General features: G+C 44.6%; 41 protein-coding genes, 2 tRNA genes and 1 rRNA gene. 17 read left to right on the plus strand and 27 right to left on the minus strand.

The window, feature by feature from the left end:
- Positions 1-19 precede the first annotated feature (19 nt).
- Entirely contained in the window at positions 20-172 is a 153-nt protein-coding gene (locus KQI32_RS13650; RefSeq protein WP_374197067.1) for an IS3 family transposase, read from the plus strand.
- A gap of 191 nt (positions 173-363) precedes the next feature.
- Here KQI32_RS13650 and KQI32_RS08165 read toward each other — a convergent pair whose 3' ends face one another.
- From KQI32_RS08165 to KQI32_RS08180, 4 genes are all read right to left on the minus strand, one after another.
- A complete protein-coding gene (locus KQI32_RS08165) occupies positions 364-3363 on the minus strand; it encodes a copper amine oxidase N-terminal domain-containing protein (RefSeq protein WP_216424643.1) in 3000 nt (999 codons plus the stop codon).
- A 212-nt stretch (positions 3364-3575) separates the two neighbouring features.
- Complete coding sequence (locus KQI32_RS08170) at positions 3576-4169, minus strand: AraC family transcriptional regulator (protein ID WP_216424644.1); 594 nt, start codon at positions 4167-4169, stop codon at positions 3576-3578.
- Positions 4170-4196: 27 nt separating this feature from the next.
- The gene (locus tag KQI32_RS08175; protein ID WP_216424645.1) at positions 4197-4448 is read right to left on the minus strand and encodes an AraC family ligand binding domain-containing protein; all 252 of its coding nucleotides are present in this window, start codon (positions 4446-4448) and stop codon (positions 4197-4199) included.
- Between the two features lie 263 nt (positions 4449-4711).
- Positions 4712-6523, minus strand: a complete 1812-nt coding sequence (locus KQI32_RS08180) for a DUF4886 domain-containing protein (RefSeq protein WP_216424646.1) — start codon at positions 6521-6523, stop codon at positions 4712-4714.
- Positions 6524-6649: 126 nt separating this feature from the next.
- On the opposite strand from KQI32_RS08180, the gene KQI32_RS13655 reads away from it, so the two are divergent.
- Together KQI32_RS13655 and KQI32_RS08190 are read left to right on the plus strand one after the other, a co-directional pair.
- Entirely contained in the window at positions 6650-6880 is a 231-nt protein-coding gene (locus KQI32_RS13655) for an IS1 family transposase (RefSeq protein WP_374197066.1), read from the plus strand.
- A 750-nt stretch (positions 6881-7630) separates the two neighbouring features.
- The gene (locus KQI32_RS08190; protein ID WP_216424647.1) at positions 7631-7936 is read left to right on the plus strand and encodes a tyrosine-type recombinase/integrase; all 306 of its coding nucleotides are present in this window, start codon (positions 7631-7633) and stop codon (positions 7934-7936) included.
- A gap of 95 nt (positions 7937-8031) precedes the next feature.
- On the opposite strand, the gene KQI32_RS08195 is transcribed toward KQI32_RS08190, so the two are convergent.
- Together KQI32_RS08195 and KQI32_RS08200 are read right to left on the minus strand one after the other, a co-directional pair.
- Positions 8032-8122, minus strand: a tRNA-Ser gene (locus tag KQI32_RS08195).
- Between the two features lie 33 nt (positions 8123-8155).
- Positions 8156-8242 (minus strand) — tRNA-Ser (locus KQI32_RS08200).
- A 344-nt stretch (positions 8243-8586) separates the two neighbouring features.
- Here KQI32_RS08200 and KQI32_RS08205 point away from each other — a divergent pair.
- Positions 8587-9261 carry an MgtC/SapB family protein gene (locus tag KQI32_RS08205; protein ID WP_216424648.1) on the plus strand — a complete coding sequence of 225 codons (675 nt, stop codon included), beginning with the start codon at positions 8587-8589 and terminating at the stop codon, positions 9259-9261.
- A gap of 97 nt (positions 9262-9358) precedes the next feature.
- On the opposite strand, the gene KQI32_RS08210 is transcribed toward KQI32_RS08205, so the two are convergent.
- The 3 genes from KQI32_RS08210 to KQI32_RS08220 all read right to left on the minus strand — a co-directional run bounded on the left by KQI32_RS08210 (position 9359) and on the right by KQI32_RS08220 (position 11631).
- Positions 9359-10942, minus strand: coding sequence for an ABC-F family ATP-binding cassette domain-containing protein (locus KQI32_RS08210; RefSeq protein WP_216424649.1), 1584 nt, complete (start codon positions 10940-10942; stop codon positions 9359-9361).
- Positions 10943-11013: 71 nt separating this feature from the next.
- Positions 11014-11157 carry a hypothetical protein gene (locus KQI32_RS08215; protein ID WP_216424650.1) on the minus strand — a complete coding sequence of 48 codons (144 nt, stop codon included), beginning with the start codon at positions 11155-11157 and terminating at the stop codon, positions 11014-11016.
- Positions 11158-11205: 48 nt separating this feature from the next.
- The gene (locus KQI32_RS08220; protein WP_216424651.1) at positions 11206-11631 is read right to left on the minus strand and encodes a helix-turn-helix domain-containing protein; all 426 of its coding nucleotides are present in this window, start codon (positions 11629-11631) and stop codon (positions 11206-11208) included.
- 152 nt (positions 11632-11783) lie between these two features.
- Between KQI32_RS08220 and KQI32_RS08225 the strand changes: the two genes are divergently transcribed.
- A complete protein-coding gene (locus tag KQI32_RS08225; protein WP_216424652.1) occupies positions 11784-12005 on the plus strand; it encodes an XRE family transcriptional regulator in 222 nt (73 codons plus the stop codon).
- Positions 12006-12068: 63 nt separating this feature from the next.
- On the opposite strand, the gene prmC is transcribed toward KQI32_RS08225, so the two are convergent.
- The 5 genes from prmC to KQI32_RS08250 all read right to left on the minus strand — a co-directional run bounded on the left by prmC (position 12069) and on the right by KQI32_RS08250 (position 17300).
- On the minus strand, positions 12069-12902 hold the full coding sequence (gene prmC / locus KQI32_RS08230) for a peptide chain release factor N(5)-glutamine methyltransferase (RefSeq protein ID WP_216424653.1): 834 nt from the start codon (positions 12900-12902) through the stop codon (positions 12069-12071).
- Positions 12903-13019: 117 nt separating this feature from the next.
- Complete coding sequence (locus tag KQI32_RS08235; RefSeq protein ID WP_177690069.1) at positions 13020-13958, minus strand: DUF1385 domain-containing protein; 939 nt, start codon at positions 13956-13958, stop codon at positions 13020-13022.
- A 94-nt stretch (positions 13959-14052) separates the two neighbouring features.
- On the minus strand, positions 14053-15399 hold the full coding sequence (locus tag KQI32_RS08240) for an aldehyde dehydrogenase (RefSeq protein ID WP_253291122.1): 1347 nt from the start codon (positions 15397-15399) through the stop codon (positions 14053-14055).
- Between the two features lie 65 nt (positions 15400-15464).
- Entirely contained in the window at positions 15465-15836 is a 372-nt protein-coding gene (locus KQI32_RS08245) for an MmcQ/YjbR family DNA-binding protein (protein ID WP_177690073.1), read from the minus strand.
- Between the two features lie 54 nt (positions 15837-15890).
- Positions 15891-17300 (minus strand): MATE family efflux transporter, encoded by a 1410-nt coding sequence (locus KQI32_RS08250; RefSeq protein ID WP_216424655.1) that lies wholly within the window; start codon positions 17298-17300, stop codon positions 15891-15893.
- A gap of 658 nt (positions 17301-17958) precedes the next feature.
- Here KQI32_RS08250 and KQI32_RS08255 point away from each other — a divergent pair.
- Positions 17959-18201: an AbrB/MazE/SpoVT family DNA-binding domain-containing protein gene (locus KQI32_RS08255; protein ID WP_216424673.1), complete on the plus strand. Its 243-nt coding sequence runs from the start codon at positions 17959-17961 to the stop codon at positions 18199-18201.
- Here KQI32_RS08255 and KQI32_RS08260 read toward each other — a convergent pair.
- The 8 genes from KQI32_RS08260 to KQI32_RS08295 form a co-directional block, all read right to left on the minus strand.
- Complete coding sequence (locus KQI32_RS08260) at positions 18086-19264, minus strand: carbon-nitrogen hydrolase family protein (RefSeq protein ID WP_216424656.1); 1179 nt, start codon at positions 19262-19264, stop codon at positions 18086-18088. The two genes, KQI32_RS08255 and KQI32_RS08260, sit on opposite strands and share 116 nt — an antisense overlap.
- A gap of 326 nt (positions 19265-19590) precedes the next feature.
- Positions 19591-20244: a phosphate signaling complex protein PhoU gene (phoU, locus tag KQI32_RS08265; protein ID WP_216424657.1), complete on the minus strand. Its 654-nt coding sequence runs from the start codon at positions 20242-20244 to the stop codon at positions 19591-19593.
- Positions 20241-21941 (minus strand): ATP-binding protein, encoded by a 1701-nt coding sequence (locus KQI32_RS08270; RefSeq protein ID WP_216424658.1) that lies wholly within the window; start codon positions 21939-21941, stop codon positions 20241-20243. Before KQI32_RS08270 ends, phoU begins: the two co-directional genes overlap by 4 nt.
- Before the next feature lie 9 nt (positions 21942-21950).
- Positions 21951-22637, minus strand: coding sequence for a response regulator (locus KQI32_RS08275; protein ID WP_216424659.1), 687 nt, complete (start codon positions 22635-22637; stop codon positions 21951-21953).
- Between the two features lie 15 nt (positions 22638-22652).
- Positions 22653-23408: a phosphate ABC transporter ATP-binding protein PstB gene (pstB, locus tag KQI32_RS08280; protein WP_216424660.1), complete on the minus strand. Its 756-nt coding sequence runs from the start codon at positions 23406-23408 to the stop codon at positions 22653-22655.
- A gap of 3 nt (positions 23409-23411) precedes the next feature.
- On the minus strand, positions 23412-24194 hold the full coding sequence (pstA, locus tag KQI32_RS08285; protein ID WP_216424661.1) for a phosphate ABC transporter permease PstA: 783 nt from the start codon (positions 24192-24194) through the stop codon (positions 23412-23414).
- A 3-nt stretch (positions 24195-24197) separates the two neighbouring features.
- Entirely contained in the window at positions 24198-25073 is an 876-nt protein-coding gene (pstC, locus tag KQI32_RS08290; RefSeq protein ID WP_177691878.1) for a phosphate ABC transporter permease subunit PstC, read from the minus strand.
- A gap of 259 nt (positions 25074-25332) precedes the next feature.
- A complete protein-coding gene (locus tag KQI32_RS08295; RefSeq protein WP_177691326.1) occupies positions 25333-26205 on the minus strand; it encodes a phosphate ABC transporter substrate-binding protein in 873 nt (290 codons plus the stop codon).
- A 442-nt stretch (positions 26206-26647) separates the two neighbouring features.
- Between KQI32_RS08295 and KQI32_RS08300 the strand changes: the two genes are divergently transcribed.
- The 4 genes from KQI32_RS08300 to KQI32_RS08315 all read left to right on the plus strand — a co-directional run bounded on the left by KQI32_RS08300 (position 26648) and on the right by KQI32_RS08315 (position 30324).
- Positions 26648-27175: an FmdE family protein gene (locus KQI32_RS08300; RefSeq protein WP_177691327.1), complete on the plus strand. Its 528-nt coding sequence runs from the start codon at positions 26648-26650 to the stop codon at positions 27173-27175.
- A 236-nt stretch (positions 27176-27411) separates the two neighbouring features.
- Entirely contained in the window at positions 27412-28512 is a 1101-nt protein-coding gene (locus KQI32_RS08305; protein ID WP_216424662.1) for an iron ABC transporter substrate-binding protein, read from the plus strand.
- A gap of 4 nt (positions 28513-28516) precedes the next feature.
- Positions 28517-29563, plus strand: a complete 1047-nt coding sequence (locus tag KQI32_RS08310; protein WP_216424663.1) for an iron ABC transporter permease — start codon at positions 28517-28519, stop codon at positions 29561-29563.
- Positions 29560-30324 (plus strand): ABC transporter ATP-binding protein, encoded by a 765-nt coding sequence (locus tag KQI32_RS08315; RefSeq protein ID WP_216424664.1) that lies wholly within the window; start codon positions 29560-29562, stop codon positions 30322-30324. Before KQI32_RS08310 ends, KQI32_RS08315 begins: the two co-directional genes overlap by 4 nt.
- A 53-nt stretch (positions 30325-30377) precedes the next feature.
- On the opposite strand, the gene rrf is transcribed toward KQI32_RS08315, so the two are convergent.
- From rrf to recA, 3 genes are all read right to left on the minus strand, one after another.
- Positions 30378-30494: ribosomal RNA gene (gene rrf, locus KQI32_RS08320) — 5S ribosomal RNA — on the minus strand.
- A 213-nt stretch (positions 30495-30707) separates the two neighbouring features.
- The gene (locus tag KQI32_RS08325) at positions 30708-31610 is read right to left on the minus strand and encodes a DMT family transporter (RefSeq protein WP_216424665.1); all 903 of its coding nucleotides are present in this window, start codon (positions 31608-31610) and stop codon (positions 30708-30710) included.
- Between the two features lie 207 nt (positions 31611-31817).
- A complete protein-coding gene (gene recA / locus KQI32_RS08330) occupies positions 31818-32834 on the minus strand; it encodes a recombinase RecA (protein WP_256443650.1) in 1017 nt (338 codons plus the stop codon).
- A 353-nt stretch (positions 32835-33187) separates the two neighbouring features.
- On the opposite strand from recA, the gene KQI32_RS08335 reads away from it, so the two are divergent.
- The 6 genes from KQI32_RS08335 to KQI32_RS08355 all read left to right on the plus strand — a co-directional run bounded on the left by KQI32_RS08335 (position 33188) and on the right by KQI32_RS08355 (position 41220).
- The gene (locus KQI32_RS08335) at positions 33188-37420 is read left to right on the plus strand and encodes an S-layer homology domain-containing protein (RefSeq protein ID WP_216424666.1); all 4233 of its coding nucleotides are present in this window, start codon (positions 33188-33190) and stop codon (positions 37418-37420) included.
- Between the two features lie 190 nt (positions 37421-37610).
- Positions 37611-38048, plus strand: coding sequence for a hypothetical protein (locus tag KQI32_RS08340; protein WP_177692106.1), 438 nt, complete (start codon positions 37611-37613; stop codon positions 38046-38048).
- 33 nt (positions 38049-38081) lie between these two features.
- Complete coding sequence (gene secD, locus KQI32_RS13415) at positions 38082-39350, plus strand: protein translocase subunit SecD (RefSeq protein WP_253291123.1); 1269 nt, start codon at positions 38082-38084, stop codon at positions 39348-39350.
- A complete protein-coding gene (gene secF / locus KQI32_RS13420) occupies positions 39343-40278 on the plus strand; it encodes a protein translocase subunit SecF (protein ID WP_253291124.1) in 936 nt (311 codons plus the stop codon). Before secD ends, secF begins: the two co-directional genes overlap by 8 nt.
- A 378-nt stretch (positions 40279-40656) precedes the next feature.
- Positions 40657-40824: a hypothetical protein gene (locus tag KQI32_RS08350; protein ID WP_216424667.1), complete on the plus strand. Its 168-nt coding sequence runs from the start codon at positions 40657-40659 to the stop codon at positions 40822-40824.
- A 141-nt stretch (positions 40825-40965) separates the two neighbouring features.
- Complete coding sequence (locus tag KQI32_RS08355; RefSeq protein ID WP_216424668.1) at positions 40966-41220, plus strand: DUF6809 family protein; 255 nt, start codon at positions 40966-40968, stop codon at positions 41218-41220.
- A 336-nt stretch (positions 41221-41556) separates the two neighbouring features.
- Here KQI32_RS08355 and KQI32_RS08360 read toward each other — a convergent pair whose 3' ends face one another.
- Positions 41557-43101 (minus strand): recombinase family protein, encoded by a 1545-nt coding sequence (locus tag KQI32_RS08360; protein WP_216424669.1) that lies wholly within the window; start codon positions 43099-43101, stop codon positions 41557-41559.
- A 139-nt stretch (positions 43102-43240) separates the two neighbouring features.
- On the opposite strand from KQI32_RS08360, the gene KQI32_RS08365 reads away from it, so the two are divergent.
- Positions 43241-43552: a helix-turn-helix domain-containing protein gene (locus KQI32_RS08365; RefSeq protein ID WP_216424670.1), complete on the plus strand. Its 312-nt coding sequence runs from the start codon at positions 43241-43243 to the stop codon at positions 43550-43552.
- 121 nt (positions 43553-43673) lie between these two features.
- Here the strand turns inward: KQI32_RS08365 and KQI32_RS08370 are convergent, their stop codons facing one another.
- A complete protein-coding gene (locus KQI32_RS08370; RefSeq protein WP_216424671.1) occupies positions 43674-45050 on the minus strand; it encodes a hypothetical protein in 1377 nt (458 codons plus the stop codon).
- Positions 45051-45236 lie beyond the last annotated feature (186 nt).

The raw sequence follows: 45236 nt of genomic DNA on the forward strand, positions 1-45236 counted from the left end.
AAAAATTCGTTCCGCAATTCTGGAACTATATGCTAAATCTGAAAAACGGTTCGGCGCGTATAAAATCAGGCAGCGGCTTTGGGTTGAATATGGCATATCCATCAGCACCGGTCGAGTGTCCCGTCTGATGAAATCCATGCAGCTCCCCAAAATGTCATCCATCAAATCGTAACCACCGGTCGTGCCGGTGGTATGCACTGCCCCCTTAGGGCTTGATACCGGCTGGGCCTATAGGCCCGCCGAAAGGTTCGCCAACCGCGAAGCTTTCACCGGCTGCCCCTAATGGGGCTTTTTTGTATCACGAAAAAAATACCGGATTATTCATCCGGTATTTTCCAAATTGTGCCTGTTATCAAATTTTCATTAACCGATGATTTTTACAGTCTGTGTCGCTTCCTCCCAGTCAACTGTCGCTCCCAAAGCTTCCGCGACAAAGCGAACCGGTACCATTGTCCTATCGTTGATCAGTTTTGCTGGCTGATCTAAAAGAATATCGGCTCCGTTTTTTTTGGCAATGGGATCGCCTATTTTTATGGTGATCACCGTATCGCCTTTTTTTGCGGTTACCGTTTCTGTTTCATCACTCCAGCTTATTTCAGCGCCCAACACTTCAAACAGCTTCCTCATAGGCACCAATGTCCGATTGGTAGCCTCAGCCAGCACCGGTCCCTGGTCACTGCCAAAGTCAATCCGCTGTCCGTTGATTTCGACTTTAATCCCGCTTGCTGATGGATTGGTGCTTACGCCGGGAATCGAATACTTATACAGCTTGGTTCTGTCAGAGACAAAGAAATTGCCGTAAGGATCCTGTGCTATGTTTGATTTTCCAGGATTTTTCCGTAGGACTGCCTGCTGTTTGGTCTCAAAATCAAACTGATAGATAACCCTTCCCTGCATTGCATACAGCTTGTTGTCCTTCCCGATGGTGAATTGGGCGTCGCCCCAAATATGCCCATAGAGGTAATCCGTCATTAGCCCTGTGTACAGAACTTCCTGATTTAAAACATCAAATTCAAACAACGCTCCATCTGCCGCTCCCCAAAGCTTTCCATCCGGTGAAAAAATCAATTCGGTTATCATTTTTGCACCTAGCACCGGCGTCCATTGGGAGACGATTTTCCTGGTTTTGAGATCGAAAGCAATAAGCTGCGCCTCTCCGCTTGCCGGTCCATTCCCCAATCCGCCGTAAATGTTGGAACCGGCATAAACAATACCATCTTTATAAGCAAGGGCGGTAATAGAATGATTGGGAACGATATTCTGATAAGTGTCCGCCTTGCCAGACTCCACATCGTAGACAACTAAAGAACCGCCATGCTTTCCGTATTTCGGTACGGTTCCCATCAGGAAGACGCCGGCCTCTTCAACCGCAAGAGCTGTCATTCCCCTATCCTGTTCCCCAAAAGAAAATCCCTCATAAACTTGCTTTGGATTTTCATTTTTCACATCCCAAGGTTTTGCAGTATCATAAATCCAGATCTTCGCATTTGGATAAGAGGTGAGGAATAGTTTATCCTTATAAGCTTGAACTTGGTCACACTGAGGCATCTTCTGACCATCTCCCAACGCCTCGACTGTGTATTCTGACGTCTCATAGGTAACCGGATCCATATCCGCGTTTCCCCCGTTCAAGAAAGCGGTTAAATGCAGTTTGCCGTTGTTCATCATCCCCATCGTCTGGATTTCCAGCGGAACGGCGTTGATTTTCCGTTCAACAACTTTTATTTTACCAGTCACCGTATTATATTTGAACAGTCTGGCCTGCCTTGTAATACCGACCAAAGTTGTGTCTGTAAAGCCTTCCTCGTCAAGCTTTGTAAATGCAAAACCCGTTGCATATCCCCTTGTCAAAGCATTGGCATCATCATGGATGGTGTTTGTATCCAGATCATAATAACCAATGTTGGTATCCGTTGTATAATAAACACGGTTCTGATCGGGAGATTTTTCAGAGACGTGTCTGGATCTTACAGCCGTCTGCACTTCTTCATACTGTTTCTTTTCCAAATCATAAACCGCACCGTCGCCGGGTGAATAACGCATGAACAACTTGTCCCCAACGACAGTCAAATCCCAGATAAATTTTGTTTCCGACACCTTGGGATGCAGAGGGATTTCCGTCTTGTTTCCTGTTTTCCTGTCCATAGCAATGATATATCCGGTTGACCCGGTACCCCAATATATGGTATCGCGTTTTTTATCATAAGCCAGATTATATAAATACTGCTGCCCAGGTTTAATTGTACCATAATTTTTGACTTCCAGCGTTTTGGTATTGAATTCAAAACCTTCGCATTTGTTGTAGGAACCAGCAATCAGTATTCCGTCTGGTCCGTTGTCCATATCAAAGGTTTGTGCGCCCGGTAAATCCACCAAATATTTTACTGCCGTGTCGCCAGGAGTATAGCTGAACATAGCAGAAGGTGTGCCGGCTAAATATAAAACGCCATTGTCTATCGCCATCCCCCGAATCAATGTGGCTTTTTTTCCGGCATTTGTATCCTCTACTGGAACCTGTATCATTTCTTCTGTCACCACATCGGTAATCATGAGTTGAACCGGATCGCCGGTGATTGCGGAAAATGCGAGCAGATTTCCCTCTTTGTCATAGCCGAATACAGAACGGCTTACCGGTGCACTGTGAATTTTCGTCCCAAGCTCCTCTACGATGGGTTCTATTTGATTGGGAAGCTGCTGCGCTTTTTTTACATCTTTGATATTTACCGCCCCTTTTAAGCTATTGCTTGACGGCTCTTTTTCTCCTGAACTTGCAGACCCTCCGGTTCCCTTCTTAAGGCTAATCTGGTCAACCGATGCCGCCCCTGTGGAAACCTTGAATGTTACAAGCAATATCCTTGCCTCCGCGGCGCCCTCCGGCACAGTTGTGGCAAGGCTGAATTCCTTCCAGTCACCGCCTGTCGCTCCGATTTTGACCGATGGGCTTTCTACAAATCCTGTTGCAGTGGGGCTGAAACCTTTTTGAGGATAATACCTCAAATGCATTTGAACAGAGCCGGATACATTAGAAAAATATGCGGAAAGATTCAAACTTTCACCCGGGGTTACAGCAATTGCATCACTGTATAAAAAGAGCGCTGCACCCTTTGTCTCATCCTTCATCTCCAAATGGTTTTTTCCCTCATAAGAGTTTTCGGATACAATCCCATAGGACAGACCTGCCGCTATCGGCTTGTCGCTTGCAGAGCGGTACCATCCAGGAATCTTTTCTCCTTCAAACGCTTCCTCAAAACCACTGTTTTTCACCGTATATTCGTCCGCCGCCAACGCAGTCCCCGGCAATATCAGACTGCATATCAGCACCAGCGAAACAAATAAACTGACCGTTTTTTTCCTCATCCTCATAGCGATTTCCTCCTTCATACAAACTTGTTTCAAAATGAGAAAACAAAAAATATGCAATTTTAATATGATTCGACTAAATTATATCATTATAATTATTCGTTTTCAACAAAGCAGAACGAAAATTCTGAGATAATCCAAGATGTTCATAATTTCGTCCAACGAACAAAAAGATAACAAGAAAGACTATCCATTTTTGCACAGATAGTCTTATTTCAAAAAAACATATTTCTGTATTTCTCAGGAGAAACCCCCATTTGTTTCTTAAATACCCTTGAAAAATAGGCCGGATCTTTCAAGCCTATGTTCTCCGCAATTTCTTTTAAGGAGATTCTCCTATCCTTCATCAATTCAATGGCATTTTGTATTCGGAGATAGTTGATATATTCGGTAAATGTCCTGCCGGTAATCTCTTTAAAAATCTCTGCAAAATATGTGGAAGACATCATTGTTATCTTAGAAACTTCTGCCAATGTAATCTTTTTTCTGTAATTGATATCAATATAATCAACAGCCTTCATGATATTCGCCCTGTGGAATTCCATCAATTTACTTTTTCGCTCGTCCTCTTTTTTATCTGATTCACGGGACAGCATGGAAAATATCTGAAAAATACAGGATTTGATAACCAGTTCAAAGCATGGCTTCTTATGATTAAATTCCAGCAGCATCCGTTCAAACAGACTTTCTGCTTCCTTTTTCAAATTTCCGTTAAGTCTGTAAAACGCTTTTTCTTTATAGTTTCCAATAAGGCTTTGTTTTAAATAGCGGTTCATTGATTCAGAATTGCTGTATATAAAGCTTTCCAAAAAATCGCATCCAAACAAAACCAAATTCTAGAAACCATTGGAATCCAAACGATGAAATACAAAAGATGGCAAAATAGCAATGTCACCTTTTTTCAGATGATATTCTGTATGTTTAATCCAATAGGAGCATTCTCCGTTTTTCACATACCAGATTTGCATATAATCTTGAGCATGCATCAGTTGATGGCACTCAGTTATTTTATATATTCTGACAGGATATTGGTTCAGGTACTGTTCGGAGTTGAAAAACCAATAATTCTTTTTCTCTGTCGACTCCATACATAACTCCTTTGCTCAGTTTATCCTTTGTCTTTTCTATTTTTTTATATTTTAACACAAATCAAAACATTTGTAAACCAAAAAGAGACAGCGAGTATTTAATTTGTATAAACAAAAATGCAGACAATATGATAAACTTTCATCATATTGTCTGCATTTTTTACATTATACTTACCACATAATTCACTGGTGGTGGTTATAATTACTAAATTAACAAATCCAATCCTTTGTACAGTATTTTATGGATAATCGCCAAGCGGATTCTACTGCCATCCATATTGGACACAAGCTTCATGAGCTGCTTTTTTCAAAATCATCCATTCATCCTGCGTGATCCCATTTGGGCAAAATGTATTGACGGAAATTTGATTGCCTGTCAGGCATTCATACCACAGCGCACCAATTAAATACCTCCCATATGTATAGCTTGCATGAGCGCCGTCACGGTTTAATTTCGTGGTTTTCGTATCCCCCGACAAGGTATCAAATACCGGATTGCGGCGAGCATTTTGAAATGCAAGACCAGATGGTATAATCCGCAAAAGCTTTCCATCTTCTGAGATTTTGGTGCCGTCATCCAAGGATAATACACTCAATTTAGCAGAAATATTGTGATAAGTGGTTTCGATTGCTTCAAACATCGTTTGATAATTCAATCCATCCTTAAATCTACCCGATCCTTTCTCAAAAGACCAAGTTTGATGCAACAGGATCGTTGCCTGAGGCTCTACTTTTTTCAAATATTTGACGAGATTTTCAATATAAGGTGAAAAAGTTTCCTCTTTGTAGCTGTTTGTGCTGACCTGCTGAAGCGTGATATAATCCCAATCTTCGCTTTCCAGAACTTCTTGCATTGTAACCTTTTCTTCCACTTGCTGGTTGTTCACAGCATAAGTATATACTTTCGCATTGGTATTTGCATACTCCCAATGCTGGGAAAGATGGGAAGCGGAATAAGTCAGTTCCCCGACCGTAATAGGATATTGATCCGCAGCGGCAATATTGGGAAGATATTCGACTGCATCATTGGTAAAGCTGTTTCCGATTGCCAATACCTTAATACTCTTTTTTTCTTCCCTTTCAAACGTACTAATGATAACTCTTTTTGTATCTTCTAGCCAATTTACCTTTGTTTCCAAAGCTTCAGCAACAAATCTGACGGGAATCATCGTCCTGTCGTTTATCAGTTCTGCCGGCTGATCCAAAGTGACAGAAGTATCATTTATTGTCGCTGCTGTTTCACCGATTGTCAAAACAATGATATGTCCGTCTTTTACAGCTTTAACAGTAGAGGTTTCATCGTTCCATTCAATTTGTGCGCCGAGGATTTCAAATAATTTTCTCATTGGAACCAAGGTGCGGTTGCTTGCAGCAAGAACCGGCTCCTGATCATTCCCAAAATCTACTTTTTTTCCGTCAATAACAACGCTGATCGTATCATCTTCCTCAATGGGCGGATCCGTTTTTACATCAGGAGTTACCGGCTTATTGTCATTTGATTCTGTTTTATCTCCATATACTTCAATTTCTTCAACATATCCAATATTTGTTTTTGACACTGCGGACTTTATAGTCAGTTTGATGTATCTGGCTGAAACCGCAGAAAATTCAATGGATCCCATCCCATGATTAGAATTTGTTTTTATTCCGGTATCAATGGGGCACACCGCCGGTTCCTGACCGTCTGCACTTTTCGTGCTTTCACTCACCAGCGTCCAGGCTGCATTGTCTTCGGAAACTTCAAGCTTGTACCCAAAAAGCTTCTGCTCAGCACCATATTCAAAAACGGTTACTTTTTGAATCGTCTCGCTTTGTCCAAGATCGAGCGTAATAGAATCTCCCGATTTCACATTCCATGTATCGCCTGTTTTGCTCACGGCTTTGTTGCCGTCTGTTACTTTTTTGTGATCTTTTCCCTTTGTCTCACGGCTAACCGTCACATTTTTATGTAACGCAAGATTAACACTCCCGCCGCTGAACGATTCCTGTGAATTTGTCATGTAGAACGTCTGAAACATCATTGTAAATAAAATCATAAGACATAGAAAAGATGTCTTTTTCCTAAAAAAATACATTTAATTTTCCCCTCCTTGATATTCTTATGTAGTATTAAAGTTAAATGAAAAAGAGCACCTCAAAACCTTTGTGGTATAATGGTTTCGCACAAAAACACATTATTCTCTAGAAAGGAAGAAGTTCTCATGCAAAAAATTATACCAATCAAGTGCCCGAAATGCAACAATTCCAAAAAACTTTACCAATATGGTAAAACTCTCGACAGATATCAAAAATATCAATGCCGGGAGTGTTCCCACCAATTTGCTCCCAATAGACTATCGGACGTCCTGCTTTGCCCTTTGGTAAAGGCTAATATCCCTCTTGCCTCAATGCTATCTATAACAAATCACGATTATGAACTTCACACTCATTAAATTTTGTTTGTTGCGTAATGAAATTCTATGACTGCGTGCCCTATTCTTTCATTTTTACTTTACACATTCTTAATATGTCATAATAATACCACACAGCGTTTTTAATGACAATAAATAAATAGATAAAACCTCAAATAATGCAAAAAAATTTTGATATTATCCAAGACAGCAAGTCCACGGTATGAAGATCCTATATACCGTGCCTTATTGAACACATTTATCTAGCGAATGGATCTCTTTTCTTAAGCTGGCAGCCAGTCCAATTCCGCTCTCAAAAATGATAGTTTCAAATCAGACGATTGTGGATGATGTCCATTCGACCCGGTTCGGGCTTTTAATAAATATTTGACATCTGCAGAGAAGAAGCGCTTTTTGAGGAAGCATCACCATGATATCTCTTCTGTTTTCACTTTTTCTCTCCATTCTATTGACTATTATCCAGTCTGATTTTATGATGGGATAGTTAGAAATTTAATAAAATATTAAAACAGAAATACAGACTATATGAAATAGAACTTAATATAACTGTTTAAAATTTTATCATTTAATTTTTATTGACTGATCTGTATTTACTATCTCCCTCCTGCCAAATTCAAACCAACAATCGTTACCCTCATTGATTTTGGAGTGCTTTATAAACTCCTTGAAAAGGCCGTTGCACTCCAATATATAACTTATAACCCCTCTAACGCCTATGAACTTCCAATATAGAAAGCTTCAGACATCCTCAAAGCTGAAAACCGGTTCCATATGGGGGAGTCGTTAAATAGTAATCTCGTTTTCACTGATGAAATAGGCTGTCACCTTGTCCATGTCACAGTGTATAAGCAATACAAAAAAATAGTGGAATCTATAGCAAGATTTCATGATTTAAGACATTCCTATGCCGTTGCTTCTTTGCAAAATAGTGACGATGTGAAAACTGTACAAAAGAATTTAGGACACCATACAGCCGCTTTTACACTTGACGTTTACGGTCATGTGTCAGAACGCATGAAGAAAGAAAGTGCCGCCCGTATGGACGCATATATAAAAAATCTTGAAGGGTCAAAATAAGGGTAAAAAAATCTGCAAAGGGTAATTTAAAGGGTCAAAACGGAAAACAGAAAAGAAAAAAGCCGGTAAAATCAATGTTTTACTGGCTTTTTCTGTGGCGGAGAAGGAGGGATTTGAACCCTCGCGCCGGTTTCCCGACCTACACCCTTAGCAGGGGCGCCTCTTCGGCCTCTTGAGTACTTCTCCAAACCGAATTCCATATCAATATGAAATTTTTGATGGCAGAGAGGGTGAGATTCGAACTCACGGCTCTTTCGAGTCACTGGTTTTCAAGACCAGCTCCTTAAACCACTCGGACACCTCTCCGCATTTGCATAACCCAGTATAACAAAAAAGAGAGTGTATGTCAATAGTTTTGTGTGAAGATTCCACATTTTTTATGTTTTTCTTTTTTCGGGTAAATTCACTTTTTCCTCCGCATAACGGCACAGGAATCGTCATATATATGGGTAATAAGAGAAAGACAAAAAAAGCAAATTTTACACTTGACAGCAGGTAAAAACGGAGTATAATATCTCCATATGCTGTTAAGCATTAAACGTTTTTTCATCCGGAAAAAGGACGAAAAGAGGAACAAACATCTTATTGTTTTGTCACTGAAAATCCGGCAGAATAAACAGCAATATCATTTCAGGAAGGAGATATTATTTATGACAGAATATTTATTATCACAGCTGGAGTTTCTTCTGCGTCTTCTGATCGCCGCAATCTGCGGAGGCATCATCGGATACGAAAGGAAAAACAGGTTGAAAGAGGCAGGGGTGCGAACCCATTTGATTGTATGTCTGGCTGCCGCGTTGATGATGATCATCTCGAAATATGGATTTTATGACATCCTCGGTCTGAACGGCTTTGGTCTTGATCCATCCCGTATTGCCGCACAGATTGTTTCTGGAGTCGGCTTTCTGGGAGCTGGAATGATCTTTATGAAGCGGCAGGAAATCAGCGGTCTGACAACCGCGGCCGGTATATGGGCAACGGCAGGTGTCGGAATGGCGGTAGGTGCCGGATTATATCTGCTTGGAATCACAGCGGCAATTATTATCATTATCGTCCAAATTTTGCTGCACAGAAACTTTAACTGGATAAAAGCACCGACCGCTGAACTGATCCATATCCAGATGGAAAACAGTGATGACGCAATCGACTATGTGAAATCCTCACTGGAGGAGAATCAGATTGAAATTTTGCACTTTAAAGCACAGCAGTTAAAGTCTGATCTGATGGATTTAGAGATTTACGCAAAAATTCCGAAAGAATATGCAGTGCATGATTTGATGAACCTTTTTAAAACCAATCCTCACATCAAATGTATTGAAATGTAAAGTAATTTTCATGATTAACTGCAATTTCCTAAATGATAAAAAGGAACTGCGTATCAAATAGAGCAGTTCCTTTTCCTTATTTTCACACAATCCCCAATCATTCCATTTCAATAAATTCCTCATAACTGCAAACCTTATCTTTTTTTCCATCGGGCGTGAATTCTATGATGCGATTTGCAACCGTCTGTATAAACTGATGATCGTGGGAGGCAAACAGTATATTTCCCTTAAAATCGATCAATCCGTTATTGACCGCTGTGATCGACTCCAAATCCAAATGGTTGGTAGGCTGATCCAGCACCAGCACATTGGCGCCGAACATCATCATCCGCGACAGCATACAGCGTACTTTCTCTCCTCCGGACAATACCTGAACCTGTTTCAGCACATCATCTCCTGAGAACAGCATCCTGCCCAGAAACCCCCGCAGATAGGTCTCCGTTGTATCCTTTGAATACTGCATCAGCCATTTGATGATAGATAAATCGCAGTCATTGAAAAAATCCGAATGATCCTTCGGAAAGTAGGACTGGGATGTACTGATGCCCCATTTAAAATCACCTTCATCCGGCTCCATCTCCCCCATCAAAATCTGAAAGAGAGTGGTGTTAGCGATTTCATTCTCTCCCACAAAAGCAATTTTATCTCCCTTATTCACCACAAAAGAGACATTGTTGAGAACCTTTACCCCATCCACTGTTTTACTGAGTCCGTTTACAGACAGAATTTCTTTTCCAGCTTCCCGATCCATCTGAAAGCCCACATACGGATACCTGCGCGAGGATGCGGGCAACTCCTCCACTGTCAGCTTTTCAATCAGCTTTTTCCTGGAAGTCGCCTGCCGGGATTTGGATTTGTTGGCGGAAAAACGTTGGATAAAAGTTTGCAGCTCCCTGATTTTATCCTCATTTTTCTTGTTCTGATCCCGAATCATTCTCTGCATTAATTGACTGGACTCGTACCAAAAATCGTAGTTTCCCACATACATCTTAATCTTGGAATAATCGATATCCACAATGTGGGTGCATACATTGTTTAAAAAATGCCGGTCATGGGATACCACAATGACTGTCCCAGGATAATCCATCAAAAAATCTTCCAGCCAGCTTATGGAAGCGATATCCAGATGGTTCGTGGGCTCGTCCAGCAACATGATGTCAGGATGTCCAAACAGTGCTTGCGCCAACAGCACTTTTACTTTTTCAGCACCGCCAAGGCCGGCCATTTGCTGTTCCAGTATGTCGGCAGGAAGCCCCAAACCCTGAATCAGCCTGGAGGCTTCGCTCTCCGCTTCCCAGCCATCCATCTCGGCAAATTCTGCTTCCAGTTCAGACGCCTTAATTCCATCTTCATCCGAGAAATCTTCTTTCGCATAAAGCGCGTCTTTTTCTTTCATAATATCATAAAGACGCTGATTCCCCATTATGATGGTATCCAGTACCGTGTAGGCATCATATGCAAAATGATCCTGTTTTAAGACCGACATCCGGGTCTTCGGCGCAATGGATACCTCCCCCTTTGAACAGTCCAGCTCACCGGAAAGGATTTTTAAAAAGGTTGATTTTCCGGCCCCGTTTGCTCCGATAATACCATAGCAATTGCCAGGCACAAATTTCAAATTGACATGCGAAAACAAGTCTGTTCCGTCAAAGTTCAGACTTACATCCGTTACAGTTATCATAATTCCTCCCAAACATCGTTCTCATAAAAATCGAAAAGCAAGTGATATCTGCCATCTTCAAAAGCTCTTCGTTAAGCATAGAGTCCCGTTCCGCCGTAAACACCCAAAACGGCTTCGTGTACTCCAAAATAAAAAGCAGCATACCCAAACCTCTTTCCTTTCAGCAGTCCGATATAACCTTGCCGAATTGGAACCGACGTTTTGTATACCACCATAATGCGACCTGTCATTATTTTATCATATCTCTTAGAAAAAAGCTACTGTTATTCTCTACTGGAAATTTTCTCTCCCGACCCGCCATCCTCTTTCAATAATATATCACTCATGGAAATCAATATACTTTTCATCTTGTGGCTCAATTGGTTATAGTTATACAGCAATCTCTTTTCCTCTTGGGTCAAATCAGGCAGAGAAAACCCTTCCTTAAACTTACATTCTGCTTTTTCTTCCGGCGGATCCATAGACAAATTTAAGGTGATGCTTCTGTCGTCACTGAGCAGAAAATCGCTGGTTGTATCCAGCGCATATGCAATTTTTGCTACAATATCCCCTTTGGGCAAACGTTCATTATTGATATATCTGGAGATCGACGCCTCTGTCGTATGGATCATTTCAGCCAATCCTTTTTGCGTCATTTGCTTTTTCTTTAAAAGAAGAAGTACTTTATCACCAAAAGTCACTGCAATCACCTCATTTTTATCCATTATACAATACGAGGGTAAAAAACAACAATCCATATTACCAATTTTATAATTATTTCCATATTTAAACTTGACAAATTACCATTCGTTTTATATAATTTGTTTGTAAATCATCTGCTGAATTGTTAGGAGGTGGAAGAATGGATACCAATCTGCTAAAAGCAAAAAGAGTGGAGCATGATGTCAAACAGAAGGATATTGCCAAGGCTCTCCATATTTCCCTTAAGACTTATTGTTTGAAAGAAAATGCGGATTCATGCACCTTTTCGGGAGAACAAATATTAGTATTAAAAGATATGCTTGATCTCTCGCTGCTGGAAATCAACAATATCTTTTTCGATGGTCTGCTTCCCTCAAAATAGCTAGGGCGAAAAAAGTCCCGGGGAAGGCTTCTAGAAACCTTCCCCGGGACTTTACTATTTCATTTATTTTCTTTTTCCTGTTACAACCCTGTCAATCCCCTGCAAATCCTGATATACTGCGATCCTTTCAAAATATGGAGTCATCAGCCGGGAAACCTCTTCTGCCTGCCCAATGCCCACTTCAAATGCCATCAGCCCGCCTGCCTTCAAGTTTTTCGCATATTTTTCGGATAGGATTCTGTAAAACTGCAACCCGTTTTCAGAAGCCTCCAGCGCTAAACGAGGCTCATAATCTCTCACCTCCGGCTCCAGTGCCGAGATATCTTCCGGCGGGATATAGGGAGGATTCGAGACAATCACATCAAAACATCTCTCCATCGATTCATTCAGGACATCCATTCTTTGAAAAACCGTTCGTTCCGCAACCTGATGCCTCCGCGCATTTTTTTCAGCGATGTGAAGTGCACCGTCAGAGATATCCGACAAAAAAACCTCCGCTTTCGGCAAATAGTAAGCGAGGCTGACGCCGATACAGCCCGATCCGCAGCAGAGATCGGCAATGTGTACCGGAGTGTTTCCAACCTGCCGGATGACCTGCTCCACTAAAATTTCCGTGTCACAACGAGGTATTAACACATTGGAATCCACATGGAAAGGCAGTGACATAAACTCACATTCCCCAATCAAATACTGGACGGGAACATTGTGTTTACGTTCGTCTACAAGCGAATTATATCGTTTTTCTTGCTCGTCGGTTACCAAACGGTCATGATATACGAAAAGCCTTGTACGCTCCATATTCAAAACGTAGGAAAGAAGCATCTGTGCCTCCAAAGCACCGGATTCCTTATGCTTCAAATCTTCGGTTCCCTTTTTCAATAATTCTCTGATATTCATATATTCTCCAATAAAAACGGACGTGCATTGCACGCCCTGAATTCGATTATTCTTCTCTTTTCCCCTGCAAAAGAAATCGTTCTCGCCCCCTAAGAGGCGGGGCACATCTTCATTTGGTTATAACACAGCCTTCAAAGACGCAATCGCAACCTCTATCTGAGCTCCGTCCGGCTCTTTGGTGGTCAGATGCTGCATCCACATACCAGGCATGGACAAAGCCCTTGTAAACCAATTGTCATATTTGCCCGCCAAGCGGATTAACTCGTAGGAAAGCCCGGCAACCACAGGCAATAGAAGCAGGCGATAAACCATCCTTACAGCCAGATTATCCCAAGAGATAAAGGAGAACAGAACAATGCTGACAATCATGACAATAAACAGGAAACTTGTCCCACAGCGGGGATGAAACCGTTTGTATTTCTTCACGTTCTCCACTGTCAGCTCTTCCTTGTGCTCAAAACAGAAAATCGTCTTATGCTCCGCCCCGTGATACATAAACACGCGCTGGATATCCTTCATCCGGGAAATCAGAGCGATATAAGTCACAAAAAAAGCAATCCGGACAACACCCTCCAACAAATTCAACAATATGCCGGAAATATCGGGAAAATGCCCTTTCAGAAATCCAACCAAATAATTCGGCAGCAGCATAAACAGCCCGATCCCTATGACAAGGGATAACAGCACAGACAAAAACATCACATAGGTAAATATTTTATCTCCGCATTTATCCCAAAGCCATTTTTCAAATTTAGACATCTTTTCCGGATTGTTCTCGTCCTCTTCCTCCTCAAAAAATTTTGCGGAGTACATCAGGCACTTCACACCCACATACATGGACTCAAAAAAGGAAAATACACCTCTCAAAATAGGGATTTTATTGATTTTCCATTTAACGCTCAGTAAATTGATTGGTTCCTTCTTTATCTCAATGTGCCCGTCCGGCACACGGACTGCCGTGGCAATATCATGATGCCCGCGCATCATGACGCCCTCAATGACAGCCTGCCCGCCGATGGACGTATATTTCGTCTTCGGTTCTTTTGTCTTTCCCATTTCATTCGCCTTTCCAATTTAAAAATCTACACTTTATTATCTCAGGAATCCAAAAGAAAGTCAATAGCGCTCCGCAATATTCACAGAATATTCATCAATGCAAAAAACGCTTCAGCATCTTCAGTTTTCTGGCATAAGGCGGATAGCGCAGACGGATATCCAGCCAGTTTCCCTTCTTCAGGATACTTTTTTCATGGCTGAAACAATCGAAGCTTTTCTTTCCATGGTAACTTCCCGTCCCGCTCTGTCCAACGCCGCCAAACGGCAGATATGGGGTGGAAAGGTGAACAATCGTATCGTTCACACAGCCGCCGCCAAAAGGGATGTTGTTCAGAAGATACTCCTCATTCTCTTTCGATGTGCTAAACAGATAGAAGCTCAGAGGCGCGTTGTTTATAATTCGAGGAATCTCATCCAGTTTTCGGTAAGTCAGAACCGGCAGAATCGGCCCGAAAATTTCTTCCTGCATCACAGAGGAATCTTTTGAAACATCCACCAGAACGGTGGGACTTATTTTCCGCTTACTTTCATCCGCTTTGCCGCCGATGAGGATGTTTCCGCTTTCCATAAGGCGGACAAGACGCTCAAAGTGCTGTGTATTTATGATTTTTGGATAATCCTCATTTTCTGTTGCATCCCCCGGCCAAAATTCATCAATCACTTTTTTCAGAGCGTCCGTCAGCGTTTTTTGCACCTTCTCCTGGCAGATGATATAATCGGGCGCCACACAGGTTTGCCCGGCATTTAAAAATTTCCCCCATGCGATTCGCCTGGCAGCCAGAGGGATGTCCGCCGTCTCGTCCACAATACAAGGGCTTTTTCCTCCCAACTCCAGTGTCACCGGTGTCAGCGTCTGCGCGGCTTTCTGTGCAATGAGCGCTCCCACACGAGTGCTTCCCGTAAAAAAAATATGATCAAATTTCTGTTCCAGCAGACTCTGTGTGGTTCGGATACCTCCCAAAACCACATGGATATAATGAGGCTCAAATGTCTCCGCAATCATCTTTTCAATCACTTCAGCTGTAGCCGGGCTAAGTTCAGACGGCTTGACAACCGCAGTGTTTCCAGCGGCGATGGCTCCTATAAGAGGAGAAACGGTCAGCTGAAACGGATAGTTCCACGGCGCAATGATCAGAACGTTTCCCAGCGGCTCTTTTCGGATATAGCTCCTGGAAGGAAACTGCACCAGTGGTGTCTTCACTCTTTTTATTCTGGTCCATCCTCTCAGATGGCGCCTTGCAAAACGGATCTCTTCATAAATGAGGCCGATTTCAGTTTCATAGCTTTCAAATTCACTTTTTCCCAAATCCTTCTTAAGAGCTCGGATGATCTCCGCTTCCCAGCGTTTGATTGCCTTTTGCAGGATCGCCAAAGCCGCCAGCCGAAAAGCGACTTGCCTTGTAACGCCGCTTTGAAAAAATTTTCGTTGTTCTCTCAGCATTTTCTGCCTCATTCCTTTTTATCACAGCGCTCTTTCCCTATTCTAAAACAATTCGAAAAGGAAGCTTAGCGCTTCTTCTTTGTCAAGTCATAGCTTAGATCAATCCATTTCGCTATATCCGCCATCGGTACAGTGCCGTCAAGAAGAATGGTAATCCAAGTTGACTTATTCATATGATATGCCGGAAGATAGCCGTCGTTCTGCAGCAAAGATCCAATTAAAATAGGATCGCATTTCACAACGAGAATATCCTTTGTCTCTGCTCTGCTCAATCCAAGCTTTTGTCCTGACACATTCATCACTACCGCATACCACTTTGCGTTGGAACCGTGTCTCAGCACAGCATAATCAGGATATTTCACCCACAGATATTCCGGCTCTGTTCCATATTTCTTTTTTACATATGCAAAGATACTGCTTCTGCCTGTTATCCTCATTCTTCCGCTCATCCATTCAAAATGCATTGTGCTTACTATTTTTTAAATTGGTTTTTAAAGTTTGATTGCCGTCCAATTGCCTTTTCGAAACCGGGCAAAGGTGATAAACAGCCTCATAAACTGATCCACAATCACTGCAAACCATGCTCCGTAAAGTCCCCACCCAACCGGAAAGCACAAAAGCCATGTCAGTATAGGGCGTACAATTGCAATACTCAGAAAAGAAGTAGCAGCGACAAATTTGGTGTCCCCGGCTCCTCTCAGGCAGCCGGAAAGAATCACCTGAGAGGTTTGCGCATGGGTGGTAAAGGCTATCATGATCATAATAACCGCCCCCTGCGCAATGATCTGCTCCTCCTGCGAAAACAATCCTACTAAAAAACGCCTTCCAAACAGAAACACAAAAAAGAGGACAGTGGAAACCACAAGCGCAAGACGCTGTGTAATACTCCCATAAAGAATCGCCTTATCCGGTCTTTTTGCCCCCAAACTCTGTCCGACCAGCGAAGAAGCTGCAACGCTGAAACCATCCCCGAATCCGAAAGAAAGGCTCAGTATATTCATACATATCTGATGGGTTGCAAACGCCGCGGTTCCAAGAGAAGCCACCATCTTGGCATAGACGAAAAAGCCGATCCGCAGAAACACCTGCTCTACCATCGCGCTGCTGCTGACATTTAAAACACTGCCGATTGTCCTCCGGTCAAACCGCCATGATGTTTTGGTTTGTAAATTCAAAAAACAGCTTTTTCGGAAAACCGAGCGCAAAGCCATGAAAAACGCTACAATATTTCCTAATACCGTGGCAATGGCAGCCCCTTTCACCCCTAGTTCCGGGAAAAAACCAATCCCGTTTATCAAAAAATAGTTGAATATCACATTGATAACATTCGCTGCCACATTGGTCAGCAATGATATTTTCGTATTGCCGATTCCGCGTTGTGCCGCGTTGATGGTCAGATTCAGACTGTTAAAAAAAAGTCCTATCATGATAATCCGGAAATACTGCACCGAAAGCGCAATGACATCCTCCTGTGCCCCTGCGAACAGCAGAAGCGGACGTGCAAAAAGGATGCCCAGCACAGAAAGGACGAGTCCAAGTCCCATACTGATGAGCAGGCTCTGCTTCAGACTGCGATTGGCGGCATCCCTGTCCCCCGCGCCTTTTCTGCGAGCGACAACTGCTGTTACCCCTACATTCAGCGAAAGAATCATTGCCATTAAAATAAACCGAGGCTGATTGGTTATCCCCACCGCTGTGATGGCGTGATGTCCGATTCCTCCAACCATCATCGTATCCACCGCAGCAATGAGCGTCACAAAAACCGATTCCATTATGGATGGCCATGCAATATGTACTACGGTTTTGTATGCCGTCCGGTTATCCGGCATCTGCCCAGCTATTCTTTCCCGAGGCACCATATATTCTGTGGAAAAAAGCCGCCTTGCCGCTTGTTTTAACATCGTATCCCCCATCTTTTTTATAACTGTTATCCATTTGTTTCAGTATTGTTTATATCTAATTATTATAACAAGAAGGAAACGTTTTTGCAAGGCAAAAGCCACAATATAAGCGTTTCAACCTTGTGAAGGGCGATATTCCCTCCGCTTGCTCTACAATCGAATTTTGCCCTTTTCAATAAGGGCTTGCACCGTCATTCAACGAGGACAAGGGCACTGCATGGCAGTGCCGCGATCAGCGGGAGATTGTACTCCCGCTAATCGCGGATATGGAACCCGCCGCCTTAAGAGGCGGGGGACATCTTGCCCGCAGTTATAGAATCGGTGACATAATAGCAAGGTTATATTGTTTTATCTCCTGAAAGGAATTTTATCCTTCCGTTTCCAGTGTCATACATTACTATTTATTAATGTCAAAAACGACGTATTTCGACACTTTTTTGGTATTATTTTTGGAATAAATTAATATAATTTCCAAGTTGTTTTCACTTTGTTCTTAGAGCGCCAGTGGATTGATGATTTTTCACACTTAATAGCATTTTATCCCAATAAAATATAATGTTACAATTATTGACATAATATGCGCTTTGTGTTATTCTATAAATAGCCAATGTGACTGGTGAGAAAATAATAAAGGAAGTTGAGAAAGGAAATGAGTATGATGAAATCCACTGGTGTCGTAAGAAAAGTTGATGAACTGGGAAGAATTGTCCTCCCAATTGAATTAAGGAGAAATCTCGATATCGAGATCAAAGATCCGGTTGAAATTTATGTAGACGGCGATATGATCATCCTGAAAAAATATCAGGCTTCCTGTCTTTTCTGCGGAAACGCGAAGGACAATGTAATCTACAAAAACAAACATATCTGCCCCAACTGTTTAGAAGAACTGAAAAAACAGTAATCCATAGTGATAGCAGCGCTGCCGAAATCGGCAGCGCTGTTTTGCATAAGAAGACAAACGTCTCCGGCAAAGCAAGGTATCGTCCGGACAATCCATTTTTGCACAAATACGGATTCCATTTGCGGCGCTTTGCCCGCATCTCCTCCTGCTGTGCAAGGCAACGGGCGAAGTAATCATCCAAACGTTCGATAGAAAATGCCTCAACCAATTGCGAGGCAGTAAACTCCTCCGTCTCTGACGTAAGCAGAACAGCTCCCAGATATCCCGGATCAAAGATATCGATTTTTGATCCGTATTTTTCTTTTGCAGCTTTCAGCTTCTGTATATTTCCGTCTAAGTGTACCACCTCGTAGTCCAGATTAATCGACTTTGTCAGATATCTTGTATAGTTTGTGGTTGCGGCGATTTTTTCTCCCACCGGATTGATGACAGCACTCTCCAGATTGGCAACCGCGGACACAAAATAGCTTCTCAGTTCATAAGCCCAGAAATTCTGCATAAAGGAACCGTGATACATCGAAGAGAATAGCATCAGATCGGGTTTTCTTGCCTTATAGAGGTTCCGTATTTCATCAAAATTCAAGTCAAAACAGATTACCGCCCCAACCCTGCCGAAATCGCAGTCGAAAATCACCGCGTCATCACCGCAGGATCCGTCAATTTCCCTCATTTCTGCGGGCACTCCATGATATTTATCATATACGCCGAGAATTTCCCCGTCCCTGTCCAGCATTACAGTGCTGTTTCTGTTTTTCCCGTCCCCTCCGGGCCAGATGGAGGAATAAGCGATATAGCAGCGGTTTTTTCGTGCAGTCTCTGCAAAATAAGAGAGAATCCGATCCGCGCGGTATTTGGTAAATATCGTTCGCTGTTCTGCGTTAAAACCACTGTCCCAGTCACAGCATTCGGGAACCACAATCAAATCCGGCCGTTCACAGAGCACATTGGAGAACTCCGTCTTCCAGAATCCCAGCATACTTTCCAAAGCCTTTTCCATTCCCGCCTCAAAGCGGACAGACGAACTTTTTGCGCTGATGGTACTTACTTTTGCACGCCTTGCCATTTTCCCACTCTCCTTACGATTGACTTAAACATATATTAACACAAATGTACCCTCAGGGCAATATCCTCGGCGGCAGCTTCCCATATTCTGCAAAAACGCTTTTCAATCTGAAAAGCGTTTTTAAACGTTCAGCTTGTCGATAAAGTCTACAAGTTAATCTCATGCTGCGAAAGACAAAAAATGCCAATGGTTCCTCGATGGATCCATTGGCATTTTTCATAGTAGAATTCATTCAATACACTTCTTTTCTTTCTATCTTTTCTCAGTTATTGTTTGCGGTAGACCTCGTTTCCGACAGTCTGGGGGTATCTTATGATAAAAACGTTTTAATCCATCTGCTTGTGAATGCCTGTGATGTTAAACACAGCCCATTCCGCAATATTGGTAGCATGATCCCCGATCCGTTCCAGATACTTCGCAACCAGCAAAAGATGGGTTAAGCAATTGATGTCATCCAAATGCTCTTTTATCAGTCCATTGAGCTTCTCAAACAGATCCTGAAAGCCATTATCGATAACATCATCGTCCTTACACACCTTCTGCGCCAGCTCCAAATCCTGGTAGGTGTATGCGTCCACCGCATCTTTTACCATCCCTTTTGCCGTGGCAATCATTTCATCCAGCATAGAAAGATACGCTTCGTATTTTTCATTTTTCAAGCGGATCACAATCTTTGAGATATCCGCGGCATGATCGCATATCCGTTCCAGATCGGATATGATTTTAAGCGTTACAGTCAACACTCTCAAATCTTTTGCAATAGGCTGTTCCCTGGCGATGATACTCAGACACTTGTGTTCGATGTCCAGTTCCATTGTATTCGCAATCTCGTCATGCTCCACAATCACCTTCGCGTGATTGACATCCCCTGCCGCTAAAGCGCGGAAGGAATCGTTCAGCGCATTGATTGTGAAAGCGGCCATCTTTAAAAGTTCCAGCCGGATATCGCTCAGCTGCTGGGTAAAAAGTGCTCTGGTCATATATCTTCTCCTCTCTTTAAGGGCAAATTCACCGTGATCTTCGTTCCCTGATTCCATTCGCTTTCCAAAGAAATCGTTCCTCCGTACAGCTCTACAATATGCTTCACAATGGAAAGTCCGAGACCTGTGCTCTTATTGTCCTTGGCACGGCTCTTATCCACCTTGTAAAAACGCTCAAATACCCGCTCCAAATCCTCGCGGGGAATCCCGATCCCGGTATCAGCTATCTCAAAGACAACCGAATCTTCCCCCGATGAAAGGGAAATATCCAGACACCCGCCTTGCTTATTGTATTTGATTCCGTTGTCAATCAAGTTGATAAACAGCTGTTTTAATCGATCCGCGTTACAGCAATAGTTTACTTCCTTCGCCGCTTCAAAACGGACCTTCAGCTGCTTTTCCTCTATTTTCCCTCCCAGTAGGGACAAAACTTCTTCTGCAACCTCTCTAAGATTGACTTCCTTTTCCTCCGCTTCCTTCTTTTTGCTCTCAATTTCAGACAAAACAAGAATGTCAGAAATCAGGGAATTGAGCCGTTTGGATTCCATATCGATGATGTCGAGAAATTTCATTGCAACCTTCTTGTCGTTGATGGCGCCATTTTTCAAGGTATCTACAAAACCGATGATAGAGGTCAGCGGTGTCTTTAATTCATGGGTTACATTGCTGACAAATTCCGTTCTCAAATTCTCCAGCTTTTTCATGTTTGTGATGTCCGAGAGAAGAATAATACTGCCGCAGCAGTTATCCTTTTCATTGATCATAGGACTGATGGTAATGCGGAATATCTGTTCCCCTATTACCTTCTCATACACATTGATCTGTTGCTGGGATGTCTTTTCATAAAGTTCCAGATCCTTTGTCATCCCAAGCAGGTTTTCCCCTACCACCATCAGCTTCTCCACATCAAATATCTTCTTCGCCCGCTTGTTGATAAGGGTGATGTTCCGCTGAGTATCCAGCGCGATAAAACCATCCTGCATGGAGTTGATCGTGTTTTTCAGATACAGGTTCTTTTGATCCAAATCATTGATATAGAAATCCAGCTGCTGTTTGATCTCGTCAAAGGTATCCGCCACCTTCCGGATATCCTTCGGCGCTTTGCTCATCAAAAGCTGTGCCTTTTCCCCTTTGATATATTTTTGGAGGTAATTCAAAGGCCGCACCAAAAAGTAAGTCATCAGGTATGCCATCAGCAGCGCAAAGATCAGGGAAAGAAACGCGGCAATGCCGATATACTCAAAAACAACCCATTTGATTTCCTTGAGCTGTTTGTTTTCCACCGCTGCCCGAATGACATAGTCTCCCTCTCTTTTCGCTACATACCGATAAGTCGTCTGTTCGGTTGTGCTGAACCGCTGACTGACACCTAATCCCATTTCCAGCGCCTCCTGTACCTCGGGACGAGAAAGATGATTCTCCATTCCTTCGCTGTCAAAGGTATCATAGAGAACTGTCCCATCCTGCCGGATGATAGTGATTCTGATCTGCAGCTGATTCGCGATATATTTCAAACTGGCCTCATTGTCCACGGTATCGTCCGCAAGCGTATCGCTGACCAGGGATATATAATTTTCCATACTGCGGTCTATCCTGGCAAGCTCTCCGTGATAAGACAGCACGTAAGACGAAATTCCGCTGGCTGCCACGATGAGAAAAGTGAAGAGGAATGCACAGAGTATAATTCTTTTTTTCATCGTCTTCTCCTATTCCATCCATTTATATCCAACACCCCGCACGGTTTTGATGTACTGTTCGCTGTCGTCATTCAAATGTTTGCGGAGCTGTCGGATGTGCACGTCCACAGTCCTGGTATCACCGCAGTACTCATATCCCCATATTTTATCCAGAAGCTCACTGCGGGAATATACCCGGTTTTTATTGCCCATCAGCAATTTCAACAATTCGTATTCCTTAAAAGTCAAGGAAATCAGCTGACCATCCTTGCGTACCTCATGGCTTTCATCATCCAGGATGATATCTCCCGCTATCAGCTTTTTCACCGCCGGAGCCGGGTGCTGGGAACGCCGGAGAAGCGCCCGGATCCTGGCAATCAGTTCATTCACTGAAAAAGGCTTTGTGATATAATCGTCCGCACCGCCCTCCAGACCAATGATTTTATCAAACTCACTTCCCTTGGCAGTAAGCATAATAATTGGAATATCCGGACAGGAACTGTCCTCACGGATAATCTTACAAATCTCCGTACCGCTCAGCCCTTCCAGCATAATATCCAAAAGAATTAAATCGGGCGTCTTGGTCTGAAGCGCGCTTAAAAGAGACTCCCCCTCTGAAAAGGTTCTCACCTGAAATCCTGCGCTCTCCAAATTGTAGGAGATCAACTCCCGGATATGCATCTCATCATCCACTGCATAAATCAAATTTTTATCCATACGTCTAACCTCTTTTTATCCGAATCTTCCTGTGATGTAATCCTCCGTTCTCTTGTCCTGGGGAAATTCAAAAATTTTTGATGTCCTGTCATACTCCACAATATCCCCGTTCAGAAAGAAAGCGGTGTAATCCGAGACGCGGCCGGCTTGCTGCATATTGTGGGTGACCATGACGATGGTGTAGTCCTTTTTCAGCTCCAGAACTAAATCTTCAATCTTCAGGGTAGACAGAGGATCCAATGCGGAGGTCGGCTCGTCCATCAGAACAACCTCCGGAGAGATGGAAAGAGCCCGCGCAATACACAGCCTCTGCTGCTGACCGCCGGACAGCGCCAGCGCACTCTTCTTCAGCCGATCCTTCACCTCGTCCCAGATAAACGCCTTTGTCAGCGCCTCCTCCACAATATCGTCCAACTGTGCTTTTTTCTTGATGCCATGTATTCTGGGTCCGTAAGCGATATTGTCATACACCGACATAGGGAACGGATTTGGCTTTTGGAATACCATCCCCACTTTTTTTCGCAAGTCTATTATATCATAATCTTTGTAAATATCCACATTATTTAATTTGATTGTCCCGTCAATTTTACAGCCCTCCACCAGATCGTTCATCCGGTTCAGCGTTTTGATAAAGGTAGATTTCCCGCAGCCGGAAGGACCGATCAGCGCAGTGATTTCATTTTGATAGATATCCAGTGTGAGATCGTGCAGTGCATGAAATTTATCATAGTATAGATTCAGATGTTCTACTTGAAATTCAATCTTTGCCATAATCTATTTTTTCTCCCTTACAATCAGATTGGTAGCGGTGTTGACAATCAGAATAATCACAATTAACACGGTAGCGGTGCCAAAGGCCTGCTCAAAGGAAATCGCCTCTTTGGCAAGCATATACAAATGAACCGAAAGGGTTCTGCCCGAGTCCATAATACTCTCCGGAACCCGGTTGACCATACCCGCAGTCAGATAAACAGCTGCGGTTTCCCCCACGATTCTTCCGATGCTCAGAATAATCGCCGTCACAATCCCACGGGAGGTGCAGGGAAGCACGATTTTTACAAGTGTTTTGAGTTTTGTCGCACCCATGGCAAAAGAGCCCTCCTTGTATTCTGTCGGGACTGTTATCAGGCTCTCCTGGCAAACCCGGATAATAACCGGCAAAATCATGATAGCCAGTGTAAGGCTGCCCGACAGGAGCGACCATTTAAAGTTTAAAACAGTCACAAACATGGTCATACCAAACAATCCATACAGAATAGAGGGAATCCCGGACAAACTGTCCACCGCGAAACTGATTGCCTTCACAATCTTTGAACTTTTGGCATATTCCGTCAGATAGATGGCGCACATAATCCCGATAGGGACGGAAAACACCAGGGTCATTCCAATGATTGCAAGCGTGCTGGCAACCGAAGGAATCAGACTTTGAAAGAATTCTCGGTTCAGTGACGGAATGCCGTTTATCACAATATATAAAATCAGCCAGATCAGAACGGCGACGCAGAAGAAAGCACAGAAACAGATGGCTCCCTTAATCCATTTATCGCGAAGCTTCATTGCTTATCCCTTCCTTTCCGACCGTGTTTTTACGATATACATCAAAATGTTCAAAAGGATGATAAATCCAAACAGAATCACTCCTGTCGCATAGAGTGCTTCATTGTGCATTCCCTCCGCATATCCCATTTCCAGCGCACAGTTTGCCGACAGCGTCCTGACTCTGGAAAGAATAGAGGAAGGCATCTGCACAGCGTTTCCCGAAACCAGGATAACTGCCATTGCCTCGCCTAAAACACGTCCAACCCCCAAAATAACGGAGGAAAAAATACCGGATTTCGCCGCCGGAACCATAACCTTGAAAATGGTGGTAATCTCGGTTGCCCCCAGCGCAAGAGAGGCCTCGCGGTAACTGTTGCTGACGCTTCTTAAGGAGGTTTCCGAAACACTGATGATGGTGGGAAGCACCATGATGGTCAGAATGAGGATAGCCGCAAGCATTCCGTTTCCGCCTGTCCCCTTGGCAAGGTATTTATCAATCATGGGTACAATGGTCATGAGACCGAAAAAACCATAGACAACCGATGGGATACTGGCCAGAATATCGATGGAACGCCGCAGGAAAACCGCTAATTTTTTGGGTGCAAGATAGGACAGATACACAGCGGTCAGCACGCCGATGGGAATGGCCAGCACCATCGTCCCCAAAGTGATATACACGCTGGATACAATCATCGGCAAAATACCAAAAATTTCGGCCTGCGGCTGCCATATGGTGCCGGTGATAAACTCCAGAAAGCCAATCTTTCCAATCACCGGAGCTCCTTTATAAAACACAAAGATCAGAATGGTTCCTAAAGCCAAAATACAGAATACGGCCGAAAGCAGGAACAGCTTCTCGATGGAAAATTCAAAGAGTTTTGTCAGTTTTCTTTTCATGTTTATGCTCCAATTTACCGCAAAAACGGCTTTTTACAGATAAGAGATACGGATTGCTCCGCCCTGCCGCAATCCGCGGTTACAAAGTTGGGCGTCCGCAAAGGGACGCCCATTCACCTGTTCAATAAGGGCTTGTCCCGTCATTCAACGAGGACAAGGATACTGCTTGACAGTGCCGCAGTCAGCAGGAGATTGCACTCCTGCTGACTGCGGATATGGAACCCGCCTTCTCACGAGGCGGGGAACATCTTGCCCACAGTTATTTTGCAGAGATATAACCGTCTGCCTCAACCATTTTCTGTCCTGCGTCACTCATGATGAAATCTACAAATTTCTTTGCAGCCGCGTCGTACTCCCCTTTGCAAACCAGCAGGAAGGGTCTTTTAATCAGATAAGTGTCATTTTTTACATTCTCTGTACTGGGTTTCACACCGTCAACAGATAAACCTTTTACCGTGTCATCCACCACCCCGAAGGAAAGGTATCCGATCGCATTCTCTTTGGTTGCAATGTTTTGCTTGACTGCACCGTTGCTGTCCGCTGTGATAGCATCCTGGGCAACAAGGCTGATTTTCTTGCCATCCTTTTCGCTGGTTAACTTCATGATTTCCTCGAAAGCGTCTCTGGTGCCGGAACCCGCTTCACGGATAACCACAACGATAGGCTTATCAGTGCCGCCGACTTCTTTCCAGTTTTTGATTTCACCTTTAAAAATACCGATTATCTGATCTTTTGTCAGATTTTCAACGCCGTTTGCAGGGTTTGTAACAACCGCGATAGGGTCGATTGCTATTTTTGTTTCCGTCAGTTGCGCTTTTTCGCTGTCCTTTAATTCTCTGGAAGACATACCAATCTGAGCGGTGCCGTCCTGAGCTGCTTTGATTCCGGCGGAAGAACCGACTGCCTGAATATTGATTTTTGTGTTTGCATCTGTCTTGTTGTACTCTGCCGCCATCTTTTCAATCAGCGGAGATACGGATGTGGAGCCTACCACTTCGATTTTAGAAGCTGCATCGGAAGTTGCCGCTGTACTTGTCGGAGTCGTTCCGGAAGCTGTGCTTCCATTATCCCCGCAGCTTGTCAGGAGTACTGCCGCCCCCAATAATGAAATTCCAATTAATTTTTTTAACATTTGAATATCCTCCTTCGTTTTCTTGGTTCTTCCCTATCATAAATGTCCATTGTTAGAAAGAAATCATTCTTGTGTTAAATCTGTGTAAAATTCGAAAGAGGTTCTTCTTTCTGCTAAATTTATGTAAAATTCTAAAAACACCTCCCCTCTTGCTTTGCCCTGTCATTCAACGATTCAGCGGGTACTACACTCCCGCTGAATAAAGGAGGCGGGGGACATCTTTTTTTCGTTATATCCGTGGAAAAGCAGATCGATTAATAATTGTAAAGAAATCATTTCTCTCTCTTGACAGCCATTTAATAATCCGATATAATAAATAACGTTGCGGCAAGAAGCCGCAATGATAAAGTTTTACCGTAAAAATTGTTTTGATTGAGTTAAGAAGGCTCACATTTTTTGTGATGCCTTCTTTTTGTTGAGAAAAAAGGAAAGGATGAAGAGGATGAATCAAATGTTTTGGGATACCGCCAGAAAATTTCATGGTCATGAATGTCCCGGCTTGGCTATCGGTGTAAAAGCCTGCGAGGCCGCTGTAGAAAAAATGGGTGTAATGAGTTCCGAAGATGAGGAACTGGTCTGTGTGACGGAGAATGATGCCTGTGGGGTGGACGCCGTCCAGGCAATTCTGGGCTGTTCCCTTGGAAAGGGCAATCTGCTTTATCACAGCACGGGAAAAATGGCCTTCAATTTTTTTGACCGCCGCAGCGGAAAAAAACTTCGGATTTGCCTGAAAGCCCGCAATAGCGGCATGGAACGGAAGGCTTATATGAATTATCTGCTTCAAGCGCCTGTCGATGAAATTTTTTCTTTCGGCGATCCGAAAATGGAGCTTCCCCCAAAAGCAGGACGCTTTCCCTCCATTCCCTGTGAGATCTGCGGAGAGGCGGCTCCGGAACATAAAATGCGGCTTCAAGACGGCAAAAAAGTTTGTCTGGATTGTTTTCATGACTACAGCCGCGGTTGGAAATAAAAATTTTTTCATCCCGAAAAACGCAGCCGCGCTTCGCACGCTGTTTCCTGAAACATGAAATTGCGCATGATTTCGCGCAATTTCCTATGTTCAATAAGGGGCTATGCCCCGTCATTCAACGTTTTAGCGGGAGATTGTACTCCCGCTGAAAAAAGTAAGTGGAGCCCGCCTTCTCACGAAGCGGGGGACGTCTTGCTTTTCGTTATAAAAATGACCTGTCAAAAGGATTTGATCTTATGAAACAAACTCGAAACCTTTTTTGCCGGACGCTTCTTCTCTCGCTTCTGTTTTGCTCTCTGCTAAGCGGCTGCTCCTCCCGGAGCACTGAAATTCCGCAAAACACTGGGCGCACGGTTGTTGATATGATGGGGCGGCAAGTTGTCCTTCCGGCTGAAATCCGCACCATCGCCTCTACAGGAAGCGCTGCCCGCCTGCTGACTTATGCCGGATGCGCGGACAAGCTTTCCGGCGTAACCGATATGGATAAAAAGAATGATATCGGAATGCCCTACACGGTAGTCAATGCCGGACATTTTGCTTCTCTTCCCTCCGTCGGAGCCGGCGGAAGCAAGGATATCTGCTATGAAGAGGAGCTTGTAAAGCTGTCTCCCGATGTAATCTTCAGCAATATGCCTTTGGAAACCGTATCTTCCCTGCAGGAAAAAACAGGAATCCCCGTCATCGGCTTGTCCTATCAAGGCATCTTTGACGAGAGTGTCTGCAATGCAATTGATTTGGTGGGTTCCGTCATGGGGACGCAGGAAAAATGCGCGGATGTCGTCCGCTCCATGCAGCAATGGAAAGCAGACTTGGACAGAAGAACAAGAGATATTCCGGATGAAGAAAAGCCCTCCGTATATACTGGCGCGGTGAGCTTCAAAGGCCCCCATGGCTTTGAGGGCACCTATGCCAATTACCCTCCTTTCACAGCCATCCATGCGAAAAACGTGGCGGACGAAACCGGCAGGGACGGAGCGCTTAATATTGATCTGGAACAGGTGCTTATCTGGAATCCGGAACTGATTTTCTTAAATCCCTCCAATCTATATCTGGTCAATGAGGACTATTTGGAAAACAAAGCTTTCTACGAGAATCTTCAAGCCGTGAAAAACGGAAATGTTTATGCGCAGATATCTTACAACTACAATTCCACCAATATTGAATTTGCCATCGCCGATGCTTACTATGCGGGAAAAATAATGTTCCCGGAGAAATTCTCCGATATTGACCCCGCGAAAAAGGCAGATGAAATTTTTGAAGTGATGCTGGGACAGCCTTTTTACAGCCGGCTGGAGGACGCCGGTATCGGCTTCGGAACACTTCGGATTGGAGAATAATCCTATGACACAAAGCTATCACAACTATATCCGCAGGAAGATCTGGATCATTGGCGCTTTGGCTCTGCTTTCCATACTCACGGCTCTGCTCGCCCTGCAGACGGGATCGGCGGCTCTGTCCCTTCGCGACATTTTTTCTGCACTGTTAGGCAATGGTACGGAGAAAACGGCCGCTGTGGTTTGGAACATCCGTATGCCGCGGATTGCCGCTGCCGCGGTAGGCGGTATCGGGCTCGCGGTAGTCGGCTGTGTGATGCAGAGCATCCTGAAAAATCCGCTGGCCTCCTCCTCTACACTGGGTGTTTCCCAAGGAGCGGCTTTCGGCGCATCCTTTGCTATCATCTGTCTTGGTGCAGGTATGCAAGGAAGCACAATGGAATCCATGACGATTCAAAATCCGTATCTGGTTTCGATATGTGCATTTGTCAGTTCCATGTTTTCCACACTGATCGTGCTGACGCTTTCCCGTCTGCGAAAAGTATCACCGGAATCTTTAGTGCTATGCGGCGTAGCGCTCAGTTCACTGTTTTCCGGCGCAACCACCCTGCTGCAATATTTCGCGGATGATGTAAAATTGTCCGCCGTCGTGTTTTGGACCTTTGGCGATCTGGGTAGGGCGTCCTGGAAGGAGGTCGGCATGATGGCTGCAGTGGTTCTTCTGGCTCTCGTCTATTTTTATTGGAACCGCTGGAACTATAATGCCTTGCAAAGCGGTGAACACACTGCTAAAGGTCTGGGTGTCAATGTGGATTCCATGCGGATTGTGGGAATGCTTATCTGTTCTCTGACCGCATCTGTTATCGTGTCCTTTGTGGGAATCATCAATTTTATCGGACTGATTGCTCCCCACCTGGTACGTCGTTTTGTTGGAAGCGATTACCGTTATCTAATACCTGCCTCCGCACTGGCTGGCGCCCTCCTTCTGCTGGTGAGCGACACTGCCGCCCGCCTTGTCATCTCTCCGGTAATCCTGCCCATCGGGGCAATCACTTCTTTCTGCGGTGCCCCTTTGTTTCTCTATATACTATTCAAGGGAGTGGGAAAAAAATGATTCGCACGCAACACTTGGAATTTGCTTATCAGCCAGACAAAAAAATATTGGATGATATCTGCTTTCAAGCGGAAGCTGGCTCCTGCACTGCTATCTTAGGAAATAACGGTGCGGGAAAGAGCACGCTTTTGAAATGCCTGAACCATATTCTTGTTCCAAAGAGCGGAACCGTCTATTTAAACGGCAGGGATCTGCAGCCAATGCGGCGCGGAGAAATCGCCCGCAGCATTGCCTATGTGGCCCAGCATGCGGAAACCGCTCGGTTCACCGTCTATGACACCGTTCTTTTGGGGCGGAAACCCTATATCAAGGTCAATCCCACATCGCAGGACTATGCGCTTGTGGAATCCATTTTAAGCCGGATGGCACTTTCTTCCATGGCTCTGTCCTATATCGATGAACTAAGCGGCGGGGAATTGCAAAAGGTCATGCTGGCAAGAGCGCTTGCACAACAGCCGAAGGTTCTCCTGCTGGATGAACCCACCAGCAGCCTGGATCTGAAAAATCAATATGAAACCCTCAAGCTGGTTAAAAAAATGGCGGAAGAAGAAAAGTTCTGTGTGATTATGGTAATCCACGACTTAAATCTGGCGCTGCGCTATTGTGACAAATTTGTATTTTTAAAGAATAACCGGGTTTTCTGTCACGGCGGACTCGACTGTATCACCTCTGAGGTAATCGGTCAGGTCTACAGTATCCCAGCGGTTATCTGGCAATTTAACGACATACCGGTCGTCGTGCCGCTTCCAGAAAAACAATAACGGCGGAGTCGTCATTTCAAACGATCCGCCGCTTCTTTTTCAGTATGAAAAAAGCTTGGCAACTATCTACTTTCCCGGGCAGTCTCCCACCAAGTATCATCGACGTGTAAGAGCTTAACTTCCGTGTTCGGGATGGGAACGGGTGTACCCTCTTAGCTATCGCTACCAAGCTATTATATTATATCATAAATAAAAAATATGTCAAGTCAGACTGTCGAAAAACTTCGGTCTACCGCAAGCAATAACCGAGAAAAGATAGAAAGAAAAGAAATAGACTGAATGAATTTCACTATGCAAAATGCCAATGGCTCCATCGAGGAACCATTGGTATTGCTTGCTTTTCGCAGCCTGCGATTCAGCTTGTCGATAAAGTCGACAAGCTGTTATAATGTAGTATTATTATCTGTTCTTTTATGGATAGAAATCACCAGTACCCCTGCAAAAATCAGTATGCAGCCCGCAATTTTTGTGACGGATAACGTTTCTCCCAGAAGAATCCAGCCAAACAGAACACTGGTCATCGGTTCAAAGGTACTGAGAATCGCCGCAGCAGAGGCTCCCACATGTTTGATTCCAAGCTGAACCAGGCAGAGTGCCACAACGCTGCACAGGATAGAAAAGACGGCGGAAAGAATCCAGGCCTTTGGCGTTAATGACGAAATGTTCAGATTCCCGGATAAACTCCCTGCAAAAAACATCCAAAGTGCCGCTGTCGCTGCCAGATAAAAGGTCAGCTTAAACGGATTCATGTGGGAAAGCCCGCTCTTATCCAAATAGATCATATAAAAGGCGTAGGTAGCGCCGGATGCCAGAGCAACGGCAATCCCCAAAGCCAGGTTCCCCGTGCCATTCTTCTTCGGTCCGAAAACAAAACACACAATCCCCGCACAAGCCAGAACCAGCGCCGCGGCTTTTTTCAAAGTCAATTTTTCACGGAAGAATACCGCGCATCCCAAGGTGACAAATACCGGATAAACAAAGTGCAGCGTTGTGGCTATCCCAACGTCAATCAGGGAAAGAGCCAGATTCAAGAGCAGATTTGTCAGTGTCATCCCCACTGTTCCCAAAATCAAAATTTGACAGAGTTCTTTCTTGTTCAGCCGAAAGGATATCTTTTTCACCCACAGAATAAGCAAAAAAATTGGAAGGCAGATCGTGTTGCGCAAAAAAGTCAGCATGACAGGATTTCCCCCGCCCTCCCCATAGATCATGGGTGCAAGTGTAAAGGCAAATCCAAATGTCATTGCTGAGAGTATGGTCAACAACATCCCTTTTGTTCTGTGCATATTTCCGTTCCCCTTTCCCGTATAATGGAGCATTCACACAAAAATAGGCACGGCTTTCCGCATCAAATGCAATATCCGTACCTATTTTCAATAGAGGCGAAGCCTCGTCATTCAACGTTTTCAGTGGGAGATTGCACTCCCACTGAAAAAATGAAGTGGAACCCGCCGCCTCTAAGGCGGCGACATCTTAATTTAGTTATATTGTCCTTATTTTTCTTCCGATTCCGCGGTTTCACCGATTCCGTGCGCCGCTTTCACCTTAGCCTCAATCTCGGCAAACAGCTCGGGATTCTCGGCCAAATATTTTTTCGCATTTTCCCGGCCCTGTCCCAGTTTCTCCTCGCCATAGTTGAACCATGCGCCACTTTTGTTGACGATATTGTCTTCCACAGCGATATCCAGCACACAGCCGTATTTGGAAACACCCTCCCCGAACATCATATCAAATTCAGCCGTTTTAAAAGGCGGAGCCATCTTATTTTTCACAAATTTAACTTTCGTACGGCTTCCGATAATGTCCGAACCGTTTTTGATTGCTTCCCCCTTGCGCACTTCAATCCGCATGGAAGCATAAAACTTCAAGGCGCGGCCGCCCGTTGTCGTCTCCGGATTTCCGAACATGACGCCAACTTTCTCACGGATCTGGTTGATGAATACAACGGTCGTTTTTGATTTATTCACAATACCGGTCAGTTTCCGGAGTGCCTGTGACATCAGTCTCGCATGCAGTCCCACGTGAGAATCCCCCATCTCGCCGTCAATCTCCGCTTTGGGAACCAGTGCGGCAACGGAATCGACCACAACGACATCGATGGCGTTGCTTCGCACCAGAGACTCCACGATCTCCAAAGCCTGTTCCCCGGTGTCCGGCTGGGAGATGATCAATTCATCAATATCTACCCCAAGCTTTTCCGCATAATTGGGATCCAGAGCATGCTCCGCGTCGATGAAGGCCACCTCACCGCCGTTTTTCTGCGCCTCCGCAATAATATGCAGGGAAACCGTCGTCTTACCAGAAGATTCCGGCCCGTATATTTCGATAATCCTGCCCCGTGGAACACCGCCGATCCCTGAAGCGATATCTACTGCCATAATCCCTGTAGAAAGAGCATCTACCCTCATTTGAGCCCGGTCGCCCAAACGCATGACAGCCCCTTTTCCGTAATTTTTTTCTATCTGCGCCATAGCCGCGGCAATGGCCTTCTTTTTATCATTATTATCCAAATGATCCGCCCCTTTTCCTTTATCATTTTATGAGGTTATCTATCATGCAACAATGAAGATGGCAGTTTGTCATCGGAATATTGCATTTCAATGTTCTTAAGAAACTCTTGGCATTTTTAATGCCTTAGAGATTCGTGAGGTTATTATAACATATTACATTTCAAATAGCAAGCATTTTTTACGAACATTTGTTTATATGACTGAGAATTCATTTCGTTTTCTTCTCGCTCCCAATGTTCAGACAATAAATTTATGCTTAAGGCATTGACAAATGCTGTTTTTTCCGATACTTTAAACCTTAGAGGATTTAAATTTTTAGGGAAAACAAATAAAATAAAAAAGGAAGATGTATCATGAAGAAGAAAGCGCTTTCTCTGCTTCTGGCTTTTGTGCTGTCTGCTGCGGCTTCGCTGACCGCGGAAGTTTCCGCAAAGGAAACCATTCTTTTCTCCGAGTCTTTTGAAACAGACTTTTCCGATTTGCCGCCCGGATGGAATTATTACAGTGTTTCCACCACTGCGGAAAATATAAAAGCAGACAGGGAGTATGCTTCCGACGGACAGCAAGGTCTCCGTCTGACCAAAACGGTGGACACTGTCCCGGCGGGAATTTCCTGCAGTAAAATAACGGCAGAGCCGGGTAAAACTTACACGGCACAGACCGATGTCTATCTGCACAGCGGATCCTGCTCCCTCTATCTGAAATTTCACGACGGTGCCGGAAAGGAAGTCGGCACAAAATCGGTTTCCGCCGTCTCCGCAGGCAATTGGGAGGAGCTGTCTGTCTCCATGGAGGCTCCAGAAAATACCGCTTTTACATTTGTTATTCTATATATCAATAAGGCTTCCCTGGGAGACGCAACTTTTGACCGTGTCCGGCTTATGGAATTGTCTCAGAGCACGGTTCTCCAAAACGATCCGGTAAACAGCAGACTGGTTGTTCCCTCCGATTCCGCCTTGACTTATCCTGCCTATAACGAGCAGGGAGACAAACTGTCTGATTTTTCCCATGCGGGATTTTACGCGGGAGCAGTGGAGCTTCCAGTCACCGAAAATTTGCCTGTGGCGGTCACCGTTTCTCCGTCTGCTGACGCCAGCGGGGATGACAGAATCAGGCTTCAGAATATTATCAATGAGACGGCCGCGGCGGCGGACCCCTCCAAGATGACCGTCATCAAGCTGGAACCCGGCCGTTACAACATCAGTGCTCCCGGTATCACATTAAAAAGCGGCATTGTTCTCTCCGGATCCGGCCAGGGTCCCAACGGCACGGTTCTCTATGCCTCCAGCGCCCAACAGTACTCCGCGGTAAAGCCTGCGGGTTCCGCACTCAAAAAAACGGGCGCTGATATCAACATCATAGACAATTATGTGAAGGCCGGCAGCAATATCCTCCATGTGGAGGATTCCTCCTCTCTGCAGGCAGGCGATCTCATCACCATCGTCCACCCTTCCCCAGCGGAATGGTGCAAGGGAATGGAGATGTCGGCAATCCGTAATGTATACGGTGATGATACCTCCTGGGGAGAGGGCAAGGTGGATATGTCCACCGAGCGAACCATCCAATCCATACAGGGCAACCAAATCACACTGGATTTTCCTCTTTTTGTTCCTCTGAATAAATCCTATGCGCAATCCTATCTCTATAAAACAGACGAGTCCGGACGCATTGAAAATTTCGGCGTGGAAAATCTGCGGATCGAATCCTATTATAACGGAAATCCGGACGATGAAGCGCACGCCAGCGCGGCAGTCAATATCTCCTATGCCAAAAACGGTTTTATCCGAAATGTCAGCGCGAAATATTTCGTGTTAAATGCGGTGGCATGCGGCAGAAACAGCAAACAGATCACGGTGCAGAACTGCTCTTCCCTCCAGCCGGTCTCCCAAATGGCAGGCAGCCGCCGTTACTCCTTCGCCTGTTCTACCTCCGCCCAGCAGATTCTGATCACCGGCTGTTATTCCTATGACGGAAGGCACGATTTTGAAGCCAGTTATCCCGCCACGGGCCCCCTCGTCTATCTGGACAATATCGCAGACTCCTCCAATACCGCAAGTGAAACCCACGGAACCTGGTCAACCGGTCTGCTCTATGACAACCTCTATCAGGTCGGTGCTGGGAGCAAGGGCTTCATTGCCATGGCCAACCGGGGGGTTTACGGAACAAAGCTCAGCCAAGGGTGGAGCGCCGCGGGATGCGTAGCTTGGAACTGTCTAAGTTCAACCATCATCGCCCATAAACCGCCCCTCTCCTACCAGAATTTTATGATTGGCACCTGGGGCGTCTATCAGGATTCTGCCTCCCAGGCAATGAAAAATGCAAATCTCCGCTCTTATCAGGGGATCTACCGCACCGACAGCGTTTACACGGCAGACTCCTCCTATTTTGAAACAAACAGCAATACCCCCTTTGCAGGCGACGCCTATCGGGAAGCGGAATCCAATCCAGTGGAGCCGAGAAGCTTGTACAAAGCACAGCTGGCACAGCGGATGACCGGCGATTACCGAAACGTCCGTCCCAACGCTCCCATTCTGCTCACTCCAAGAGCAGAGGAAGAGCTGACCGGAACCGTAATAAAGCTGAATGGTATTTATCAAAAAGGTGCTTCCGCCGTCACGGTTTATATCGATGATGAACCGCACCAAGCGGTTTTGCAGGAGGATGACAACACCTTCCAACTCTCGCTTCCCCTTTCACAGGGATGGCACAAGGTCTATTCCACCCAAACCGTTGACGGGCTGGAAAGCACCAAAAGTGCCGACCGCTTTGTCAAACTGGGAGACAGCGGGGAAGATTATACCACATCAAGCAGTTATCCGCGGGAGAAAACCTCTCTTATTGCTAACGACCCGCGTTTTTCCTTTGACCGCCTGGGCAGCACGCCGGAGACGCTGACTGTCTCCGCCCCGCAGGAACCGCTTTATGAGGGCGTTCCTTTCGATTTGACACAATTGTCTCTGAACGCGGCGGACAAATCCGGAAATCCGGTTCTTCTCACCGCTGCACAGAAAGCGTCTGTCACATGGCAGCTCTCCTCCGAAAGTGAAATTACGGCTGGGAAGATCACTTTGCAAAACGGTGTTCTGACCGTATCGGAGGATGCCTTGAAAGACGGAGAGGAAAAAAAGCTTTTCATTACCGCATCGCTTTCCGATAGCGAAGCCGGAAAGCCGGTTGTCTCGCCCGAGATTACATTGCGTGTGCGTCAGCGATCCAAATGCGCAAAGCTGACCGTGGAGAATGCACCAGACGGCGCTTCCTACCGCAGTACTCTGGCGCTGAATACGCTGACAGTCAAAGCTCTCGATCAGTACGGTGCGGAAATGACAGCACCGGATAATCTTGCGTGGGAGCTCACAAACAATGGCAGTCAGGCAGTTATGTGGGAAAACATTCTTTCCTTTGGCTCTGTCCGCGGCACGGTCACCCTAACCGCGAAAAGCGGTGAAATCCGCTCCTCCGGGATTTCGATTCCGGTAGGGCCGGACGTGAAGCAGCTTTCTGCTTCCAGAACCTCCCTTTCAGCCAGCGGGGGAACCGTGAGCTTTTCTCTGAGCGGAGAGCGGCTGCAGGATTCCGTAACGGTGAGCGCTTTTTCGGGGAACAGCGAAACGCCGCTTCTATCCTCCTCCAGTGAATGGAACGGAAAAACAGCTTCGGCAAAATTGACCTTCCCTGCCAGCACTTCCTCCAAACAAACGGTTTACACCGTTCGCATTTCCTACGACGGCACCCTCTTTGAAGTTTCACCCTCCGTCTCTGTCACCGTGGCAGCCTCCACCGCCGGCGGAAACCACGGAGGCGGTGGAGGAGGAGGCGGCGGGGGCGGCGGAATTAGACCTACTGCGACACCCACCCCTGCTCCAACTCCCACAGCAGCACCGTCCATCTCACCTTCTACCGAACCCGTTAAAGCATCGGATCGCTTTGAGGATGTAAATAAAACCGACTGGTACTGCCCTGCTGTGAACTTTGTCTATGAAAAAGGGCTTTTCACCGGAACGGACGAAACGCACTTTGAACCGGAAAGTCCAATGACTCGTGGCATGCTGGTCACCGTTCTCTATCGGCTGGAAGGCTCAGAGGAGAAAGCCGCAAGTGTCTTTTCTGATGTCGTACCTGGCGAATGGTATGCCGCGCCTGCAAGCTGGGCGGCAAAAAATAATATTGTCACCGGTGTAGGCGATAACCGGTTTGCACCGGAAGACAATATCACCCGTGAACAGTTGGCAACCATTTTTTACAAATATGCTGTTTTTATAGGGCAGGACTTCCTCATTTCCCAAACGGAACTGCCTTTTTCTGACCGGGAACAAATCTCCGGATGGGCGAAAGAAGCATGTATCTGGGCAGTGAATGCAGGTCTGCTGTCCGGCAAGGAAAACAATCTTCTTGATCCGGGCGGAGATGCCACAAGAGCCGAGGTTGCCGCTGTGCTTCAGCGCTTTATCGCTTGGCGGGCACAGCCTGTCACCAGCGCAAGCCTGCTTCCGCCTTCTTTTACCGGACTTCTGTTTCAAAAACAATCGCATCATTTGGCTGACAAATTTTTTGAATATGCTATAACTGTGGGCAAGATGTCCTAAGGCGGCGGGGTTTATATCCGCGTTCAGCGGGAATACAATCTCCCGCTGAACGCGGCACTGCTATGCAGTGTCCTTGTTGAATGACGGGACAATCCCTTATTGAAAATAAGAAATAAATTGACGGATGAAAAAAATCGTGATAAACTGAATTTATTATGAAGGATTGTACAAAGCGGAAGGGGGAGAGAAAGTGAAACGGCAGAATCATTCAAAAAAGCTGCGGACAACAGCGCTTTTATTGGCTGTCCTCATGCTTTGCCTGTTCGCCTTTGAGACGGTTGTCTCTTATGAACTGTCTGCCGAAATGCCGGCAAACTCCGCATCCGATCACTTTTCCCGTTTTCCCGATCTCTGTATCGCCCCTTCCGTTGTCAATTCCGGAAGTCTGGAGCGCTCCTCCCAAGAGTTCCAGCCATCCCGTTTTTTCAATCTGAGAAGAACTTCTTCTTCCTATCTGCGCGAATTGGCCAGCCCTTTCAAAATGCCGGTGCTTCAAAAGGTCATGCCGGACGGGCGCGCTCACGACTATTGTATGCCAATTTATCTATCTGCCTTGACCCTTGCGGAAAAGGTTGTCTCTTATGTCCATAATCAGAACGGCCCGAAAGATACATTCCTCTTCTTTTAACTTTTTTATTAAAAAGAATGGGAGGAATCTATTTTGCGTGCAAAGAAATATACATGCGTTATCATTGCACTGATTGTTGCAGTGATTGTTTCCGTCGCTTTTTTCGGACTGGATTTTGGTCCTTTGAAAATCAAGGGTGCCGATGAAATCCGTTTCGGCATTGATATCCGCGGCGGTGTGGAGGCTGTCTACGAGCCTAAAGATCTGGACAGAGCCCCCACTTCTGAAGAAATGGAAGCGGCCCGTGCGGTAATCGAAAACCGTATGGACACTCAAAATATCCTGGACCGTGACGTGACCGTGGATAAATCCACCGGTCAGATTTTGGTCCGTTTCCCCTGGAAATCGGATGAAACCGATTTCAATCCTCAGAATGCCATCGCCGAGCTGGGAGAAACCGCCCGTTTGACCTTCCGTGATCCGGACGGCAATATTGTGGTGGAAGGAAAAGACGTGAAAAAAAGCACTCCAAACGTGGACCCGCAGACCAATCAACCGGTGGTTCAACTGGAGTTCAACACCGAGGGAGCCAAGTCTTTTGAGGAGGCAACCGGTCGCCTGGTCAACCAGCGGATTTCCATTTATATGGATGAAACCCTGCTCTCCGCCCCCAATGTCCAGCAAAAAATTTCAGGCGGTTCCGCTGTTATAACCGGAATGGAAAGTTCAGAGGCGGCAAAAGAGCTTTCTGACAAAATCAATTCCGGCGCACTGCCCTTTTCCCTGGTTTCCAAAAATCACAGCACCATTTCCCCCACATTGGGAACCGGCGCTTTGAACGTTATGCTCCAGGCAGGGCTTCTGGCGTTTATCCTGATCTGTCTGTTCATGATTTTTTATTACAGGCTGCCAGGCTTTGTGGCCTGCATCGGCTTGCTTTTACAGCTCTCCTGCCAGATGCTTTTGGTATCGATCCCCCAGTTTACCCTGACGCTTCCCGGCATCGCTGGCATGATTCTGTCGGTGGGTATGGGCGTGGATACAAACGTGATTATTGCAGAGCGAATCAAGGAGGAGCTCAACACCGGCAAAACCTTGGCGGGCGCGATTGATATCGGCTATCACAGGGCTTATTCTGCCATTGTGGACGGAAACCTGACCACCGCAATCGTGGCCGTTATCCTGATGATCTTCGGTTCGGGCACCATGCTGTCCTTCGGCTATACCCTTCTCACCGGAGTTATTTTGAACTTTATATCCGGCATCACACTTTCCAGGTATATGACCTCTTCGCTGAGCCAGTATCATATCTTGAAAAAGCCCGGTTTATACGGAAAAAGGAGGGTGGCAGACCATGATTAAATTTTATAAAAACCGCTATAAATTTTTCGCCATTTCCTTGGTTCTGATTGTCCTGGGATTTGTTTTCCTCGGCATCAACGGTATGGATCTTTCCATCCAGTTCAAGGGCGGTGCAATTTTAAAGTATACATACCAAAACGAGATCGACACGGAACAGGTGGCTGCGGTTGTCAGCCAGACTTTGAACCGCAGCGCCGATGTGCAGCTCACCACCGACCTGGCAACCGATACCCAAAAGGTAGTTATCAGTCTGGCCGGCACCGAGGGCGTATCCGCACAGGATCAGGAAACGCTGGATAACGCGCTGAAAGCGGCTTTCCCGGATAACGGCCTGAATCTGTCCGAATCCAACATTGTACAAGCGTTTATCGGAAAGAAATTCTTGCAGAACAGCATGATTGCATTGATTCTTTCCTCCATCCTGATCGTCATCTATGTGGCGATTCGTTTCCAAAAAATTTCGGGGCTGTCCGCAGGGGTGATGGCGCTTGTGGCTCTCTTTCACGACGTGGCCATCGTGTTTTTCACCTTTATCGTGTTCAAGCTTCCCATCAACGAGTCCTTTATCGCGGTGGCGCTGACCATTATCGGTTACTCTATCAACGACACCATTGTCATCTATGACCGTATCCGCGAAAACAGCCTGGCAAACCGGAAGATGTCCCTTGCGGATCTGGTGGACAAGAGCATCAACCAGTCCCTGGTCCGCTCCTTAAACACCTCGCTGACAACGGTTGTCAGCATCACCATCGTCTATATTTTCGCTTCTGTTTACAATATTGAATCCATTAAAGTATTCGCCCTGCCTATGATGGTCGGCCTGATTTCAGGCGCTTACTCCACCATCTGTATCGCAGGCCCCCTGTGGGTCATGTGGCAAAACCACAAGACAAAAGCAAGGGAAACCGAAGCGAAAAAAGTCCACTAGCGCATAAGTGTCCGTATTACAAAAGCGGCATTCTTCTTTGGAAGAATGCCGCTTTGCTTTTTACATGAGAAAATAAGAAAAAATCCTAGGCGACAAAAGCTTTATGATGATCTCCAAAAAGAAAGGAAGGGGTGTACCGTTTTTCGAACATTTCACCACTTCCCCACGCACGACTGCCCAAAGACAGAGGTACATGAATCATTATACACTATGTACTCTATGTTTTTCAAGGCGTTGTGACGAAATTCAGGAGGAAAATATACATTTACAATAGATCAATTGACAAGCCTATATAAATATTTAATTGGCGGTAAAATAATAATTGATTTTTTGGCGGTAATATATTATAATATAGTTGTCGGCAAGAAGGAGGTGAGCATGCCAAAAAAACAGCGAGGGCGCCCTACAACATCCGATCCCAAATGCGAACGTGTTGATGTTCGGCTTACAAAAGATGAATTAGATAAATTAGACGAATACTGTAAGAAGAAAAACATTTCGCGGCCTCAAGGATTACGCGATGGATTAAAAGTGCTCAAAATATGAAAAGAAGCGGCGCTTTGTCGGCAAACATACTGCGCCACTTCCCCACGCACGACTGCCCAAAGGCAGAGGTACATAAATCATTATACACTATGTACTCTATGTTTTTCAAGGCGTTGTGACGAAATTCAGGAGGAAAAAAGAATGAAAAAAATTTTAGAAGACTTATTTTTTGGCGAACTCCAACCGAATGTAATGAATCCCAGCATTCAAAAATGCATTCAAATTATGGACGAAAAGGAAGAAACCCTGCTGAAGCTTTTGGAAGGAAAGGAACGGAAGCTGTTCCTCGACCTGATAAACGCCCAAAGCGAGTTGGACGGCAACTGTGCTGTTGAACAATTTATCAACGGGTTTAAACTGGGTGCGAGAATGATTGCAGAAGCTATCATAGAATGACAGAAAAAATATAGCCACTAAAAAATCTCTGTATTTATTACAGGGATTTTTTGATATACCGAGAAATCTCAAAGTTTTCGGCAAAAATAGAAAGACCAGAGTGTTGAAAACGACTCCGGTCAACAAAAAATAACCATAAAGAGCTATACTCCTTATGGTTATTTGTCATGAAAGTAGTGACCTATTCTGATACGAAATGCACACCCTTTGAACCTTTCGTGTAAAGGTTCAAAGGGTGTGCATTTTTTAATTATTCCCCAAGGCAGCAAAAGAAAGACCGCAAACCGTTCACCCCAAAAGGTGTGCGGTCTTGCGGTCTCACTCGTTTCGGTGCGGTTACACTCCGACCTTGATTTCTGTGCCGTTGGCAAATACAAAAGTGATTTCGCCGTTCCTGTGGACGATGGCTTTTTCAATCATCACCGTCCAGATGGTGTCGTTCCAGTCGTGCATTACCTCCGGCTGTTTCTTGAGGGTGCGGATGTAAAGTGCCATCTTCTTGTCCTGCTGGCTGCGGGCGGTGCGTAGGCTCTGCAACCTTTCCAATTCCGCAGCCGCTTTCTCATACCGCTCGGTGAGGGCTTCGTACTTTTTGAGGTAGGCTTCCTGGGACTGTGCCGTGGATGCGTTTTCCTTGACTGCTGCCTTGACCAGTTCGGCAACCACCTGAGTTTCTTCAAGCTGCCGTTCAATGTCGGCATCCAGTGTTCCGAAGTCCATCAGCTTCTGTCGCCATGCTTCTATTTCCTTTGCAATCTGCACCCGATCCTGCATCATCAGATTGTAGGCCTTGATGAAAAGGCGCTGTATGGTTTCTGTGTCCAATACAGGGATGCGGCAGTGTTTCTCACTTGCGAATTTGCCGTTGCACTGCCAAATGGTACGGCGGTACTGATCGGTGGAGTGCCAGACCTTTGGGCCGAAGAAGGCACCGCAGTCCTCGCAGACCAGTTTGGCTGAAAGAACACTTTTGCCGCTGTAGGCTTTCCCCAGGGTCTTTCGTCTGGCAAACTCTGCTTGCACCTGCTCCCATTCGTCCGGCTCAATGATGGCGGGGTGGCTGCCCGTCACATAATACTGCGGCACTTCGCCCTCGTTGGGTTTCATTTTCTTTTCCAAAAAGTCGACTGTGAACTTCTTCTGGAGCAGCGCATCACCCTTGTATTTTTCGTTCTGAAGGATACTGGTGACCGTAGACTTGCTCCATTTTGCTTTGCCGCCCGGTGAGGGGATGCCCAACTCTTCCAGGTACTTGCAAATGCCTGCTTGGGTCTTGCTCTCAAGGAAAAGACGGTAAATCAGCTTCACAACCCTGGCTTGACTTTCGACAACCGCAGGCCGTCCGTCCTCGCCCTTTTCATAGCCGAGGAAGCGTTTGTACGGCAAATGCACTTTGCCATCAGAGAAGCTCTTGCGCTGTCCCCAGGTGATGTTTTCGGAAATGTTGCGGCTTTCTTCCTGCGCCAGAGAGGACATGATGGTGATGAGCAGTTCGCCCTTACCGTCAAAGGTGTAGATGCCCTCTTTTTCAAAGTAGCATTCTACGCCGTTCTCTTTCAGCTTTCGGATGGTGACCAGGCTGTCTACCGTATTTCTCGCAAATCGGCTGACCGACTTGGTAACGATGAGGTCAATTTTGCCGTCCAGTGCATCGGTGATCATTTCTTTGAACCCCTCACGGCGCTTGGTGTTAGTGCCGGAAATGCCCTCGTCGCTGTAAAGCTTGTCAAACTGACTCTTGCTTCCGAATAAAAATGTATCAACCTTTTTCTCTACAATTAAATTTTCAGCAACTTCTTTCAGACGATTAACCAAATCATCTGTAACTTCTATCTTCCTGTGTCCAAAGAAACTACAGGTGTATTTTTTATTATCTTTCATAACATAAACCTCACTTATAAAGTAGTATTTTGATATATTATACCATTTATATTGGTGTACGACAATATAAATGAGATTTGTTAAGTGGCATTTTTACCACTTTTGTGAGTTAAAATATAATATAAGGAGGGTGAATACTATGGAAGAAAAGGAAATTTCATTACGTCTTGCTACTCTTCGTACCAAGAAAAAAGTTTCAGCACGCGAAATGAGTTTAGCAATTGGCCAAAACCCTAACTATATAAATCACATTGAAACCGGAAGTGCTACTCCCTCTTTATCAGGATTATCGTATATCTGCGAATATCTTGGAATAACCATGAGTGAATTTTTCGATTTCAATTCTACCAACCCCACAAAGTTGAACAAAATTAACGAATACTTAAAGAAGTTAGATGATGAACAACTTGAAGTAATTGAAAACCTCGTCAAAAACTTAGCCAATAAATAAAACTAGCCGTCTACAGAATCAAATCTGCAGACGGCTTTTGCTTTCATTATGTAAAACTGTTTATGAAACAAACATCTATTGCAACAAAAATTATAAATACAAAATTTAAAATCAGATGTAATTATATTAGGTTTTGTATGACATACTTAGATATAAAACTTATATTTTTCATTTTATCCCATGAATCTTGCAATCTTCTTTTTAACTCAAATGCATCTTCGTAGTCATCTCCTATGACCTTTACAATAGTTTCTACATCTCTTTCATAAATTCCTAAGTCTACCAACATTTTTCTTTGTTTTGATGAGGCAAAATAAAGAAAATCTATGGGTTCTATAATTTTTTTATTTAAAATATCCACCAGATTCTTATCAATTTTGGATAGTTTCATGAAATATATTATTAACAGAACTTTGGGATAAAAAATATGTTCAATATAACTTGATTTCATCCTTATAGTTGTAGAAATAATTGTATCAATATTTGCAGTTGTATAGTATTTACGAACTTCATCAACAACTGTCTTGATTTTTAGTCTATTCATATTTAGCAGTTTATTAATGATATTTGAATTCATCGGATTAGGTCTACTTTCGATTATTTGATACAATTCACTCACAAGATGCAATCTTCCGTTTTGCGGATTGTCTATAAATTTTTGTAACTCTGAAATTAATTTACTACAATTAGTTTTATAGCGTCCATATATTTCTTTAACAGTTTCAAACCTTGGTCTACTACCAATATTTTTTTGATATTCCTCAATCGTAATTCCAAGTTCTTCCAAAAAATTCATGACATCTTCGTAGTGTTCCACGTTTCCTTTTTGAATATCTACATCTTTACTTTCGTCTGTAATTTCAAACTTTACACTTCTTATCGCATCTATTTTATTATAATCAGGATCGCTTGGCGCCTTCAAATAATATGCATTGCCAACATAATGCTGATTCAACCTTCCTGTTCGTCCAACCAAATTGAAAAAATCGAATGCTGAAAAATCTGCATCGTTATTATTACGTTCAGACATTCGGGAAGGTTTTGTAATAATAATATTTTTTGCTGTAGTATTTACTCCTTCTAACAATGTAGAAGTACATAGTAATCTGTTAAAAACGCCTTCTTTTTCATAATTATCTAATTGAAACATTCGTGTTCCCATTGGAATTTGTCCATTGTGAATTAAATAGCCTCTCTCCATCGCCTTAATTACACACCAATCTTCATGTATTTCTTCCCTTGCCCATAACAAAAAATTCTTTGTAACAGCATCTAGTTCTTCAATACAAGGCTCATTAATTAAAAAATTGTTTACATAGTTATATATACCTACAACTGTTGGGAAGAATACTAAAGTTTTATCATTGCAATCTATTTCTTTAAGCAAGTTTTGACACTCTGGATATCTATCTTCATGTCTTAGAATTTTTTTAACTTTGACATCATTTACTACAGGGGAATACATAGTATTATAAAATACAGGCTTTTTTTCAAGCATTTCAATGTCTTCTATAGAATTTATAAATGGTGCTAATAAAACATATTTTAAAGCTCTTTGAGCGAGATGACTAACTATTAAAAGTCAAGACATTTTTAAAAAAATTAAGTAATTGAAAAATAGGCGCACTTAAACAAGCCCTATGTTTCAAGGACTAAAAAAATATTAGATAAAGATTATCTCAAA

This window comes from Acetivibrio sp. MSJd-27 (assembly GCF_018918095.1).
In the GTDB taxonomy this organism is placed as follows: Bacteria; Bacillota; Clostridia; order UMGS1840; family HGM11507; genus HGM11507.

What these genes read in the sequence shown, in the direction of transcription:
- KQI32_RS08165 (WP_216424643.1), bottom strand. Translation starts at nt 3,363, where the DNA reads ATGAGGATGAGGAAAAAAACGGTCAGTTTATTTGTTTCGCTGGTGCTG.
- KQI32_RS08175 (WP_216424645.1), bottom strand. Translation starts at nt 4,448, where the DNA reads ATGGAGTCGACAGAGAAAAAGAATTATTGGTTTTTCAACTCCGAACAG.
- KQI32_RS08180 (WP_216424646.1), bottom strand. Translation starts at nt 6,523, where the DNA reads ATGTATTTTTTTAGGAAAAAGACATCTTTTCTATGTCTTATGATTTTA.
- KQI32_RS13655 (WP_374197066.1), top strand. Translation starts at nt 6,650, where the DNA reads ATGCAAAAAATTATACCAATCAAGTGCCCGAAATGCAACAATTCCAAA.
- KQI32_RS08190 (WP_216424647.1), top strand. Translation starts at nt 7,631, where the DNA reads ATGGGGGAGTCGTTAAATAGTAATCTCGTTTTCACTGATGAAATAGGC.
- KQI32_RS08205 (WP_216424648.1), top strand. Translation starts at nt 8,587, where the DNA reads ATGACAGAATATTTATTATCACAGCTGGAGTTTCTTCTGCGTCTTCTG.
- KQI32_RS08210 (WP_216424649.1), bottom strand. Translation starts at nt 10,942, where the DNA reads ATGATAACTGTAACGGATGTAAGTCTGAACTTTGACGGAACAGACTTG.
- KQI32_RS08215 (WP_216424650.1), bottom strand. Translation starts at nt 11,157, where the DNA reads ATGGTGGTATACAAAACGTCGGTTCCAATTCGGCAAGGTTATATCGGA.
- KQI32_RS08225 (WP_216424652.1), top strand. Translation starts at nt 11,784, where the DNA reads ATGGATACCAATCTGCTAAAAGCAAAAAGAGTGGAGCATGATGTCAAA.
- prmC (WP_216424653.1), bottom strand. Translation starts at nt 12,902, where the DNA reads ATGAATATCAGAGAATTATTGAAAAAGGGAACCGAAGATTTGAAGCAT.
- KQI32_RS08235 (WP_177690069.1), bottom strand. Translation starts at nt 13,958, where the DNA reads ATGGGAAAGACAAAAGAACCGAAGACGAAATATACGTCCATCGGCGGG.
- KQI32_RS08240 (WP_253291122.1), bottom strand. Translation starts at nt 15,399, where the DNA reads ATGCTGAGAGAACAACGAAAATTTTTTCAAAGCGGCGTTACAAGGCAA.
- KQI32_RS08245 (WP_177690073.1), bottom strand. Translation starts at nt 15,836, where the DNA reads ATGAGGATAACAGGCAGAAGCAGTATCTTTGCATATGTAAAAAAGAAA.
- KQI32_RS08250 (WP_216424655.1), bottom strand. Translation starts at nt 17,300, where the DNA reads ATGTTAAAACAAGCGGCAAGGCGGCTTTTTTCCACAGAATATATGGTG.
- KQI32_RS08255 (WP_216424673.1), top strand. Translation starts at nt 17,959, where the DNA reads ATGAAATCCACTGGTGTCGTAAGAAAAGTTGATGAACTGGGAAGAATT.
- KQI32_RS08260 (WP_216424656.1), bottom strand. Translation starts at nt 19,264, where the DNA reads ATGGCAAGGCGTGCAAAAGTAAGTACCATCAGCGCAAAAAGTTCGTCT.
- phoU (WP_216424657.1), bottom strand. Translation starts at nt 20,244, where the DNA reads ATGACCAGAGCACTTTTTACCCAGCAGCTGAGCGATATCCGGCTGGAA.
- KQI32_RS08270 (WP_216424658.1), bottom strand. Translation starts at nt 21,941, where the DNA reads ATGAAAAAAAGAATTATACTCTGTGCATTCCTCTTCACTTTTCTCATC.
- KQI32_RS08275 (WP_216424659.1), bottom strand. Translation starts at nt 22,637, where the DNA reads ATGGATAAAAATTTGATTTATGCAGTGGATGATGAGATGCATATCCGG.
- pstB (WP_216424660.1), bottom strand. Translation starts at nt 23,408, where the DNA reads ATGGCAAAGATTGAATTTCAAGTAGAACATCTGAATCTATACTATGAT.
- pstA (WP_216424661.1), bottom strand. Translation starts at nt 24,194, where the DNA reads ATGAAGCTTCGCGATAAATGGATTAAGGGAGCCATCTGTTTCTGTGCT.
- pstC (WP_177691878.1), bottom strand. Translation starts at nt 25,073, where the DNA reads ATGAAAAGAAAACTGACAAAACTCTTTGAATTTTCCATCGAGAAGCTG.
- KQI32_RS08295 (WP_177691326.1), bottom strand. Translation starts at nt 26,205, where the DNA reads ATGTTAAAAAAATTAATTGGAATTTCATTATTGGGGGCGGCAGTACTC.
- KQI32_RS08300 (WP_177691327.1), top strand. Translation starts at nt 26,648, where the DNA reads ATGAATCAAATGTTTTGGGATACCGCCAGAAAATTTCATGGTCATGAA.
- KQI32_RS08305 (WP_216424662.1), top strand. Translation starts at nt 27,412, where the DNA reads ATGAAACAAACTCGAAACCTTTTTTGCCGGACGCTTCTTCTCTCGCTT.
- KQI32_RS08310 (WP_216424663.1), top strand. Translation starts at nt 28,517, where the DNA reads ATGACACAAAGCTATCACAACTATATCCGCAGGAAGATCTGGATCATT.
- KQI32_RS08315 (WP_216424664.1), top strand. Translation starts at nt 29,560, where the DNA reads ATGATTCGCACGCAACACTTGGAATTTGCTTATCAGCCAGACAAAAAA.
- KQI32_RS08325 (WP_216424665.1), bottom strand. Translation starts at nt 31,610, where the DNA reads ATGCACAGAACAAAAGGGATGTTGTTGACCATACTCTCAGCAATGACA.
- KQI32_RS08335 (WP_216424666.1), top strand. Translation starts at nt 33,188, where the DNA reads ATGAAGAAGAAAGCGCTTTCTCTGCTTCTGGCTTTTGTGCTGTCTGCT.
- secF (WP_253291124.1), top strand. Translation starts at nt 39,343, where the DNA reads ATGATTAAATTTTATAAAAACCGCTATAAATTTTTCGCCATTTCCTTG.
- KQI32_RS08350 (WP_216424667.1), top strand. Translation starts at nt 40,657, where the DNA reads ATGCCAAAAAAACAGCGAGGGCGCCCTACAACATCCGATCCCAAATGC.
- KQI32_RS08355 (WP_216424668.1), top strand. Translation starts at nt 40,966, where the DNA reads ATGAAAAAAATTTTAGAAGACTTATTTTTTGGCGAACTCCAACCGAAT.
- KQI32_RS08360 (WP_216424669.1), bottom strand. Translation starts at nt 43,101, where the DNA reads ATGAAAGATAATAAAAAATACACCTGTAGTTTCTTTGGACACAGGAAG.
- KQI32_RS08365 (WP_216424670.1), top strand. Translation starts at nt 43,241, where the DNA reads ATGGAAGAAAAGGAAATTTCATTACGTCTTGCTACTCTTCGTACCAAG.
- KQI32_RS08370 (WP_216424671.1), bottom strand. Translation starts at nt 45,050, where the DNA reads ATGCTTGAAAAAAAGCCTGTATTTTATAATACTATGTATTCCCCTGTA.